The sequence below is a fragment of the Arthrobacter sp. TJ-240 genome (genome assembly GCF_058269195.1).
On the sequence record NZ_JBZCNG010000002.1, the window covers coordinates 1 to 55,543 of the forward strand.

The window sequence follows — 55,543 nt, forward strand, 5'->3', positions numbered from 1 at the left end:
AAACGGAGAGCCAGGAAGAGGGTGGGGAAAAAAAACTTTTGGGGGGGGGGAAGGGGGCTTTTCGGGTGGTTGGCCCCCCGGGTTTCCCGTTCCCCCCCCCCCCCCCCCCCCCCCCCGCAGCCAAACCGCCTCGACCAGAACGTTCCGGAGAGCAATCGGTGGGTAAGCGCCTGAAGCGACACCTAGCGCTGCGGAAGGACGGCCGGTTATCGCCGCGACTCACAGTGCTAAAACGAACCTTTCTGCTACATCCTTCTTTGCTGCCGGCCAACCAGCGCCAGGGGCTCGATTTATGTAGCGCTAGTCAGTGCCACAACCTATGTCTCACTTCTGTCCGCCAAGAACGGGCTCCGCTACAAGCGCCAGCTCACCCACATGTGGACGGTTTTGAGCTCCACCCTTCGGGCTCCACCCACCCACAGGTGGATGACCAACACCACGGCCACGGCTGACCCCAACTCTTATGGCTCTATCGCCACTATTAGTCCTATGAGCCCTAAGCCGGACCAGCTCCTGCTGTCCATGACCACGCTGGTACGAGGCTGTGCACGCCCACCGCTCGCTCGAGGTGAGCTCCCTGATGAGCTTTTTCCAGAAGCCACGGGAGTCGACCTTACTGAATTCGCTGCTATTGCCATGAGCCTTTATATACAGTCACATCTTCATAATTATGTCCGCTTTCCGGCAGCCTATTTTGATACCCTGGGACTCTCCGAGAAATCTGTCGAACACTTTTTATTGGCTACTTCTTGTTCCCGTGAAGAAATGCGAAGAAGTGTGATGAAGGATGGCACCGCCACCGGGTCAAAAAGGTTCAATTTCGATGTTCTTCGTAGATTTCCCCTACTTCGACTAAGCAATGGGGAGTATGTTCTGATCAGCCCAAAGTTCATGCTTCAACGTGCCCTAAGTGAGACAACGTTTTGGGATGTTCGTAAATATCTTAAGGACGTTAATCCACGCCGCGACGAAGCATTCCACCTTTGCACTACGCGATTTCTAGAAGACGAAGCAAGGGAGCGCTTGAATAGAATTTTCAGGAACAGAAAAACACGCGTACTGGAAGAAAACCATTTGCAACGTAAGTTTGGCTCGAAGTCTGATACGCCGAGCGTATGCGATTTTGCCATTCGAGCAGAAGGGGTATGGCTTCTCATCGAAGTGACAGACAGATCTATGGTTCGCCCGATAGTTTCTGCGAATGCTTCAGCTAAACAACTCGATGCTGAACTCGATACAGTATTAACCCTACGAAAAGCTGGTCAGCTTTATTCAACCATGCAACTTCTGAGCGATCAGTATGCACTGGATGAGCAGTCTACTAGAACGCAAAATAGATTCATTCCTCTGGTACTGACAGGCAAAAATGGCCTACCGTGGACGCTCCCCGTCTATGAGCGAACTAAAGAACGTCTAGCTGAGCTTGGTTTCCCTGATGAATTCTGTTCGTCTGTTGCGCTTGTAACTCCGCGTGATCTAAGTATGTTAGAGAATGCCGCAAACCGGGGATATAGTGTAATGGATATCTTACTTTCATGGAGGCGAGATAATCCAGCGCACCCCCTCGACACTCATTTTCACACCTTAGGGATCCAAATTAATTCTCCAAAGTGGGAAAAGGGTCGTGTTTATAAGGTTGTTAGAAGATTCATTACGAGTATGGGCAGTACTCAGTAGGCGCTTTTGTGCGGGCCCCGCATGATGGACACCCTCGTTCCCGGTAGATATATGGGGCACCGGAGTCCGCGGTGTCCTTATAGTCCCGTCGCATGATCCGAGCATCAGGAAAGTGGGGCCCGGCCCTAGCAGGGCGCTGCTCCCGCTAGGGATCCCGGTACGGACGTTGGTCCGCTATCAAACGCTGCGGAAACCATGCCACTCATTGCTGCGATTCACACTCGCTCTCTTGCTACCGAGTGTCCTATGGACGGTCGTTCGCTGACAGTAGTCACCATCACGGTTGTCACCACTTCGACTCTTCTGAGTGCGTGGTGGTTTCGATAAGGCCTGCACGCACTCAGGTGAGTATGGAAACTGTGTTGGGTCTATCCGTTGTCGCCGGTGATGCGTGGGTCGATGCCGTACTGGGCCGGGACTCCGAGGTGGTCCCTGAGGGTGGTGCCTTCGTAGTCGGTGGGGTAGATACCTCGCTCCTGGAGCAGGGGCACGACCTCGTCGACGAAGGCGTCAATGCCGTCTTCGTAGACGTCGGGGGAGAGCCAGAAGCCGTCGGCGGCGCCGGCTTCGAACCATTCCTGCAGGTGATCGGCATGGACCTCTGCCGGTCCGACGGTGGTGGGGTGGTAGTCGATGACGCCATGGGCGAGGACGTCGCGCAGTGACCATCCCTGGCGGGCGACCTTGAGGACGTTCCCGGATCGTGGGTCTCCGGGTGAGGGGCGGGCCGCTGAAAGCTGCTGCACGGTGAGCGGCTGATCGATCATCGCTGGGTCCAGGTCCAGGCCGAGCATGCTGCCCATGTACGGAATGCGGGACTCGATGATGTCCCCTCCGATCGCGATGCGACGGTCGAGTCCTTCGCGTACCGTGGGCGCGACCGTCGTCATGATGCCGGCGATGTACTTCACTTCGTCGGGGTCGCGGCCGGCTTCGGCCGCGGCGTTGCGCACCATCGCACGCTGTTCTCGTGCTTCCTCGAGCGTCCACACGGCGGCGATGAAAGCACTGGAGTAGCGTCCGACGAGTGAGAGCATCTGCGGGGTCGGATGACCGGAGGAAAAGATCACCGGCTGCCCCTGCTCGGAGGGTGGGATGGCCAGGGGTCCCCGGGAGGCGACGTAGGTGCCTTGCATGTTGATGGGCTGTAGTTTGCTGCCATCGATGAAGCGGTTACCGGTCTGGTCCTTGATCCATGCGTCCTGCTCCCAGCTCCCCCAGAGTCCCTGGACGATCTGGATGGATTCGTGGGCGCGCTGGTACCGTTCGTTACGCTCGGCCACAGGCTTGCCGTAGTTCGCGGCGACGCCCGGATCGCTCGTGGTCACGGCGTTCCATCCTGCGCGCCCGTGACTCATCACATCGAGGGCCTTGAACTGGCGGGCCTGGTTGAACGGTTCCTGGAACGTCGTCGAGCCGGTGGCGACAAGACCGATCCTCTCGGTTCCTCGCGCGATCGTCGCGAGGGTCATCATCGGGTCGATGACGTTGCTGATCGTGGAGTGCTCGAGATCGCCGCGTACGGCAGGGAAATCGGGAGTGAAGAGGAACGCGAACTTGCCGCGCTCTGCTGCCTGGGCGTAGCGGACGTTCGCGTCGAAATCGGCGTAGTTGTTCGGGTTCACGTTCGGGGCCCGCCACGCACCGTGCAGGTTCCCGTAGCCGTCGACGATGGTCATACCGAGGAACATCTTTCTCTGGGGTGTTTGCGTCACGTGATTCTCCATTCAAGAGGGGAAGGTTGGTTCCAAGGTCAGGGAGGTATATGGTGCAGGGTGGGTGTCAGGGGGCCAGGCTGCGGGTTCCGCCGCCGAAGAAGACCAGGGGAAGCTGCTCCTCGTCCCGGGTCATGTCAAGAACTCGCAGGAGGGTGAGCACATGGTCACCGGCCTCCACCTCGGTTTCGAGCTCGACGCTCATTGTCGCCAGTGCGCCGGTGACGAACACGGCGCCTTCCGGCGTGGTTTCCGTGTCGATGTCATCGAAACGCTCGGCGGCAGGGCGACGCAAAGAGGCAAGGACATCGTGCGCATCTTCGCCGAGGATGCTGATTCCCCATCGTGGTGCCCGGCGCAGCACCGGCCAGGACGTGGAGGTGTGCGCGAACGAGACCGACACCAGGGGAGGATCCAGCGAGACAGACGTGAAGGAGTTCGCGGGGATCCCGGTCATGACGCTGTCGACCTCGGCGGCGACCACGGCGATGCCGGTAGGAACACCAGCCAGAACGCGCCGGAACAACAGCGGATTCACGGTCTGTGCAGGGAGATGAGTTTCAGGCATGAGACAAGTCTCCAACCTTCACATTGGTGGAAGGTCAAATCGCCGCCCAACACCCGCACTCACGAGCTCTCCTTCCGCGGCCTCACGCCGCTTCCGGAGCCGGCCTCCCGACCGCCAGGACTCCACTACTGTGGCCTTCAGTTCCACCTGCGTGATCAGGGGAAATCAGCAATGATCGGGGACAACCGGGGGCGATCAGGGGTAATCGCGGGAGGGTGATTTGTCTGGTGGTGGGGTGGATGTGGCGCGACGTATTGTTCAGAGCACTCGCGTTATTCAGAGCACTTCCGTCGCGTCAGTTCGTGTGCGGTTCCTGGTTTTGGTTCGTGGCCTTGTCGATCGCTTCGATGTACCGGGTGAGTGACTCCCGGTTCTGGGTGAGGAACTCGATCTTCTCACTCATGCGGTCCCGCTCCGTCTTCAGGGTCTCGCGCAACCCGGGCTCGACATTCCGCACGATGATGGTCTGCGGCTGGTCCAGGCACGGCAGGATGTCCGAGATGATCCGGGTGGGGATTCCGGTGGCGACCAGACCCTGGATCTTCTGCACACGCTCCACCAGGTAGTCGTCATAGACCCGGTACCCGTTGTCGAGGCGGCGCGGCGATATCAGGCCCTGTTCCTCGTAGTACCGCAGCATCCGCGACGCGATCCCGGTTTTCTTGGACAACTCACCGATACGCATATGACCTCCATGACTAGACATTGAGCCCCACCCTACGACCTTCGCATTAGTGGCAAGGTCAAGTAGGGTGCCCGTTCATGTGACCCGGGTGATGAGTGAAGGAGCCAGCCTCGCGAGGCTGACGTGATGAACCGCATTACGCGCACCGCGGATTTCCTCGTGTCCCGTTTGACCTTCACATTGCTGGAAGGTTGGACACTGGGAGTACCTATTAGCTTCACGGAAGGATTCTCATGAGGATCGGCATTCTCGGCGCTGGCTCCATCGGTTCGACACTGGCGCACAAACTCGCGGCAGCAGGGCACCAGGTCAAGGTCGCCAACTCGCGCGGACCGGAAACGATCAATCCCCATGCACTGACGACAGGCGCGTCAGCTGCCGAGGCGTCCTCGGTGGTGCAGGATGTCGAGGTCCTCATCACATCGATTCCGTTCAATGCGATGCCGGCGATCAAGGACCTCGTCGCAGACCTCCCGGCGGACGCGACCATCATCGACACGTCGAACTATTACCCGCTCCGGGACGGGCGAGTGCAGGCCCTCGAGCAGGGACAGCCCGAGAGCGTATGGGTCAGCGAACAGATCGGCCGCCCCGTCACGAAAGCCTGGAACGCGATCCTCTCCGGGACCTTCGATGCCAAAGGGCTTGCAGCAGGACAGGCCGGTCGCCTCGCCATCCCCGTCGCGGCCGACCACGAGACAAGTCAGCAGATCACGCTGCGCCTCGTGGAAGACACCGGCTTCGATGCCGTCCACACCGGTAGCCTTGCCGATTCCTGGCGCCAACAGCCCGGCGCGCCTGCCTACTGCACCGAGTACGCCCGGAACGAGCTACTGGAGGCCCTGGCCCGGGCCGACAAAGACCTCATACCTGGCCGGCGTGACCAGGTCATGGCAACCATCGGCGAGAAATTCGGCTCCTACACCACCGATGACATCGTCACCCTCAACCGGACCACCTACGCCTGAGAATCGACCGCAACATCAACCCCACCCGGGGTGCTGCGGAGGCGCGAGAACATTGCGCCGAAGCAGAGGGCTAGGACGCCACTGCCCTGCGTGAGTTCGCCGACCGCCTCTAGAACGCGCAATCAGGCCCTGAGAATCAGGAAGTTGAAGCCCGAAGAATCGCCTCTGATCGGCGGTGCGGTGAGCTACCCACCCGGAGTCGGAAGCAGTGCCGGTGTTAGGCAATGCGCCTTCAAAGCTGCCCGCTGACTCGGCTCGTTCCAGCGGTAGAGCGGAGTTGTTCGCGGACCCGATCATAGGTTTCGCCGAGGGTCGCGTGGCGGCCGGCGTCGATGAGTTCGGCCCATTCGTCGAAGGCGGCGCGGACTGCTATCCCGGCGAATTCGGTCACGAGACGTGCTTCCTCGGGACTCACCTTGCCCTCGAAGGCGGCTGAGATGCGTTGCGCGACCGACCAGCACCCTGCGGCGTCGAGGGAGAAGGCGGCAGCACGCAGCTGCGGTTCATGGAACATGAGTCGGCGTACACGCAGCTGGTGCTGCGCAAGATCAGCCAGCGGCCCATCGAGGTTGCTCAGCACTGCGGCGTAGACCTCCTCGAGCTGAGGCAGGGGAGGTCTGCCGGTATCCACCTGGTCCAGCCACGCAGAAATCGGGCCCTCGAACTCGAGGTGGAGTGTGAGGACGGACTCCTCCTTGCTCGGGAAGTACCGGAAGCAGGTGCGATCGGACACGCCTGCTGCTACCGCGATGTCATGGATCGTCGTGGCAGCCACACCTTTCTGCTCGAACAGGATCAGGGCCGCTTGGCTGATCTCCGAGGTCGTTGCCCTCCGGCGTCGCTCCCGCAGATCGCCCCGCAGATTATCGTGCTGCTCCGCCTCCGCCACGGCGCCGTTCATGTGATGTTCTCCATGATTCCATCATCTCATTAGTCAGGGTCGGTCATCGTGGCATAGTCTGACACGAGGCCTACGGCAGTCCTCCTTTCCGGCGGTTCTGACCGCTGCCTTCCCTTTTTTCGTTCGGAGCATCATGACGACATCACCCACCAAGTCCGCGCGGACCACATCCAGGCGTACGAGCACACCGCCCACGGGATCCCCGACTGCTGACCGCGACCACAGCACCAGGCAACAGTCGCCGGACGAGAGGCTGCCGGAGGGCGCACCACTGGTCATCGGGCTTCTGGTCGTCGCGGCGTTCGTCGTCATCCTGAACGAGACGATCATGAGCGTGGCACTGCCGAGCCTGATGATCGACCTGAATATCTCCACGGCCACCGCGCAGTGGTTGACGACCGGCTTCCTGCTCACCATGGCCGTTGTCATCCCGGCGACGGGCTTCATCCTGCAGCGCTTCACCACCCGGCAGGTTTTTGGAGCTGCGATGACGCTGTTCTCGGTCGGTACGGCCATTGCCGCTGTCGCACCCGGCTTCGGGGTGCTGCTCCTGGGCCGGGTTGTCCAGGCCAGTGGTACGGCGATCATGATGCCGTTGCTGATGACTACCGTGCTGAACCTCGTGCCGGCTGCCCGGCGGGGTCGCATGATGGGGGTCATTTCGATCGTCATCGCTGTCGCTCCCGCTATCGGGCCGACGGTGTCCGGGCTCATCCTGAGCGTGCTGTCCTGGCGGTGGATGTTCATCATCGTGCTGCCCATCGCGATCATCGCCCTGGCCCTTGGGCTGTGGAAGATCTCGAACGTGACCACGCCCCAAAAGGCGCCGTTCGACGTCGCCTCGATCGTGCTGTCGACCTTCGCCTTCGGTGGCCTGATCTACGGGTTGAGCAGCCTCGGGGAGTCAGCAAACGGACACTCGACCGTATCCCCCTGGCTCATCGTCGTCGTGGGCGCCCTGGCCCTGGCGGCATTCATCGCCCGTCAGATCACGCTGCAGCGCTCGAATCGCGCCCTGATGGACCTGCGCACCTTTAAGAGCCGCAGCTTCGTCGTCTCCGCGATTATGATCTCGATCAGCATGATGGCCCTGTTCGGCAGCCTCATCGTCCTGCCGCTCTACCTTCAGAACGTTCTCGAGCTCGGCACCCTCCAGACCGGACTGCTGCTGCTCCCGGGAGGGGTCCTGATGGGCATCCTGTCCCCGATCGTGGGACGACTCTTCGACCGGGTCGGGCCGCGCCCTCTCGTCATCCCCGGAGCCCTCGTTCTCAGTGCCGCCTTGTGGGGCATGACGACGATGCTGCACGAAGGAACGTCCGTCGGCTGGGTCATCGTCGTCCACGTGACCCTCATGGGCGCATTGGCCTTCCTGTTCACGCCGCTCATGACCTCAGGGCTCGGGTCCCTCGACCGGTCGCTCTACTCCCATGGCAGCGCGACCGTCTCCACCCTTCAGCAGCTCGCCGGCGCAGCAGGAACGGCACTGTTCGTCACTGCCCTGTCGACCACTACCGCTGCCGGCCTCGCCAATGGGCTGTCCGACGTAGCGGCCACCGCGGACGGCGTGCAGACCGCATTCATGATCGGCGGGTTCATCTCATTGGCCGCTGTCATTGCCTCCTTCCTCGTCCGACGCCCCACGAACGCCCTACCCGAAGGCACCATCGCCCACTAAGACGTAGGACAACCCACGGGACTCCGGATGAGAAGGACGTGAGGTTCAAGGCCATGGAGGAACTCCGGGCTGAGCGGATGCGCACCACGACTCGATGAAACCTCAGCCCGAGGGGCAGACACTGTGGCGAATGACCCGCACCTTCACGTGCACCTGTCCCCACGGGAGGAGCGTGCCTGGTCTTTGCTGGTCGGGTTGATGATGTGGCTTCCGGTCGAGCTGGATACATTCCTCGAACGGGCAGCCGGGGTCGGTCATGCCGAGTATCGGGTGTTGCGTTGCATGTGGGTGAGTAAGGATCACACGCTGCACATGAGCGTGCTGGCATCGAACGCCAGCGTCACGCCCTCACATTTGTCGCGCATCGTGGCCAGGCTGGAAAAGCGACAATGGATGACCACCCGTCACAGTGACCCGGACGATGCCCGCCGGGTACTGGCGCGTCTCACCGAGGGCGGCGAACAGACCATGAGTCGCGTTGAACCGGAGTACGCCGGAGAAGTACGAAGATGCATTTTCGCTCGCCTCGACCCAGCCCAGGCCGAGCAGTTGGAAGAGCTCACCGAAGCCATCCTGACGTCCCTGCGCCCCGACCAGCGGGGCACTGAGCGCCGGTTCTGAGTTGAGGTGACGAGGGAGGCACACGCCTCCCTCGTCACCTCAAAGGCGCTCCGGTCAGGGGTCGGTCAGCCCGCCGTCGATGACATGCTGCTCGATGCCGCTGACATAGGACGAGTCCTCGGAGGCCAGAAAGAGGACGAGCTTCGAGACCTCGTCGTTGCTGGGCGGCGTGTTCGCTGGCAATGTGATCAGCGGCCTTTTACCGGCCATGATCGGGTGCGCTGAGGAACTCGGACTCGGTTAGGTTTGCCGATTAGATGTCAGCGGCAGGCGCTGCGGACCCAGCCGTCTCGCCCCCATCGGCGATGAATTCAGCCCCGGTGGAAAAGCTGGATTCGTCACTGGCGAGGAACAGGACGATGTTCGCAAGCTCGACCGCTTCACCCAAACGGGCGAGCGGGACATCGCTTTGGTCGATGTCGTGCCCGTCGGTCATCGGCGTCTTCACGTTGCCCGGGTGCACCGAATTCGCGCGGATGTTGTAGCGGCCGAGATCGATCGCAACTGACTTCGTGAGTCCGCGGAGACCGAACTTCGACGCCGTATAGCCGGGGAAGGATCCGAATCCCTTGAGCCCTGCCGTGGAGGAAATGTTGATAATGGAACCGCTGCCGGATTCCTTTAGTGCGGGAATCGCGGCCTTAATTCCGTTGAACGGCCCGGTGAGGTTGATGGCGAGGATCGTGTTCCATTGCTCGATCGTGAAATCGTCGATGGGCGCGTAGTTCGCTATGCCGGCGTTGTTGACCAGGATGTCGAGTCGTCCGAACTCGGATACCGCCAGCGCTACCGCTGCGTCCCACTCGTCCGGTTTGGTGACGTCCAGGTGCACGAAGCGGGCGTTCTCCCCGAGGGCGGCAGCTGTTGCTGCGCCTTCCTCGTCGAGGACGTCGCCGAGGACGACCTGCGCTCCCTCTTCCACGAGCCGTTTCGCCATCGCGGCGCCCATGCCTCGCGCTGCTCCACTGACAATTCCGACTTTTCCGCTGACGCGTCCCATGATTCCTGCTTCTCTGCGTTCCCACCCACTCACGGTGGGCTGCTTCACCTGTTGACCGGCGCAACGTTACTCCCAAAAAGGGACTTACGGTACATCTGTACCGGAGATGAGGAGTGCCTCGGAGTTGCTCATGTCCGGTTCAGGCAGGCTTGGTGGAGCGGCCAAGCCACCAGGTCGGTGCAGTGTAGAAGACCATGTCGGCGGCTAGGTCAAGATCCTCGAGGTCACCCTCGAGCAACCACGTTTCGATAGCCGCGACAGCACCGACGGAGACATAGCGGACGGACATCCTCACGGCGATGTCCGGCGCCGCAGCCCCGCGAAGTGGCGGTGCGATCTCCGGGTGCTCGGCGAGCCGTTCGACGAGGCTCCGCTCCACAAATGGCGTCATGGTGCTCCACATCAGGTCATCCCCGAGCGCATTCCGATAGATCGAGGCATGCTTTCGGACAAACCGGAAGAAGTCTCGGGCGAGGTCATCGAAGACGGTAGCCGAGGATCCACTCATGAGTGGGAGATGCGTGTTGGAACTGAGAATGGTGTCCAATTCTCCGGCGAGCAGCTCCACCAGCAAAGCTTTGGGGCTCTCAGTTCGGCGGTAGAACGTGTTCCGGGAAACACCGGCTCGTTGACACAGTTCGACAACCGAGACCTCAGAGATCGGTTTCTCTGCGGCGAGGTCAAACAAGGCCACACGAAGTGCGGCTTGCGATCGTTCAAGCCGAGGATCCATACCCAGATGCTATCCCCGGCAAGCACGGACCCTCGCTGTCACTAGGTCCGTCACTAGGTCCGTCACCGATATTTTGTTCGCAAGCGACGTCGCTGCGGCACCACATCGCTGGGCCCACCCGTAGCCAACGTCAGACGGCGACGAAGATGTGCGCCGCGACCTCGGTGGGGAGCTCGATTCCCGCCTCTGCGTCATCGATGCGTACGAGCACGTAACCGCTCAACGCCGAGAACTCGCCCTCGGCCCCCGGAACGACGTGTCAGTCATCGGTGTCCCCGTGGAGGACCGGCTTGCGGGCGGCAAGCGAGTACCAACGAACCAATGGTGCATTCCCGGTTGTTATAGTGCAAGTATAATAATAGGATGAGCTCATGTTGATCCGCCTGACGCCCGATGATGCGTCCCCTCTCCACGAGCAGATCGCGGGCGCGGTCCGTCAGGGGATCATCGAGGGCTCTCTGGCGAACGGGGAACGCCTACCGACGGCGAAGACGCTCGGTGAATCGCTGGGCGTGAGCTTGCATACCGTCCTGCACGCCTACCAGGACTTGCGCGATCAGGGGCTGATCGAGCTACGCCGAGGACGGGGAGCCGTCGTCATCGCACCGGATCCAGCCACCCGTGAGCACGCGGCCCGGATCCTCGACGAAACAGCCCGACAACTCGCGGGCCTGGGATTGTCGACCGAGACGACCCTCGCACTGTTCCGCCAACGACTCGACAGGGGAAGAGCATCATGACGACGGACACCACGCATCAACCGGCAACCGAACCCGACCCCCGGTTCTGGCTCGGGGTGTTCCTCCCGACAGCCGGAGTACTCCTCGGGGCCCTCGCCCTGTGCCTCGGGTGGAGCACCCGCCTGCCGTCCGCCGTGGCACAGAAGTGGGACTGGTCCACCCAGGACGTCATCACCGTCGCACCACTCTGGCTGGCAGTCATCTCTCTCACCATCCCCTCGGCTGCGGTGCTGATCCTGCTGGTGTTCCTGAAGTGGTCCGGCAAACTCGCCGGATGGGGGCGCCGCCTCTCGATCGCTGCCCTCGCAAGCATCGTCGCCTTCACAGCCGCGTCGCTGCCCGTGATGCTCAGTGGCCAGGTCGGACTCGAGGATCCGCTGCTTGCCCCGGATCCTCGCACCATGATGGGCATCACCGCGGTCCTGAGCTTTGTCTATGGGATCCTTGCGGCTCTTATCGCCGGCGGACGCCCACTCGCAACCCCGATCCCAGGGACCACACCGACTCCGGCTCTTGACCTGGGGCCGAATGAGATAGCCGTCTGGACCACCACGACAATCGCATGGGTGTGTCTGCTCGGCGGATGTGCACCCGGGCTGATCCTCATCGCCCTGGGCATCACCACACCAATCTGGGGACTGACCATCGCCGGCGGAATGCTCCTGGCGCTCGGCATCATCACCGGCCGATGGACCATCACCGTAGACCACAAGGGCCTGACCTGCACCACACTCCTTGGCCTTGGCCGGTTCACAGCTCCGGCCAGACCGGGAGCGACCGCCGAAGTAGTCACCGTCCGAGGACTGTCCGAATTCCTCGGGTGGGGCATCCGCATAGGAGGATCAAGCTCGATCGGCCTGATCTTCCGCAACGGCGAAGCCCTCCGCGTCCACCGGCCCGACGGCTACAGCCTCACCGTCACTACCCGCGACGCCACAACAGCAGCAGCCCTCTTCAACGCCCAAACAACACGGCACCACGCCACGCACTAGCGCCGCGAAGCTTTTGTCCCAGAAAGGATTGGCTTCCAGACGCACCGCTCAATCACGTGCGCAGTCAGAGCCCACCTCAACCACCCCCTCCGACGCACGCACACCTGTTGACATTCGATCTATTGAATATCGATACTGGCACATGGAGAATCTGGGGGAATCTGTCGGACCCACGATGGTGCTCATAACGCGGGGGGCACTCGCCCTGCTCCTCATGGTGATCATCGCAGGACAGATCATCGTCGTACTCACTGCCCAGTCACTGGCGGCGGAATATCCGGAGTTCTCCGATCTGCAAGCTCCGCTCGTCAGTGCCGCGATCCTGTTCGGGATATGTATCCAGGTCGTCCTCGTGATCACCGGAATTCTTGTCGGACACGTCCAGGACAGGCGTATCTTCGCTTCCTTCTCACTCAAGCTCGTTGACGTCATGGCAGTTACTCTCGCTCTTGCGACCGTCATCGTCGTGGGAACCCTCTTCCTCGTCCCCGGGCCGCCGGCGCTCGGACTCCTGCTGATAGGTGGTGCGCTCCTGGGAGTAGCGCTGACTCTGGTCCTCCTTACTCTCCGATCCCTGTTGCGCAAGACAGCTTCTATGCGGACGGAACTCGACGGAGTCGTCTGATGCCTATTCGCGTAACGATTGATGCTCTTCTAATCGAGCGCGGGCTGTCCGTGGGTGAGTTCGCAGACAGAGTAGGCATCACTCCTGCGAATGTGGCCGTTCTCAAGAACGGGCGAGCCAAAGCTGTCCGGTTCTCCACCCTCGAGGCAGTCTGCCGCGTGCTCGACTGCCAGCCTGGGGAGATGAATGACCCCAAAGCACGCAGCCCATTCCTCCAGGCCCGCGTCTGGCCAAGCCATCCGAGGCCCTTCAAGAATCCCTCACGGCTTGTCGCCGCGCTTAGTATGGCGGCATGGGGACCCTCTTAGATCAGCAGCAGCGACAGATTGTTCCGATCGTGTTAGGCGGGGTGCTGGCGACCGCAGCGTATGCGATGATCGGCGCGTTCCAGATCCTGGTGTGGAACCCGATGGCGGCCGTTCCAGGTATGAGCCTCCAAGAGATCAAGACCGCTATGTCCGCTGCGAATGAGCCGTTAGTGGAAGCTCCGGTTTACGTGTGGGCGCTGGCCGGTCCCATCATCGCTTTCGCCTTCGGAATCTTCTCCATCGTGAGATTGCCTGATTTGCCGTGGACGGTTACGCGAGTTTTCCTCATCCTCATCATCCTCGGGATGCCCACCTATTTCTTCGCTTCACTCAATCCTGGGATGAGAATCGCTGATGCCTTCGCCATCTCGGGCGGAGATCACGCCCCGTGGAGCAGAATTCTCTACGGCCTGAGCTTCCTGTCGTTGGTCCTCCTTTTGGCGATTCGGAAGAAGGATCAGATCCACCGGGAGGCCAGCTGATCCGATTTCGGGTGCTGATGAGGCGATAGCGCTAGGCAGAAGCCAACTGGTGTTTCGCTTAGGGATCTGCTTACGCTCAATTCCCTGTAGACCCTCGTGGGCTTGGATACGGTAGGGCATGAGCGAATACCGCCGCCCTAGCCTGTTGGTTGAGATGTACCGCGACGAGGCAGGGCTGCCTATCAATTACGGGCACAGGTGGGCAGGGTCGCCACCAGAGGAGGCCTACTCGCGAGTTAGCAATCCTCAGCGCTTCGCTCCCTTACACGCAGTCGCGGACTCACTCGTCGAGTGGCTTCACGCAAATTTCGACGTAAGGGTCGAGCAGTCCCTCACTGTCTCGGACGATTTGCTGCACGGTCAGAGCGACGTAATTCGCGCGGTACGTGTGTCTCCTCTGGATCGTGCCGCAGCGCCGTTGACGTTCGTCTTCACCGAATTTCCAGGGGTGTTCCTCCATGCCGGCGCTTTGCATGACTACTATTTCCCCTCCTGTGGGTGCGATGCCTGTGATGATGACGTGGAGGGATTGGCGGAAGAACTGGAGTGGACTGTCCGCGCAGTAGTGTCTGGTCGCTACCTTGAGCGCTTTGTAAGAGGGAATCTGTGGATGTTCAACCGACTCGAGGGATCCGATGGCGATACGCGTTCCGGGCAGATCAGAGTAAGCGAGCTCCCGCAGGAGAAGGTGAAGCAGGCACGTCTGGTACTGCCGGCTTCAGGTCGGTGGTCGGCTTGGGGGCCACGGCCCCTGGCGAATGGTGGCTAAGCGAACGACCAGGGCCAGCCCAACCTGTCACAGTCATAAACCCCGCCGATAGGTTGTAGCAACGTAGCAGAGGCCTTCGTGCATAGGTGCTTCGCCATGCAGTCAGCCCACCATGCACGATGAAGGATCCACATACGGGACCCTAGGTGGGTGCACGACTTCATGGCTTGTTGCTGAGTGAGCTGGGAATAGGGAACCCCTCGGGAAGCGGTTCGATGTGATAGTGCCGGTTTCCGACACCACGCAGTTTGAGGTTGCCCTCGGTAGTGCGTTCGTAGGCGTAGTACCTGCCCTTCGGCAGTTCACCTAAGTCCGCGTCTGCTGGGATTTGCTGAGTGAGCTGTTGGCCGTCGTGTTCGTAACGCCAATCCAAAGGCCCGCACAGGGTGAAAGTCTGATTCGGCATCACGATCCCGAGTTCCATCACAGTCTGGCTCTCGGCGTCCGTTGTGGTCAGTATCCGTTGCCCGCTCGGAAGCGCCGGGCGCTGCTCCAACAGGGTCGGATAATCACCTTCATGCCAGGCGGTGACGTGACCGCCGACGGCTTCACACGCTGACACCGGATCGATGGCAGCTCCTGCAGGAGGGCGTGCTGCGACGGTGCAAGCACCTAGGGGCGGTTCCACTTCGACATTCTCGTAGTGCTGATTGTCCGCGACGAAAAAAGTCAACTCCTCGCACTTCACGCTGGAAGGAACACTCTGAATGACCTCTGGTTCAGGCACCACTGGAACAGGCGCGGACGATGTCAGAGCCGTGTAGAGCACGATGTATCCGAAGGCCACTATCCCCGCGCCGGCCGCAATCGTTCCCCTCCGGTCAGTACCGCTAGGAGCCGGATGCTGTGGTCGGCCGACAGGTAGGAGGTCCCCTGAGTCGTTGAGCGAGCCGATGTCCTCAACCACTGGCCTGTCACTTCCCGCCCCCACGGCACGATCCCCTCTAGAGCTCTTCAAAGCTCTGACGCTATGCGGTCTCGGGTTGCCCGGTGACACGCCTCACCGAAGAACGGCTGAATCTGGCATTCGTCCGTTTCGCTGGGGATCGGCTTACGGGCGGACTGCAATGACCAGAAGTGCTCCAACTCCATTGCCGACTGACTCACCCTGATACCCGCCGAATACGTGCTCCACTTCCATGCCTGCTTGCTCGAGCATGAGGCGGAGTTGGCCTTGCGAACGAAAACGCAACGGTCCACACTCGACTCGCTCGGTCCCGTCCGGTGCTATCTCGTGCGCACAAAAATTCACCAGCCCCGACTCTTCATCGACGTGCGTGGTCTGGTACCAGTGCTCAACTTTTCCTTCGGGCAGGTCAACGATCCGATGACTGCGCTCCTTGGTCCATGCCTCCCACCCGCGGGCGTCCGGATCCCGCGCATCGAAAGCGAGACGACCGCCAGGCACGAGGTGAGCGGCGATGTCCCTGAAGGAACGGGCCAGTTCCGCGTCATCGAGTATCTCCTGGACGACGTTGGACGACATGATCGCCACGTCGAACCAGGTACCGGTAGGAATCGCACGGGAGGTGCCATCAACCCACTGAACCTGGTCGGCGCCCGGTTTTGAGCGAGCTGCCCGAAGAGAAGGCTGGTCAGGATCGACTCCCATAACGCTGCACCCGGCCGCTACCGCAGCCACAGTTATGCCCCCAGTCCCACAACCGAGGTCCAGCGCGCACGCACCGGGAATCTCGGTCAAGAAACCCAAGAAGAAGTCATCACTCGGTCCCCAGTCATTCACTGCGTCGTACAGGTCCGAGGCGTGATTTCCAGTCATCAGACCCAAGGTAGTCGGTGCCGGCAGGAATCCGCTGAGGACGCACAGTAACTGATCCCCAACGGAACGGTGCTGCAGCGCTAACCCCGCCATGCAGTCTTCAAAAAGCCCGCCATGTAGACGAAAAGTCACACAACCTGACTGATCAGAGAACGAAGAATCACGTGATGAAAAGCGCCTCCGTGAACATGTTGGGTGGAGCTCAGACGAGGATCGTTCTTAGCCCGTGCAGGCGACTTTGGGAAGTTGTGCAGGCGACATCGAGAATCGACAAAGTCACAGGCTTAGGGCGGGTCTGCAGTAGTGGCAGAACCCGTGTGCGGAAGTATCACCACGTCTTGCCGCGTTTCGACGGATTTGCCACCCTTCGAAACTGTTGCGTTGGGGTACACCCCAACGTAACAGTTCCAGACCGCCGGAATAGTGTTGCTTGACAGTCCTTTCGTGGCTTTCGCAACACTTCTGAACGAGGGTCTGGACATGACGCAACACAATGGGCAGCGGATTGGGTATGCCCGTGTGTCGAGCATGGACCAGAATCCTGCCCGTCAGTTGACCAGCCTCGGCAGCGTCGATCGGCTGTTCGAGGAGAAGCAATCCGGCGCGCAGCGATCCGGCCGGACTGCACTCGAGGAGATGATCGGATGACACCGCCACGGTGACACCGTAGTGGTGTCATCCGTGGACAGGCTGGCGCGATCGGTCATCGACCTCAACCAGATAGTGGGGGAGCTGACCGCTGAAGGCGTAACCGTGGAGTTCACCGCCGAACGGGTCACGTCCACCCCGGGCAGTGCCTCCCTGGCGAGGGTTAGCCGATCCTGCGGGTTACAGGGTGGAGAGCAGCTGCTGCATCTGATCGATCTCAGCCTGCTGGGTCTCGACGATGGTTTCGGCGAGTTCGACCGCATCGGGGTTCTGCCCGTTGTCGATCTCGTCCTGAGCCATGTCAATCGCGCCCTCATGGTGGGCGGTCATGGACTCCAGGAACAAGCGCGACGCCTCAATGCCTTCGGCGGACTCGAGCTCGGCCATCTGGTTCTCGCTCATCATCCCGCTCATGCCCCCCATGTCTCCCGAGCCGCCCATGTCGCGGCTTTCCATGCCGACTTCGGGTTCAGTGGGCTCGCCCCAGGCCTCGAGCCATCCGGTCATCGTCTCGATCTCAGGGCCCTGCGCGTCCTTGATCGTGGTCGCGAGCTCGGTGACTTGCGGATCGATGCCGTCCTTGGTGAGGATCGTCTCGCTCATCTCCACGGCCTGCCGGTGGTGCGGGACCATCATCTGCGCGAACATCACGTCCGCGTCGTTGTGCTCAGCGATAGCCTCATCAGAGGCACCCGGCGACGCACCGGCACTGGATTCAGTGCTCGCTGTGGGGGCAGCCGCGGCGGAGCTTTCTTGGCCCATGTCCATGCCCTCCATATCTCCGCCGGAGGACGAACCGCAGGCGGAAAGGGTGATCAGGGCGGCAACGGACAGGGATGCAACGGAAAGGGAACGCTTCATGGTGGTCAGATCCTTCAATACTCAGGTGGGGACATACGATCAATCCCTCGCAGCGCCTACGAGTCGGTGAGCTACTGGTCGCCGTGGAGGAAGTTGCCGGGCCGCGCACATGGACGCGTCCCGGCCAGGAAAGTGGCCCTGCCACCCCTGAAAAGGAGTGCGTGCGGGCCGCGGATCCTATGTCCGGCTGATACAGAGAAGAGTCAGTGAAGGGGCAGGTGCAGGTCGTGATGCCCTGCCCGGGAAAGGGGGGCCGCGACGGACGACGGTCGAGAGCAGGGCGCGACCGGCAGGAGTGAGCAGCCAGGCGGTGCCGGCGACGATCATCGCCAGCACGCACATTCCGAGCATCATCTCGTCAGCGCAGTCCCCGCCGTGTCCGGCGAGGATCCCACCGTCGGCGGTACCCGACGTCGTACCGGACACAGTAGTCAGAGAAGTATTTGTTGCGGCAGCGTGGACAGCAGCCGCCTCGGCCAAAGCCCCTGCTATTGTCCGGTCAACGCCACCATCATGGGCATGTCCGGGCGCTCCCACCGTGTGTACTGCGGCGCTGTCCGCTGCAGCGACCGTCATGGTGGTCGGCGATGCAGCTGGGGTGCTGATCGGGGTGACGGTGGCGGCGTGGTGGGACGTCGAACCGTGTCCGCCCATCCATGCGTGCATCGTGAGGATCCCAACGATGATGGCCGTCAACCCGGTGAACGTCAGAACGAACGGCACGAAGGAGCGTCGCGCAGTCCGAAGGAAAGCAATGGCCCGTGTCAGCCGAGTCCTGGCCACTGGACCACCCCTTCCCTTGCTTCCTCGATTTCATCGTTTCATTCCAGCCTGACCAGAGGGCGACGCCCATTGGGAAACTCGTTGACCCTGTCATCCGATCCTGTCGGTCAGCGTTCGCGTCACAGGATCATCGGTTCGCGGCCGGTCTGCGTTCATCAGCAAGCCCAACATCACCTCGTGCTCGTGCTCAGGCGGTCGTCCAGCCTGTCGGGGTCGAGGTCGATCCGGCGCAGCAGCTGCGCGTTGAGGGCGACCACGATCGTCGACACACTCATCAAGACCGCGCCGGCGGCGGGGGAGAGGAGGATCCCCGCGAACGCGAGCACGCCGGCGGCCAGGGGGACTGCGAGGACGTTGTACCCGGTGGCCCAGATCAGGTTCTGGATCATCTTGCGGTAGCTGGCCCGGGACAGGTCGATCATCGCCAGCACTGCCCTCGGGTCGTTCCCGGCCAGGACGACGCCGGCCGATTCCATGGCCACGTCCGTTCCGGCGCCGATGGCGATGCCCACCTCCGCCCGGGCGAGGGCGGGGGCGTCGTTCACGCCGTCGCCAACCATCGCGACTCTCAGGCCGCGCGACTGCAGTTCGGTGACCTTGGAGTCCTTGTCCTGCGGCAGGACATCGGCGAACACCTCATCGATGCCCAGCTCCTTGCCGACGACGTCGGCGACCTGGCGCGCATCGCCGGTGATCATCGCGACCTTCACCCCACGGTCCTGCAGGGCCTTCACGGCGGCCCGGGATTCCTCGCGCACCTTGTCCTCGAGCCGGACCGAGCCGATCACGGAGCCGTCGCGGATGACGTGCAGCACCGACGCGCCCCGGTCCACCCATTCCTGCACCTTCCCAGCGATATCGGCAGGGGTGCCCAGTCCGAGTTCCTTGAGCAGGTTAGGGCCTCCCACGGCGACGGCGTACCCGTTCACGGTGGCGCGGACACCGCGACCGGTCATGGACGCGAAACCCGTGCCCGTGTAGCCGAGGTTCGCGGCGTCCGCATTGGATCGTGCGGCGGTGACGATGGCCCGGGCAACCGGATGCTCACTGTCGGCTTCCGCGGCCCCCGCCAGGGCCAGGAGTTCGGCCTCGGTGACACCGTTGACCGTGGTGGTCGCGGTGACGGCGTGCTGGCCCTCGGTGAGGGTGCCGGTCTTGTCGAACAGGACCACGTCGACGGTGCGCATCCTCTCCAGGGCGATGCGGTTCTTGATCAGCACCCCGGCTTTCGCGGCCCGTTCGGTGGAGATCGCGATCACCAGCGGGATCGCCAAACCCAGGGCGTGCGGGCAGGCGATCACGAGGACGGTGACCGTGCGGATGACGGCGTCATCGGGGCTTCCGAGGACCATCCACGCGATGAAGGTCAGGATGCCGGCGCCGAGGGCGAAGTAGAACAGCAGGGCCGCGGCCCGGTCGGCGAGGGCCTGAGCCCTCGAGGAGGAGGCCTGCGCCTCGGCGACCAGGCGCTGGATCCCGGCGAGGGTGGTGTCCGCGCCGACCGCGGTCACCTGCACCCTCACTGCGTTGTCGGTTGCGACGGTTCCGGCGACGATGGTCTCACCGATGGCGCGGGACACGGTGCGGGACTCCCCGGTGATCATCGACTCGTCGAACTCCGCGGTTCCGTCGACGATCCGCCCGTCCGCCGGCACTCGGGCGCCGGAGCGGACGAGGACGACGTCCCCGGTGACCAGGGAGCTCACCGGGACGGTTTCAACCCCTGTGTCGGTGACCTTGTCGGCTTCGTCGGGCAGCAGGGCGGCCAGGGCGTCCAACGCCCCGGCGGCTGAGCCGAGAGCCCTCATCTCCATCCAGTGCCCGAGCAGCATGATGACCACCAGCAGAGCGAGCTCCCACCAGAAGTCCAGGTCGAACCCGCCGATACCCAGCGTGGTGACCCAGGACGCGATGAACGCGACGCTGATCGCCATCGCGATCAGCAGCATCATGCCCGGCTGCCGGGACTTCAGCTCCGTCACCCCGCCTTTGAGGAACGGGGCCCCGCCGTAGACGAAGATGACCGTGCCCAGGACCGGGGCGATCCACATCGAGCCCGGGAACTCCGGTGGCATGTATCCGAAGAGCATGGTGAACATCGGGCTGAACGCGACCACGGGGATCGCGACGACCAGACTGAGCCAGAACTTGTTCTTGAACATTGCCGTGGAATGCCCGGCATGCTCCCCGTGCGAATGGACCTGATGATCCTCATCGACAGCCCGGCCGGAATGTCCCGAATGATCGGTGTGGCCGGTGGGATGCTGTGTTTCGGCGAGAGCGGAGTGGGGGTCTGCCTGGGGCATGGCCTGGCCGTGGGTGGTGTGGGCGTCATCGCTGCCGTTGGCTGCAGCTTCTGTGACGGTGGGACCGGGGGATCCCTGGTGGTGATTGTGGTGGTGTGCGTTGTTCGTCATGATCAAGCCCTTCCGGGGCACCTGAGAGCAGGTATGTTCTGGTCTCTGCAGCGCTCCTACATCAAGCGCTGCAAGGCCTAGCTGGACGCCGGCTGGTATCCGGCGTCGCTGATCGCCGAGGCGACAACCCCGGCGTCGAGGGGTGTGGCGCTGGTGACATGCAGGATGGAAGTGCCTCCGGCGACGAGATCGACGCGCGCTTCACGGACCCCGGTGATCTTCCCGACAGCCCCGCTCACCCTGGACGCGCAGGAGCCGCACGTAAGACCAAGAACCGGGAACGCTGCGGACACGTCGTCGGACGTGATCGGAGCAGCCGGCGCCGCAGCCTCCTGAGGGGCGCAGCAGGAACACCCGGAGGAGTTCTTCTCCGTAACGGGGAGCAAAACGGTGGACGAAACAGTGGATGGAGTAGTTGACGGAGCAGATGTGCCGCACATGGGAATCTCCAAGGAATATGCGAAGGCGTGAGGGGAACCGAAGCGCTGCAGACGGTCACGATCAGTGAGCCCGCCCCAACATCACAACGGTTCCGGCTGTCAAGCCGGGCACCTCACAGGAGGGCCCGACAGCAACAAAGTTATACCCCCCGGGGGTACCTGTCAAGGAGATTCTTCATGGCTTTCACATCGATGAATTCATGGCCGGTGATAGTGAGCGGGGGCTAGCGTGACACTTGGGGCGCCGGTCCCGGATGTCCCTTGACCTTCAGTTGACCGACGGAAGAGGAGCGGAACAATGACTCACATCACCTCCATGCTCGAGACGTACCCGAAGGATCTTGGCGGCATCGACCGGGGGAAGTTGGCCGAATGCATTGCGGCTTGTTTTGAGTGTGCACAGACCTGCACGGCGTGTGGGGACGCGTGTCTGAGCGAAGATATGGTTGCCGAACTCACCAAGTGCATCCGCACGAACGCTGACTGCGCAGACATCTGCACCACGACCGGCCGGATTCTCTCCCGGCACACCGGTTACGACGCGAACATCACGCGAGCTGTCCTGTTGGCCTGCGAAGTCGCCTGCAAGGCGTGTGCCGATGAATGTGAGCAGCACGCGCAGATGCACGAGCACTGCAGGATCTGCGCCGAAGCCTGCCGCCGCTGCGAGAGGGCCTGCCGCGAGCTCGCCGCTACTCTCAGCTGAGCTCGGTCATCGGTGGCTTCCCCCACCCCCCAGCTTCGAGGGGCAGCCACCGAGGAACCTTCTTCGGAAACCCTCACCCGATCACGCCATACGCTCATTCTCAGTGCCCATTCTCGGCGCCCGTGGTCAGCTGTTGACCTCGACGACCTGGCTGAGGAGGCGCGGTAGTGACACTTGAGGTCCTCATCCCAGCTCATGAGAGCGGGCTCTTCCCCTTAGATGGGTAGCCATTCGGGGCCGGCTTCTATTGACAGTCCGATAGAGCGGGCGTAGGTTATCGCGATGTGCGCCCGGACTGGCGGACACGGCGATGCCGGTCCTGTCAGCGGACCAGTCGCCTTCAGGGCATCCGACGCTTATCAGGGCAGGATCCGCGGCAACCGTACTCCTGCCGAACTCAGGAGCCTGAAATGAATACCCAGAACAAGCTGTGCCTTTCCCTCCTCGCCACGCTGTCTCTTGTCGCTGGATCCGCGTCGGCCGCCACCGCTCACGAGGAGGACACCCCTGCACCGTGGCCGCCCCCGGAAACCGACGGGTACCAGCCGGCGCCCGCAACCTACTACGAGGACGTTGTGTTTTCCGCCTGCGGAACCACGATCACTTTGAGGGCTGGGGACGTCCGAGACTCGTACGAGAAAGTTCGGGTGAAGCGTGATGGGACGACGGTGATCAAGCTCCGGGGTCACATAACCACGGATGTGATCGCTGAACCCGGCGGAGATCTGCCGCACGGAGGCTTTCTTGACGAACTCGATAATTCCGGACCCGCGAACATCTACATCTCGGCGGACGGGTTGACCATCAAGGAGAAGATCGGGGGGCCTTCTGTCATCTACCCCGTAAGTGAGACCGACGCCGCGGCGCTGGCCGCAGCGGGTTTCCCTGAGTTCGGCTACTTCGAGGACGGCAAGGTGACCATCAGAACTGTTCTCACCGACGACGAGGCCGCTCTCGAACCCGAATCGACCGAGGTGCTGAAGAACACGACCAGGGATGTGGTCGACCTGTGCCAGGAGCTGAAGGAATCGGCAAAGCATTCCGACTGATACTGCCCATAACCTCCAACGGGCCGAATGAGGACACGCCGGAGCCGTCCAGGTGATTGCTATAGAGCTTTGGAGGGGGCGCTGGGGACAGGCTGGTTCCCTTCGGATGTTGCCGGCCCGAGTGGAAGATGGGCTTGGTTGCTGCTGTCTGCCAGCGGGCTGTTCGGCCCGGTGCTGACTGTGGGGTGACCTGGTCGGCGCTTTCCTTGCCTGCGCCTTCCGCCCCGGCCGTAGACGAGGTACATCGTCAATCCCATGAGGATCATGAGCAGGACGGTGTAGACGAAGGTGTTGGCGATCGCGTTGACGTCCGCTCCGCCATCTGTGTTGGCTTTGATCTGCAGTCCGAGGGGCTGGTAGAGCGGGTGCGCGAGGAAGACGGCGGTGTCGTAGTCGTCGAGCTGGCTGTTGAAGTTCAACGCGGCGATGGCGGCGGCGGTGGGCAGCACTGCCGGTAGGAGGATCCGTCGGAAGGTGTAGAGCGCGCCCGCGCCCATGATGGTTGCAGCTTCCTCCATGGAGTCATTGACCGAGGTGAATGCGGCCTTGAGCATGCGGAGGGTGAAGGGGATCTTCACGACGACGAAGGCGATCAGGAGAATCACGGTCGTGCCACTGAGTACTGCTCCGCCAAGCAGCGGGTTGGGCTCGTCGTAGGTCATGACGAGCCCAAGGGCGATCATGGCAGCCGGCAGGATCCAGGGGATGTGCAGCAGGTACTCGAAGGTCGAGGTGATCCTCGTGCGGTACTTCTGGATGATTCGTGCAACGAAGAGGAGTCCGCCGACGGTGATGATCGCGGCGAGACCGCTGTAGACGATGCTCACGATGAATGGGCGTAGCGCCGATTCCTGGGAGAGAACGCGGGCGTAGTTCTCTAGGGTGAATCGGTCCGGTGCCAGGACTCCGGTGCTGATGGCGGCGCTGTCCATGAAGGAGTAGAGCAGGATCAGGAGCAGTGGCGAGATGTAGAGGAAGAACAGGAGGTAGGCGAGGACGTGCATGACGATGTTCACCGGGCGGTTCCTGATGGTCTGCTTCTGCAGTGGCGCCGATACCTTCGCCACCGAGTAGTAGGTTCCCCCGCGTTCCAGGCGCGTCATGATTGCGAGCATCGCGATGGTCGCCACGCCCAGGATGAGTGCCAGAAGCGCTGCGATGTCACGTGAGGTGGACGTGTTCGCGAAGGTGAGGATCATTGGCGTGATGGTCTGGAAGTCCTCGCCCCCGAGCACCTGGGGTGCGCTGAGGGCACCGAGTCCGGTGAGGAACGACAGGATGGTGACTGCGAAGAGCGTCGGTTTCAGAACGGGCAGGACCACCCTGCGGAGCGTCGTCCAGTCCGAGGCGCCCATGTTCCTGGACGCTTCGATCGTCTGGAAGTCGACATCGCGGATCGCGTTGCCGAGAAAGAGAAGATGGTTCGTGGTGGTAGCGAAGGTCATGACGAACAGGACTGCGAAGAACCCGCCGAACCACTCCCGGTCCATGTCGGGGAAGTAGTTGGCCACCAGTTTCGTGACGATCCCGTCGGCGCCGTAGATGAACTTGTACCCGGCCGCGAGAACGATTCCCCCGAACAGGAAGGTCGTCGCGTACCCCAGCCAGAGAATCTTGGAGCCGCGGATCCGGAAGTACTGGGTGACCAGGACGACGAAGATACCCACGATGTTCACCGTGACGGCGAGGACGACAGCGAGGAGGAAGCTGTTCGCCAATGATTTCATCGCCCGATCGGAGGACAGCAGCCGCTCCACAGCTCTGCCCGTGAACTCGCCGCCGGGGAAGAACGTTTCGGCGAGCAGGTTCAGGTTCGGCCAGAGCAGGAACGCTGCGCTGAACCAGGTCAGAACCAGCATTGTCACGATGACCAGGGGCGACCTGAACATTCGCGAGCTCGTCCCGCGGCTCACGGTGCTCCCTGGTACTGCAGGATGTGCGCGGGATCGACGTGAAGTTGAACGGTGTGTCCTATGTCCAGAGCGGGAGCCCCGGTTTCCTTGACCAGCACCTTCACATCCGAATCGTGGCTTCGCACGGTGTACCGGCTGTGCTGGCCGTGATAGCTGCGTGCGATTACTTGGCCTTCCACCGAAATGGTGTGGCCGTCCGCCCCGGAAGCGCTTCCAAGGATCGCGCCCCTGCCAGCATCGATGAACGGTTTCTCCACCCGGAGGTAGGAGAGCTGATGCGGATCCAGTCGCTTCCCCGAGGTCGAACTGACGCGAGAGACGAGGTCGGGGCCGAGTTTCGAGCTGTCCCCGATGAAGTTGCAGACGAACTCCGTGGCGGAGCGTTCGTAGATCTCCTGCGGGGTGCCAACCTGCTCGACCTTGCCCTTGTTGAAGACTGCAATGCGGTCACTCATCGTCAGGGCTTCATCCTGGTCGTGCGTGACGTAGACCGTGGTGATGCCGGATTGAACCTGGAGCTCTTTCAGTTCAACCCTCAACTGCTGTCGCAGCTTGGCGTCCAGGTTGGACAGTGGTTCGTCCAGTAACAGGATTTTGGGTTTGAGGACCAGCGCCCGCGCAATCGCGACGCGCTGCTGCTGACCGCCGGACAGTTCGGAAACATTCTTGTCGAGCTGGTCCTCGGTGAGGTCCACGCGGCGCGCGATGTCGCGTACCAGTTCTGTGCGTTCACTGGCGCCGGTCTTGCGGACCTTCAGACCGAAAGCGATGTTCTCCCACACACTCATGGAGGGGAACAGTGCGTAGTTCTGGAAGACCATTCCCACTCCCCGCTTGTCGCTGGGAAGGGCGGTGACCTTTCTCCCGTCGATGTGGATGTCGCCCGAGGACGGGCTCACCAAACCGGCGAGGGTGCGCAGTGCGGTCGTCTTGCCACAGCCGGATGGTCCCAGCAGGGTGAAGAACTCGCCTTCTGACACTTCGAGGTTCAAGTCACTGATCGCCGTGAAGCTTTCGAAGGTGACGCTTATGTTGTCGAAGCGGATCATGAGGTTTTCCTTCACATGGGAGGTGGAGAGGCGCGCAGGGTGCGCCACCAGATCTGAAGGATCCAGATGGCGCACCCCATACCTGAGGTAGAGAGTGTGGCTGAGAGGGCCACCGCGGCACCCGTTAGGGCATGTACTCGAGCTCGATCTTTTCGATCCAAGAGCCGAGATTCTCCTGAACGAAGGCCCAGTCGATGTCCTGCCGGGTGAACTGCAAATCGAACTCGACAGTCTCTGGCTTAGCGCTCTTGAGCGCTGTCTCGTTGACCGGCAGCGAGTTGAACTGGGTTGCCCACTCACCCTGGACGTCACCACTGCCGAACCAGTCGATGAACTCCTTGGCCTTGTCCTGATTGTCCGAACCCTTGACGAGGGCTACCTGCTCGATCGCGTAGGGGACACCGTCTTCTGGGCTCACCACACCGGAGGTCACACCGTAGGCTTCCTCGCGCCCGGGGATGGAAGAGGAGGGCATCTGGCCGAAATCGACCTCACCCTCGGCGAAACGGGCGAAGAGATCCAGGTCCGTTACAGCAGGAACACCGTTCTGGAAGTACTGTTCGATCTGCTGCCAGCCCTCGTCGCTCACCCCGAGGTCGCCGGACTCATCCTTGTACCGGCTGAGGATGCCGGCCATGACGAGCTGGGTGGTTGCCGCTCCCATGCCGCTGACTCGCTCGTAACGGTCCTTGTACTCATCCTTGGACCACAGGTCCGTCCAGTCCTCAGGCGCGTCAGCTTCAGACACCGCGTCTGCGTTGTAGGCCAGAACGATCGCCTGCTCGACCAGAGGCCAGTACGCCTTCTCGTCTCCGGGATCGGCCAGGGCTTCATCCACTTCCGAGGACCACGCCGGCGTATACGGTTCGAGGACATCCTCGCTCTTGAGCTGCTCGTAGTACACGTTGTTCAAGCCGTAGACGACATCAGCCACCGGGTTGTTCTTCTCCGCGACCAGCTTGTTCGTTGCGTCCCCACCACCGGCCCCGACGATCTCGATGTCGAATCCGGCAGCCTCGGCCTTCTCCTGCAACCACTCACCGCGTCCTTCGGAGTTGGAGTTCGTGTAAATGACCAGGGGCTCACCCGCACCAGCCGTAGAGCCGGACTCACTTTCAGGTGACGATCCTCCACAGGCAGTCAGCAGCAGGGCTGCTGAAGCGGTGAGAGCGACGAAGCTTATTCTCTTGGACACGAAAAACTCGATTCCCTAGTAGCGACACTGCTTGTACCAACCTCGCACAAAAGTGGGCAGGATGCTTGCTTTTGAGCATCAATGTAACGCTCCACAGTGTCTCCACCTGATGAACAACTACGGGAACAGTCTTGAACGCGAGGTTAACGTGCCGAGCACCTTCAGTATTTGTGTGCAGCTCATTACTAAGACCACCCAGTGGTACTGCCTAGGCATAGTTGATGCGCGACGACTTTCTGTAATCGCTCGGGGACAGCTAGGCAGTGGTTATGTGCGCAGATAATCGGACCGATTCTTGGAGCCAGTGCTGACCTAGAAGCCCTCACATCACTCAGGCGATCGTCACGCCGTGGGCTTCCAAGCGACGCCGTGTCTTCTCCCGTGGGACGACCTCGCCCACCGAGGTGTGGCGGCCCGCGGGCACCACGGAGTGGACGATCGTCTCCTCGTAGACGTGCACCAGGTTGTAGGACTGCGCGCCGCCCCGTCCGCGGGTGCCGCCGCCGTCGAACAGCAGGTCCTGGGTGTAGCAGGTGGCGCTGGCCACCGAGACCGGGACGCCGGCGAACATCGCCGTCGTCGAGTAGTGCAGGTGGCCGGCGAGGATGGTGCGCACGTCCGAGCCGCGCACGACGTCGGCGAGGGAGCGCTGGTCGCGCAGCTCCACCAGCACGGCCAGGTCCTGCACGCTGGGCACGGGCGGGTGGTGCAGGGCCAGGATGGTGCCGTGCGGTGCCGGCACCTCCAGCTCGCCCGCGAGCCAGCGGAGCTGGTCCTGGGTGAACTCGCCGTGGTGGTGGCCGGGGACGGTGGAGTCCAGGGTGATGATCCGCAGGCCGTCGACGAAGTGCACCGCGTCCACGGGAGTGTCCGCGCGGACGGACGGGTGGTCATCGAGCAGTCCCGCCCGGAACGCGGCGCGGTCGTCGTGGTTGCCCATGGCCCAGATGACCCGGGCTCCGAGCCGGGCCGCCGCCGGGTCCACGATGGCCCGGAGTTTCGCGTACGCGCCGGGCTCTCCCTTGTCGGCGAGGTCACCGGTGAAGACGATGGCCTGCGGCCGGGCGCCCGAGGCCTCGAGGTCCTCGAACACCTCGCGGAGCCGTTCCTCGCTGTCCACCGCCCCGTACAGGGGCCGGTCACCGGCGATCAGGTGCGTGTCGCTCATGTGCAGGATGAAGTGCTGGGGCCGAGGATGCTCTGCCGTCCGGGGGACCATGGAACCTACTCCGATATCCGATGCGCCTTCGCTAGCTTGCTTTCTATCAAAGCAGAACACGGCCCGACTCCGAAATGCTCGGCACATTGTCCCCTGATGTGCGACTCGGGGATATCCGAGATGCGTCATGTCGTCATTCTGACGCACAAACCTCGAGCGCGAGCACTCCTGAGGCGAAACACGGCGAGGCAAGTGTTCGAGACAAGGGGTGCCCTGTAATTATGGGGGAGGGTAGGCCCGGCATTCGACCCGTCAGCCTGCCGTGAAAAGCGTCGACCGTGGGTGTTCATGCATCGCCATGCACAACCAGAAGGGATCTCCGCCTGTTGCGGTCGCTATGGAAAAGAACAAGTACTGGAAGCCCGGAAAAGTTATCTGGTCATACCTGACCGGGTTCTTCCCTACCGGGCAAGTATCCTGCATCTGCCGCTGAGGCGCTGCCTCCTGAAAGAAGGATTGGCCGGCGCAGCGGCTCCGGTCTGGTTCTATGTGTCGTGCGCGGCCGGCATGTCGTCGGCCAGCGGCACAGACGTAGTGGGCAGGGTTTGTGCGTTGAAGTCGATAATCTGCCAGCCGCGGTCGGGGTGTTCTTCCAAAACGGTCCAGGCACAGTTGGCCATGCCGGCGAACATCTCGCGCATGTGTGCTGGGGCGTCGAAGAAGGCCAGTAGTCCGCTGCGCAGGGCTGCCCCGTGTCCGACCAGCACACCGGTGCCGCCGCCGTGTAGGGCTCGAGCTGCCTCCACCATCACGGTCTTCATCCGCTGGTTCACCTCCGAGGGCAGTTCGGCGCCGGGAACCCGGTAGTTCTCTTCGGTGAAGAACTTTCTATGAACGTCCGGGTGCTGCTGCCGGAACTCGCCGAAGGTGGTGCCTTCCCGGATACCCACGTGGTATTCGCGGAGCCGCTTGTCCAACACCGGTTCCAGACCGGTCAGTCGGGCCAGTTCGGCGGCGGTATGCCGGGCGCGTTCCAGATCGCTGGACCAGATGAAGCGGGGCTTGAAGGTAGCCAATAGCTTCGCGGCCTGCTGTGCCTGGCGGCGACCGGTTGCATCGAGGGGGATGTCTGCGTGGCCCTGTGCTTTCTCCAGCACGTTCCATTCAGTCTGCCCATGCCTCCACAGCACCAGACGTGGAGGGGTTCCGCTGGCCCGTGTCTGGCGCATCAGTTCTCCTCAGTGCCGTTGGTTTCCCCCAGGCTTCCGGCCATGATCCGACTCTGATCCAGGCCTGCGCCGTCCCGATTGAGGCGGCCTCCGGTCACGGACCGCCGGGTTCTTGATCTATTCCCAAGGGCTTGGCGGAACCGTAGGCTTCGACCTGATCCTATCCATAGACGGGTTGGGGTCTACCGGGACGCTTGGCGAGAGGAAACCGGCATGCGGGCAGAGGTTCAGGATTGGTATTCGGTCCGGAGCTTCCGGGGGAGCGTGTTCGACCGGCAGGACCTGATGGCGCGCAAGCAAGGTCAGCGGGTCAGTGTGGTCCTCCCGGCGAAGAACGAGGCAGCAACTATCGGGTCGATCATCACCGCGTTGCGCGCCGAGTTGATGGAAGAGCTGCCCCTGTTGGACGAGATCATCGTGATCGATTCGAACTCCACGGACGATACCTCCGCGGTGGCGGCGGCGGCTGGAGCCACGATCGCTCACCAGGACCAGATCCTGCCGGACACCGGATGTATTCCTGGCAAGGGCGAAGCGCTGTGGAAGTCCCTGGCGATCGCTTCGGGCGACATCATCGTGTTCATCGATGCAGACCTGCGGGGATTCAACGCGCAGTTCGCGGTCGGTCTGCTCGGTCCGCTGCTGACGGATCCGCAGATTCACTTCGTCAAGAGCTACTACGACCGCCCCCTCGACGACGGGGTGAAGGTCATGCCGGCCGGGGGTGGCCGGGTGACCGAACTCGTGGCGCGTCCACTGCTGAATTTGTTCTGGCCTGAGTTGGCGGCGGTCGTCCAACCGCTGGCCGGGGAGTACGCCGGGCGCCGCAGCCTGCTCGAATGCATACCGTTTGTCTCCGGCTACGGAGTCGAGATCGGCATGCTGATCGATGTGCTGGAAACGGTGGGCCTGGACGGTATGGCCCAGGTGGATCTCGGAGAGCGCCGTCACCGCAACTCGACCGATGGGGAGCTGGCCAGGATGGCGATGCAGATCCATCTCACCGTGCAGGCGAGACTTCACCGGCGCGGGCTTGCCCCGGCTGCCCCCCGCACCGTGGAACTGACGCAGTTCCTGCGGAACGGGGAGAATTACATTGGTGACACCGCCGTCATCGGGGTGTCCGAACGCCCGCCCATGCTGGACATCGGACAGCACTGGTCCCTGACCGGCGACCGGGCCTGAGCGTGCGGGTTCTCGTGAATGCCGGCCCGTGGCTGCCCGTCCCACCCGCCGGTTACGGTGGCATCGAAACGGTCATCGCCACCCTGATTCCCGAACTGCGCCGGGCCGGTGTTCATGTCACGCTGGCCACCGTCGGTACCAGCACGATCGAAGCCGACGGCTACCTGTATCCGTTGGCCGGGCCGCAGTTCGCCGCGATTGCCCGGCCCTACAACCAGGTTTCGGGTATCGCGCACGCCCAGATGCAGGGGATCGTTCAGGCCATCTATGACGGTGGCAGCTGGGATCTCGTCCATGATCATCTCGAAGTCGTGGGACCTGCCGTCTTCGCTGCGATGGGTCCGGCCGCCCCCCCCGTGCTGCAGACCCTGCACTGGGATCTGGCGAAGCATGGCGCGTTCTATGAATCCTTCGACGGTCGTGGTCGTGTCCGGTTCGCCGCGGTATCGCAGTCCCAGCTGGACCGCGCACCGGAGGCACTGCGGCGCCAGGTCATCGGTGTCGTCCCGCTTGCGGCCCCGCCGGCACTGGAGATTCGGGCGGACAAATCAGATCATGCCTTGGTGCTGGCTCGCATCACCCGGGACAAGGGGCAGGATGCGGCCGTGCGGATCTGCCGGCAGGCGGGCTTGCCGCTGATACTCGCCGGGCCGGTTGGCGGTATCGATGATCCCGCTGAGCTGGATCGCCGTCTCGCGTCCGGTGACGCCCAGCTGGCATCCCACCCCGATGTCATCTACTTCCAGGACGAGCTTCGTCCGCTGCTCGACGGACACAGGTACCGGTGGATCGGGGGTGTCGGCGGCGAAGCGAAGGAACGCGTTCTGCGTTCCGCCCGGGTACTCCTGGCGCCCAACCGATGGGCCGAGCCCGGAGCGACAGGGGTGGTGGAAGCCCTGTCACGGGGCGTTCCCGTCGTTGGGACACCGTTAGGGGTGCTGCCCTCGTTGGTGCAGCACGGCCGTACCGGGTTTCTTGCCGCCGAGGAACCGGAGCTGGCGGGGTTCCTGCAGAAGCTGGACAGTATTCGTGCCGAGGACTGCATCGAGGCAGCGTCCGTCTGGACGCCGGAGGCGATGGCCGCAAGCTACCTGCATCTATACGACCAGATTCTTCAGGAGGCTCCGTGACGGTGAAAGTAGCTCTTATCGGGGCCGGTTCCGTAGGGCAGCGCCATGCGCGCACCCTGCAGCAGCTCGGCGTCCGGATCACCAGTGTCACCGACGCCCTTCCGGAGGCGGCGGAGAAATTGGCCCGAGAGCTGGACGCACGAGCCTTCACCGACCCCGATATTGCGCTCGACCTTACGGATGCCGATGCCGCCTATGTCTGTGTTCCTCCCTTCGCGCACGGTTCGGGTGAGCGCGCCGCGCTCTCCCGGGGCCTACCTCTGTTCGTGGAGAAGCCGGTCGGCCTGGGCCGGGAAAGCGCGGAGGAAATCGGAGTGCTCGTCGAGGCTGCCGGTGTAGTGACCGGCACCGGATACCACTGGCGCTGCGCGGACACCATGGAGCACGCGCGCGATCTGCTGGCGGAGGCGCCTGCCCTGTTGGCCAGCGGCTACTGGCTCGACAAGCGCCCGCCGGTCCCGTGGTGGGGTCGGGTGGACCGCTCCGGGGGGCAGGTGGTGGAACAGCTGACCCACGTTCTGGACGCTGCCCGTTTCCTCCTCGGCGACGTCGTCGAAGTTTATGCCGCCGGCATCCGCAGTGCGCCGGAAACCGACAGGCAGACAGCTGGCAGGGCCAGCCAGGAATCCGATGACGTCGACGACGCCACGGCCGCTACGATGCGCTTCGCCTCCGGAGCGGTGGCCACGCTGGCCGCGACGTCCGTGCTGGCCGCCAAACATCGGGCTGCTCTCCATACGGTGAGCCGTGGCCTGTACCTGGAGGTATCCGAAGCCGGCCTCAGCAGCTTCAACGGCATCTCACGAACGGATCGGGAAAGCGCGGAGGACCCACGGGTAACGGTGGACCGGGAATTCATCGAAGCTGTCCGAGGTGAGCGGGAAGCCACACGCACTCCCTATGCTGAGGCCCTGGGCAGTCATCGGCTTGGCTGCGCCATCGCTGATTCGGCCCGCACCGGACTGCCGGTGAGGTTGCCCCAAGAGCGGTCCGCGGGGCAATAGTGTGAAGCGCCGCCGCAATCTCGTCATCCCGGCACCTGGCTCTCTGGAAATCATCGAGGAGCAGTTGCCCGACGTTCCCGAGGGCAAACTGCTGCTCGAAACCCTCGTCACCGGCCTGTCCGCGGGCACGGAACTTGCCTTTGTGAAAGGGGACCACCCGGGGCTGCGGTCGCGACTCGATCCCGACCTGGGCCTTTTCTTGCCGCACTCCGCCGGCACCGCCTACCCGATCCGCAGGCTCGGCTATATGGAAGTTGCCAGGGTAGCGGAATCGCGAACTGCGGCATTCTCCGAGGGAGACGTCCTCGCCTGCGCGTTCGGGCATGCCACCGCGCATGTGGCGGATCCGCTCAATGAGCATCTGGTGCTACTGGGCGAGGAGCTTGATCCGCTGCTGGGCGTCTTCGTGGCGCACCTCGGGCCGATCTGCGCCAACGGTCTGCTGCATGCGGCAGCGGAGGCAACCGGCGGCATGGTCCGCGGTCTTGCTGATGGCGTGGACGGACGTCAGGTGCTGGTCACCGGAGCCGGTCCCATCGGGCTTCTCACCGCCCTGTTCGCCCAGTCCCTCGGCGCGCGCGAGGTTGCCGTCGCAGACTCGGACCGCCGCCGCCGCCGGTTGGCGGCAGACCTGGGTTTCCTGGACCTGGACCTGGATGACGATCCCGGCAAGCTATTGAAAACACGGTGGCGCCATGGCCCCGCAGACCGGGGAGCGGACGTCGTGTTCCAATGCCGTGGACGTCCCGAAGCACTCCATGCCGCCCTCCGTGCCGCCCGCCCTCAGGGAAGCATTATCGATCTGGCTTTCTATACCAGCGGAGCGGACGCCGTGCGCCTCGGCGAAGAGTTCCATCACAACGGACTGAGCCTACGTTGCGCGCAGATCGGCCGGGTACCCCGCGGCCTGGCGGGGCATTGGGACCGTGCCCGGCTCTCTGCTGAAACCATCAAGCTACTCCGCTCCCACGGCGATGTGATCCGCAAGCACCTGATCTCCGACGTCGTACCTTACGACGACGCATCGCGGCTGATGCATGAAGTCTCCCAGCGCCAACGGCATGTCCTTACTGCTGTTTTCGCTGTGGCCCCCGGATACCTGTGAGTAGGTATTGTCGCCGCTGTTTTCTGGCTGCACCGTCATGAATCGTCGCGAGGTGAATGACCTGTGACCATGACCGGTGCGTGTTCACCTGCATCACGACGTACATCCCGAGGGGATGCCAGCCTGTTGCGGGCATCCCCTCCGTTCTTGGTGCAGCAGTTACTTGGACATCGGGCCGAACGTCGCGTCGATGTCGGCCATCTCCCTGTCGGCCGTGGCCTGGATCAGCTGGAGTAGTTCGGGATCCAGCCCGGGAGCGAACTCCTCCAAGCGCTCCGGCGCGATCTCCGACGGCACACCCGCTGGGGCCTGCTCGCTGGCATCCAGATTCGTCCCGTCATTCGAGGGCGACAGCCCCTGGTGGATCTTCCCGGCCTCCGACTGTCCCTTGAGGTCGAAGGTGTACTGCTTGCTCTGCAGCGCGAGGTCGAGGAGCTTCTTGACCTCGGGGAACTGCTCGGCGTTGGTCTTCGGGATCGGCAGCAGCGACTTCCAGTTCACCCCGAGGGTCTCGAGGGCCTTCGCGTAACCGTTCCCGTGCGCCTGGTCGCGGACGATCAGGTAGGAGATCGTGGAGCGGGCGGTCTTGTTGTCCGTCATCTCGTACCTGCGGCACTTCTGCGGTCGGCCGGACACCTCGAGCATCAGGTTGTACAGGAGGTCCAGGGGGAGGTTGCCGGAGTTGTGGACGTAGCTGCCGCTCCAGGGGTCGCCGGCCGAGGCGACGGGGAAAGCCGCCTTTCCTTTACCTTCCACTGCCCGACCTGACACCACAAGTGGGCAGTGCCCGATTGCGAGGGGTCCCGATCGGACATCCGGAGCGTGTACCAGTGCGCAGGAGTACCAGGGGCCAAGCAACGCGTAGGAGCACCTACTTGAACGCTCACATAAGGGACAGGGTGAAGGACAGGACGAAGCCGGCGGCGGTGCTCATGGCTACTGCAGGTCCGCCGTGTTCGTAGGCTTCGGGCATGAGGGTGTCGGCCAGAGACGCGATGACGGCACCAGCGGCGAAAGCCAGGGGCACTGAGATCGCTTCCGGGTCCGCTCCGGAGAGGGGGCCCGCGCCGATGAGAACAGCGGCGACCAGCAGGACGGCGCATGCTCCCCACAGCCCGAGTATCTTCCCCGTCGATGAGCCTTGGGAGCGCATCGATGATGCTCCTACCAGGGCTTCGGGGAGATTGGAGACGAAGATCGCGGCCAATAGCGCCAGGCCGCCGGTTCCTCCGCCCAGCGCCACACCCAGGGCGACGTTCTCCGGGACCCCGTCGAGGGTCACGGCGGCGAGCAGGGCCAGGCCTGCCGCGCCGCGCACGGAGGATTGCGAGGCGGAGCGTTCCGAGGCGGCAGCGTCGGTGTCCAGTTTCGCGCTGCCCTGATGCTCGTCAGCCGGCGCAGGTTCCGGGCCTGCCTGAGCCCACCGATCAAGGAGGGCGCTCAGGACGGTGAAGACGAGGGCACCTGCGAGTAGCCCTAGTGCTGCCCGCCAGATGCCTCCCTGTTCGAAAGCGTCCTCGAACAACTCGAAGGCCAGCGCGGTGATCAGGGACCCTGCGGCGAAAGCCAGCAGGATCGCCAGCACCCGTTTGGGCAGGTCGAACCGCACACCGATCAGCGCGCCGATGATCAGCGCGCTGGAGGCCACCACACCGAACAGCAGCGACATCATCATGCGGCCAGTATAAGAACCAGACCAATGACCACGGCGAGAAACCCCTCTTTCGCGACCCTCGGCCAGCAGCCCATGCCCTGCTGACGGGGACGCGCTGCCGGCTTCTCGGAGGTTTTTTGTCCTTGCCGACAAATCTGATCTAGAGATGCCAGGACACCGTGGTTCTGCGCGTTGCCGGTGGTGTCCCGTACTTCATCGACGAGTTCTTCGAGGATGTCCTCGAGGAAGAGCATGCCGGTGGTGTTCCCCACCGTCGGCTCGAGGTGAGTGTCCCCACGCCTCCGAAGCCTCGGTGTCTCCCGCGTCGGTCTCGGTGCCGTGGCGCTTCCGAGGATGAGCAGCAGGGACATCATCGACGAACGTGTTCGAGGCTGGTGCCCGCGTGTGGCGGTGTGACTGTCATCGGTTAGAGCAGGGCGGCGATGACGGGGGTGGTGGTCATGAGCCCGAGCACGATGAAGACGACACCCGATACTCGATGGATCCACCGGGTGACCGTGGGTCGGTTGAGCCACGTTGCGGCGGTGTGCGCGCCGAGGGCGACAATGGCGAGGTAACCGCCGATTACTGCTGCGACGGTGCCACCGACAACGGCTACAACGTAGAGAGGTGCTGCGTCGGTGGGGGTGAACTGGGGTATGAGAGCGAGGAAGAACAGTCCCGTTCTCGGGTTCGTGAGGCAACACAGCACCCCGGCGCTGAACGCTGGCCATCTCGTCGGGGTAGTGCCTTGTGGTTGCAGGTCATCGGCAGGGGTATAGGTACGGGTAGTAGCCGAGTCATCCGTGGTGACAGTGCCCGTGCAAGGGTCCTGCGCTGCACCAACTGCAGCTACTGTCACTGGCGTCGTGGTGTGTGCTCCGCGGTCGCGGGCGCGGGTGGTGAGGGTGCGATAGCCGAGGTAGAAGAGGTACGCACCTCCCAGGACGCGAAGAGCGTGGAAGGCCGCGGGCGAGTCTTGGAGGAAGGCCGCGACGCCAGCGGCGACCACGGCTGCCCACACGAAGATCCCTGCTCCTGCGCCACGCACCGCTCAGCATCCCTGGGCGTCAGAGTGGGCGATCACCTGATTCACGCTCAGGCGTTGTCGGTACCCTCTGGTCTCCTCACCACTAAGGACACCCACCTCGAAGAGCTCGTCGAGCATCGTGTGCCTCGCCGGCTCAGGCGAGAGGTCTACGTAGATGATCCAGCAGAACCATCAGACCTCAGCGTGATCTTCTCAGCGATCGAGTGAACCGCCCGTTGCAGCTTCGTCCTGCTCGAGGATCGTCCTGCGGGACAACCGTGAGCAGTCCTCGGTCCGAGTTGCCGGCCGTTCGGCGGGTGCGACGAGTAGAAATTGCTACCTGATTGCCGCTCGAGTTGCTGGCAAGATGCGGGGTTAGGTATTTCAGGTGGGAGTAGCGGCGGAGCGGTTGTCTGTCCTGAGATCAGAGTCAACGGCAGCAGTAAGTCCAAGCATCACAGCCGATCCGACAATGGAGCCGAAGCCAACGAGAATTGCACCCACCAACCACAGACCGGTGACGTCAGTCGCGGCAGCTGTGGTGATCCAGGCGAAGGTGAAGCAGCTCGGCATCACCAGGAAGGCGACAACGAAACGCAGGAGGCGTTGCGCTAACCAGAACACCGGGATGCTGCAAAGGAGCGCCCCGACGCCCTGCCATACGGCGTATGGACCGCCCATGCGGCCCGTCGATCGGTCGTATTGATACTCGGTGTCCCAGGCAAACCAGCCGTACCACAGCCCTGCTGACAAGACCCCGATCAGGAGGACTAGGGCCACTTGCTGCTTAGCAGGTCGATCACGATCACGGGTCAGTCGCATGCCCCACGATAAGCTGGACAACACTCTTTGGTCGCTTCCCCATGCGTCTGAATTCTGAGCAGGGTGAGCGTGTCCGCTGGAGCCGTCCCAGATGCCGATCCTCCTACAGGGCGGCTGTCGCGTGCTCGGACGCGACAGCCGCTCACCTACGGGCCCGTGGCGGCCGGTGATGAGCCGCGGCCGGCGACCAGGGCAGGGCCGCCCTGCGTCGTATCATGGGGGGTCAGCTTTTATCTACCTTGAGGGGCAAATCGTGTCCACCGTTGAAGACCGATCGGCAACCACAGCTCAGACCGGCGGCAACCGGGTCAAGCGCGGCATGGCCGAGATGCTCAAGGGCGGCGTCATCATGGATGTCGTCACCGCCGAGCAGGCACGCATCGCCGAGGACGCCGGTGCGGTAGCCGTCATGGCGCTCGAAAGGGTCCCCGCCGATATCCGCGCGCAGGGCGGCGTGTCCCGCATGAGCGACCCCGACATGATCGACAAGATCATCGAGACCGTCTCCATCCCGGTCATGGCGAAGGCGCGTATCGGCCACTTCGTCGAGGCGCAGGTACTGCAGTCCCTCGGCGTCGACTACATCGACGAGTCCGAGGTCCTCACACCGGCCGACTTCACCAACCACATCGACAAGTGGAAGTTCACCGTCCCCTTCGTCTGCGGTGCCACCAACCTCGGCGAGGCGCTGAGGCGCATCAACGAGGGCGCGGCGATGATCCGCTCCAAGGGTGAGGCGGGCACCGGCGACGTCTCGAACGCCACGATGCACATGCGCAAGATCCGCTCGGAGATCAACCGCCTGTCCTCGATGGCGGAGGACGAGCTGTACGTCGCCGCCAAGGAGCTCCAGGCACCCTACGAGCTCGTGAAGGAGGTGGCCTCCGCCGGTCGCCTGCCCGTGGTCCTGTTCACCGCGGGCGGTATCGCCACCCCGGCGGACGCCGCCATGATGATGCAGCTCGGTGCGGACGGCGTCTTCGTCGGCTCGGGCATCTTCAAGTCCGGCAACCCCGCGGAGCGCGCGAACGCCATCGTCCAGGCGACCACCTTCCACGACGATCCGGACGTGATCGCCAAGGTGTCCCGCGGTCTCGGCGAGGCCATGGTCGGCATCAACGTCGACGAGATCCCGCAGCCCCACCGTCTCGCGGAGCGCGGCTGGTAGTACCGGAGCGTAGTACCGGAGCAACCGCTTCAACGGATCGGAGGACCGCAGCCCGCCTCGGGCTGCGGTCCTCTCCGCGTCAGGGGGGCGTCCCGGGCTACCTGCGGAAGGGGACCGCGACGTCGCAGACCTCGGCCTCCGGGTGTGCGTCGTCGAACGCGGCGAAGTAGATCTCACGCGGTGGCAGCGAGGGCGTGAAGCCTTCGCGGGACAGCCAGGCGTAGACCTCGTCGTACGCCGTGAGGATCTGCGGATACACCACCTCGGCCTGCGTGAGCCTGACGTAGGCGAGTTCCCCGGCCGGTTCGACCAGCACGTTCGTCGCACCGGTGACGTCCGCCGGCAGCACATCGCCGCGCACCGGCACGGCGTTCTCGACGACGCCGTCCGTGGTGTCGTTGACCGGGCTCCGATAGATGGTGGTCAGCGACCCCGCCCACCCGCCGAGCCCCTCGGCCACGGCGGCGAGCCGGTCGCACGACGAGCGGATGAAGTCCGGGATCTCCTCCGGGCGCAGACGCCTCCTCTCGGTCACATAGGTGGTGGCACTGCATTGCCTCGTCCTGACGTCCATCGACGTCTCCTTCCCGTCCATGAGGTGCGACATCACGTACGCCGCCAGGTGCCTCTGAGCGAGCCTGGTCGCTTCGACGCCCGCCCAGTACTCGGCGAGCAGGTCGGCGCGTCGGCCGGTGTCCTCCTGCAGGACGGCGGCGATCATGCCCAGCGGCATGTCGAGCCCTCGCAGCAGGATGATCAGGCGTGCGTCGGCCTCCTGGTGGTCGCCGTAGAACCGATAGCCGTTCCGCGGATCCACCCGCGCGGGCGGGAGCAGGCCGCTCTCCGCGTAGAGGCGCAGCGCCTTGCTGCTCAGCCGCGTGCGGCGACTGAACGCCCCACTGCTCATCAGCGGCACCGGTACCTCCCTGCGATGTCGTCGTGGCGGTCCTGCCACACCTCGAGCGTCCACCCGGCCCCGGGGGCAGGGTCAAGCGACGGCGGAACGGGTCATTGCCCTGTCGTGCCGTCGAGCAGCTCGCGGATGATGTCGAGGTGGCCGCAGTGACGCGCGGTCTCCTCGATCATGTGGACGAGCACCCAACGGACGTTGTGCTCCGTCGACGTCCCGAGGCACGGGTCATCGAGGCCATGCCCCGACAGCACCTGCCTCGACTCCGCACACGCGGCGGCGTAGTCGAGCAGGAGATCCTCCAGGCTGTCCTCCGCGGTGACGCCGAACTCCCAGGCCCGGTTTCGCCGGGACCGTGCCCACGGGCCATCGGTGCCGCCGTCGATGTCGTCGTGGAACCAGCTTCGTTCCACTTGAGCGAGGTGGCGGACGATCCCCGAGACCGTCGTGGGGGAGGGCACCATCTGGCGGGCGCCGTCGGCGTCGCTCAGTCCTCGGGCCTTGAGGACGACTGTCCCCCGGAGGTAGTCCAGGAACCCGGTCAGCGTGGCCGCTTCATCCGCGGCCGCGGGAGGGAAGGGGCGTGGATCGATCATCATGCCCCCACAGTAGCGACGCCGGAGCGACGCTCAGAGGCCCAGCGAGTAAGTCCGGCCGCGACCGAGCAGGGTGAACCCGCGCCGGGAGAGGAACTCGTATCCCTCCGGCGTGGCGTTCACGGCGAGGTGCACTGCGCCGGCCTGGCCGGCCGCCCGGGCGGTGGCGCTCAGGAGGGCCGTCGCGAGTCCGCGGCGCTGGTGGGCGGGAAGCACCTCGAGGTGGTGGATCCCGCCGAGCCCGTGCAGGCCCGGGTCGCCGGAGGGGTGGAAGGAGTACGCGGCGCCCGAGATGTTGCCGCTCACGGCGTCCCGGGTCACGGCGTGCCAGGCCTGCCGCGGCTCCGACCGGACCACCTGCAGTTCCTGCGCGAGCGGTCCCGAGTAGTCCGGCACCTCGGTGGTGAGCACGGCGTCGTCGTCCCCGGACCGGACGACGGCGGAGACCGGCGCCGCCATCCACCACGGCTGCCAGCTCGGGGCGAACCCGAGGGGCCGGAGGTCGGTGGCGTCCACCGCGCTGTTGAGCCACACCCGGGCCGACGCAGCGCCGAGCCTCATGCCCTCGGCGAGGGCAGGGCGCACGGCGGAGGCGCTGACGGCGTCGGGGAACATCATCAGGAGTTCCCGCCGGGCGGGCAGCCAGACCCAGGTGCAGCCGTGCGTGGAGAAGGTCTTGCCACCCGTGGCCGCGGCCAGCGCCGCGTACCACGCGGCCTGGAGCCGCTGGGACTGCGCGATCGTCACCATCCGGGGCAGCCCGGGCCCGTGCTCACGCCAGGCCGCGGCGGACGAGCAGCGGGTGGAGGTCCGCGTCGCGCCCGCGGAACCGGCGGAAGGCCTCCAGCGGGTCGATGCTGTTGCCGCGCGAGAGCAGTTCGCGGCGGAAGTGGTCGCCGTTCCCACGGGTGAGGCCCCCCGAGGACTTGAACCACTCCACGGTGTCGGCGTCGAGCATCTCGCTCCAGATGTAGGCGTAGTACGACGCCGCGTAACCGCCGGCGAAGATGTGCTTGAAGTAGGAGGTTCGGTAGCGGGGCGGCACGGGCGCGAAGTCGACGCCGGCGTCGGCGAGCGCGGTGGCCTCGAAGGCCAGGGGGTCCTCGATGACGGTGCCCGCGGGGATCGAGTGCCAGGCGAGGTCCAGCAGCGTGGCTCCGAGGTACGCGGTGGTCTCGAAGCCCTCGCCCCAGGCGCCGGCGGCGTGGATACGATCGATGACGTCCTGGGGGAGCGGCTCCCCGGTCTCGTGGTGGCGCGCGTAGTTCGCCACGATCTCCGGCCACAGGATCCACATCTCGTTGACCTGGGAGGGGTATTCGACGAAGTCGCGCGGCACGGACGTGCCCGCGAAGAGCGGGTAGGTCACGTCGGAGAACAGTCCGTGCAGGGCGTGGCCGAACTCGTGGAACGTGGTGACCACCTGGTCGTAGGACAGGAGGGTTGGCTCGCCCGCACCCGGCCTCGAGATGTTCAGGTTGTTGACGACGACGGCGCGGGTCCCCTCGAGCGACGACTGGTCCACGAAGGAGTTCATCCAGGCACCGCCGCTCTTGGTGTCGCGGGTGTAGAAGTCGCCGAGGAACAGGCCCAGGCCTGAGCCGTCCTCGTTGAAGACCTCCCACACGCGGACGTCGGGGTGGTAGCCCACGAGGTCGCGGCGTTCCGTGAACGTCAGGCCGTACAGCCGGTTCGCGGCGTAGAACACCCCGTCCTGCAGGACGCGCTCGAGTTCGAAGTAGGGGCGGAGGGCGTCCAGATCGACGTCGAACTTCGCCTTCCGGACCTTCGAGGCGTAGTAGGCCCAGTCCCAGGGCTCGATCGGGTGGCCGGCCTCGGCCTCCAGCTCCGCCGCTTCGGCGCGGGCGTTGCGGACGGCCGGTGCGGCGAGCTCTCGCATCCGGTCCATGATCGCCTCGAGGGAGGGCGCGGTCTGGCTGTCGGTGGCGGCAGCGGCGTGCGTGTCGAATCCCAGGAGGGCGGCGCGCTCGGCGCGCAGGGTCGCCATGCGGGTGGTGATCGCGAGCGTGTCCGCGTCATTGCCGCGTGCGCCGCGGTGAACCGATGCCTCGTGGAGGCGGCGGCGGACGTCGCGGTTCGTGAGTGATTCCAGGGCGGGCTGTGCCGTGGGGAGGATGAGCGTCAGGAGGTACTTGCCGTCGTGGCCGGCGTCCGCGGCCGCGGTCGCCGCAGCGGAGACGGCGTCGGCGGACAGCCCATCGAGCTCCTCGGCGGTGTCGAGCAGCAACGCGGAGTCGTTCGTGTCCTTCATGAGCTTCTGGGAGAACTCGGTGCTGAGAGCGGACAGCTCCGAGTTGAGCCGGCGGAGCGTGGCCTGTGCGTCGTCGTCGAGCTCGGCGCCGGCCCGGACGAAGCTGCGGAGGTGCTCCTCGACGAGGCGCGTCGACTCGTCGTCGAGCCCGTCCAGCGGCACCTGCCGGATGCGCTCGAACAGGGACCTGTTCAGCTTGATGTTGTCCTCGTGCTCTGCGAGGCGGGGAGCGACCTGCTGCTCGAGCTCCTGGATGGCAGGGGTCGCGTGGCTGACCGAGTTGCTGAAGAACACGCGGGCCACGCGGTCGAGCGTGCTTCCCGCGCGCTCGAGGGCGATGAGCGTGTTCTCGAACGTCGGTGCCTCCGCGGAGCCCGTGATGGCGTCGATCTCGCCAAGGTGTTCTGCGAACCCGGCGTCGAAGGCGGGCAGGTAGTGCTCGTCCTCGATCGCAGCGAACGGTGGCAGCTGGTAGTCGAGGGTGCTCGGTGCGAGGAAAGGGTTGCTCATGGGAACTAACTTTTGCACGTTGTCGCCCTTCACCGCACCACCCTTGACCCTGCGGGCGGCTGCTACCTATGGTCGGAATGCTTCGCTGCCTGATGATCGCGGTGAGTCCTGACCGGGGCGTCGGCATGACGGCAGGGGCGCACGGCACCGAAAGCTACTCCCAGACGGACGGTTGACTCGTCGACTACATCAACGGCGTGCACCCGCTCGTCGTCGAGTCCGACGGCGAACCCGTGTACGACGCATACCTCGTGGCCGTCGCTCGTTCCGGCGGGGGCCTCCGTCGTCCGCTACATTCGGAGGCATGAGCGGCAGCGTGATAGTCCTGACCGGGCCACCGAGGTCGGGCAAGTCGACGATCGGGCGGGCGCTGGCGAGCACCTACCCGCGAGCCGTCCACCTGCACACCGACGACTTCTGGCACGCGATCGTCTCCGGTGGTATCCCGCCCTACCTCCCCGAGTCCGACGCACAGAACCAGGTCGTCGTCGGCGTCATCGCCGAGGCCGCCTTCACCTACGCGCGCGGTGGGTACACCGTGGTGGTGGACGGCATCGTGGGGCCGTGGATGCTCGGGCACTACCGCCGTGCGCTGCAGCACCACCCCGGCATGGAACTGCAGTACGTCGTGCTGCGCCCCGACCGTCCGACGGCGCTCGCGCGGGCCCGGCAGCGTGTCGGCCCCGGCGCGCTCGTCGACGAGGGCCCGATCCTCGCCCTGTGGGATCAGTTCGGGGCCCTCGGCATGCTGGACGGCCACGCCGTCGATTCCACGGGGCACGAGGAGGGCGAGACCCTCCGGGCGGTGCAGGACGCGCTGGCCGATGGTCGCTGCCGGCTCGCGCACGACGGCGGATCGCTGCGGGAACCGGCCGCCGGCCCGGAGGACGACCGCGACGAAATGCCCGACGCGTCGCTCGGGGGAGACGACGAAGATCCGCTGCACGGCGGGACGCGGACCGCCCGTCTCCTCCTGCGCCGCCTCCTTCCCGGGGACGAGGAGGCGGTTCTGGCCTACCGGTCGGACGCCCACGCCTCGCGGTACCTCGGGCACGGCCCGATGGAGCCGGGCCGGTACGCGGGATGGCTGGCCGAACGGGCCGCCGGCTGGTCGCTCGAACGCCCGGGGGACCGCCGGTTCTACGCCGTCGTCGAGTCCGCGTCCGGGCGCGTGGTCGGCGACGCCGTCCTCGTGCGTGCGGCCGAGGGCCTGCAGGGCGAACTCGGCATGTTCCTGCATCCGAAGACTGCGGGCCTCGGGTATTCGCTCGAGGCCGGGCAGGCACTGCTCGACATCGCGTTCTCCGAGCTCGCCTGGCACCGTATCGTCGCCCGCGCGGATGCGGACAACCGGAGTTCGGTGAGGGCGATCGAGAAACTGGGACTGCGGCGCGAGGGTCTGTTCGTCGAGGGCACGCCGCGCGGCGCAACGTGGGCCGGCACCGTGCAGTACGCGCTGCTCGCCCGCGAATGGGCAGCATCCGGTGCCTGAGGGTCGGCGCGGACGCGGCCGCTGCAGGGGCAACCCCGTGAGCCGACCGGAGGCGACGACGGCCCCGGATCAGCCGCTGTGGCCGCCCACCGATGGCGCGTTCCGCCGGTCCGAGGTGACAGCCGTCCTCGGCCGCGGCGACACGACCTGGCAGCGGGCCGGATCCGAGGTGCTGCGCTGGGCGGTGAAGACCCGCAGCGGCTTCTCCGTGAGCAGTCCGTGGCCGGTCGTGCCGGGAGAACGACTCACCGTGACCGCGACACTCCTCGGCCTGACCGTCGCGGAACCGGTCGAGGTGGTCGCCGTCGTGAAGCAGCCGGAATGGATCGGTTTCTCCTACCGGACGCGGCCGGGGCATCCTGTGCGCGGGGAAGAGGCGTTCATCGTGCATCGCGACGGTGACACGGTGCTCATCACTGTCCGATCACTCACCCGCGCCGCGTCATCACAGCCGTGGCGGGCGCTCTTCCCGCTGATCCTCGTGGCCCAGCGCATTGTGCGCAGGCGTTATCTGCGCGCGCTGCGGCAGTAGCCGGATCGCCTGCAGCAGCACGCCGGGGTGGGGATCTCCGGTACCTAGCCGCGGATCGCCAGGCCGAGCGGTTCGGTGGCCATCGGTCCGCCGCACGCCGCCGACCCTCCGACCCGCTCCCAGGCCAGGTCCACCGTCGCCTCGGCGAGGACGGCGGTGTCCGCCGCGAAGGCCCTGATGGTGACGGTCTCGGGGGTGGACATGCCGACCTGCACGGTCCAGCGCCCATCCCCGCTGGGCTCCGCCCGGTAGTACGGCGCCTCGGGATCGTGCGACGACGCCGGGGCCGCCGTGGGGAGGGCGGATGGCGTCGGGAGGGCGGATGGCGTCGGGAGGGCAGATGACCCGGGGAGGGACGGCGGTGGGGGCGGCCTGTCGGCGGGAGGCGCCGGCGGGGCGGCCGGCGTGGAGCAGCCGCGGTCGTCGCAGAGTTCCACCCGTGCGACCCGCTGGACGTCGTCCGCGGAACCGTCGAGCCTGATCTCGACCGCGTTGACCCAGCCGATTGCCGGGCAGGCGTGCGCGGTGAACGGCTCGCAGCCGGTCAGCGTCACCGCGAGCACGGCACAGCCCAGCACGGCGAGTCGCGACCGTGTCCCTGCACCGGATGCGCCCATGAGCCGACCCTGCCATGCCTCCGGGCCGGGGGACAGGGGACGGAGGGTGCTGCGGCGTGACCGTTACGAGTCCGCAACGGTTCGCCGGCGCCGGCCGGTCACGGAGCGTGACCGGCCGGCGTGGTGGGGCCGGGTGCGCCGGGGCGGTGCCCGGCGCCGCGCTCAGCCTTCGGACGGGGGAGAGTAGAGCTGGAGGTCGTTGCCTTCGCTGTCCTTGAACGGCAGGATCCGCCCCCACGCGTACTCGCTGATCTCGCCCTCGATGGACGCGCCGCCACGGGTCGAGATGCGCTCCAGCTCCTCCTCGATGGAGCCCTCGGGCTGGAAGCTGATGACGGCGCCGCCGCCCCGACCGCCGTGCGTGTCCTCGCGGCCGTTGAGGCCGATCGTCAGCCCGCCGGCGTCCACCATGGACCAGTCCTCCTGCTCCGTGGTGACGTCCAGTCCCAGGGTGTCCCGGTAGAACGCGAGGGCCCTGTTCATGTCCTCGACCGGCACCCAGACTGTCGCTACTCCGTTGGCCATGACGCTCCTTCCGCGGACCCTGTGCGGGCCCGATGGTGTGGCGGGCCCCGGCCGGGGCCCGTCCCTTCGAACGCTACCGGCAGCACTCCGGGGTGGGTCGGGGCGACGTCGCCCCTTGACGCGCACGGCGGGGTGCTGTCCCTCGCGGAACGACGCCGAGGATGCCGGACGCGCCGGCACGCCTCCCTCCCGGCACCCGGTGGTCCTGCCGGTGGTACTGCCGGTGGGTCCTGCCGGTAGTCCTGCCGGCGGTACTGCCGGTGGTCCTGCCCGGGTCCTAGCGGGGCCGGGCGCCCGCGTGCTGCCGCGCCAGGTCGGCCAGGGAGTCGTCCAGGCCGGCGTCGTCGAAGGCTCCGAATCTGCGTTCCGCGGCGGTGCGCAGGAGGAAGTCGGCGATCGCCGGATTCTTCGGCAGCAGCGACCCGTGCAGGTAGCTCGCCACGATGTTCCGGTACCGCGCCCCCTCGTGCTTCTCGTGCGCGTTGTTGCCCGCGCCCTTCACCACCGTCGCCAGCGGCTTCAGCCCGTCGCCGAGGAAGGTCTGGCCGCTGTGGTTCTCGTAGCCGTGGACCTCACCGAACTCCTCGCTGGTCGCCACGACATTGCCGATCAGGCGCTCCGTCCCGCCGCGCGTCTCGAGGTCCAGCACGCCGATCCCCGGGATCACGGTGCCGTCATGAGTGCGGAAGACGTTGCCGAACAGCTGGTACAGGCCGCAGATGAGCAGCATGGGCGTGCCGTCCTCCGCCAGGTCGCGGAGCCTCGGGGCGATGGCCTGCAGGTCGTCCTGGATGACCACCTGACCGCTGTCCTGGCCACCGCCACCGATGATGATGTCGACGTCCTCCGGGAACGCGTCGCCGGCGTTGTGCTCGAGGATCTCCGCGCCGTAGCCGCGCCATGCGAGGCGGCGCTTGAGCACGAGCACGTTGCCGTAGTCGCCGTAGATGTTCATCTCCCGCGGGTACAGCTGCAGGATGCGCAGGGTCCCCTTCGCGGGGTCGGCGGGTGCCTCGCTCAGGGCGCCGGCGGAGGGGGCGTCGCTCATCAGGAGACAACCTCGACCTTCGTGATCTTGGAGAGCTCGCGGCGGACCGCGAGCATGGCCGTGTACGTGCAGAAGATCCGCTTGGGCCGGCCCTCGGACCCCCGGACGAACTGCTTCAGTGCCTCGGTGATGTCCGGCTCGACGGCGCCCACCCGGACGTCGTCGTACTTCAGCCGCAGCGCCATGTCGTAGGCGCGGACGCCGCTCACCATCTCCACGCCGCCGAGGCCGAGCGAGTCGAAGTCGACGTCCCACAGCCAGGACATGTCGCGGCCGTCGGCGTAGTTGTCGTTGATCGCGATCATCGTCGCGCAGCCCGCGGGGTCGAAGGACTTCAGGCCGAGCCGGAAGCCGCTGGGGTTCTTGACGAGCACCAGCTCGAGCGCCTGGCCGTCGACCACGAGGCTCTCGCCGCGCCCGAAGGCGGGCTCCACGGCGGCCAGGGAGGAGAAGAGCCGCGCGGTGTCCGCCGCGCCGCCGAGGACGGCGCGCGCCGCGGCGAGAGCGGCCGCGGCGTTGAAGATGTTGTAGACGCCGCGCAGGCGCAGCTCGGTGTGCGTCGTGGTGCCGTCCACCTCGAAGGAAGCCGCGTTGCCGTCCACCGAGCGGAGGACGACGTCCGCCGCCAGCGCGGAGGCTGGCGCCGTGCCTGCGGCGCCGCGCAGTTCGTCGTCGTTCGGGAAGGTGCTCCGCAGCGAGGCGTCGAGCCCGAAGTAGGTCACCTGCGTGGTCGGGAGGGAGGCGGCGAGGCCCGCCACGCGGGGGTCCTCCCGGTTCAGCACGACCGTCTCCGTGGTCGCCAGCGCGATGCGCTCGAGCAGGCGCGTGGTCGCGTCGATCTCGCCGAAGCGGTCCAGCTGGTCGCGGAGCACGTTCAGGAGGAGCGAGTACCGCGGCGGGACGAGCTTCACGAAGTGCACGGCATGCGCCTCGTCCAGCTCGAGGACGGCGACGTCGGCGTCGAGGCGGCCACGCCAGTCGACGTCGCCGAGGAGGGCCGCCGCCACGCCGCGCGTGAAGTTGCTGCCCGTGCGGTTGGTGAACACCTTCAGGCCCTGACCCTCGAGCAGTTCCACGACCATCTTGGTGGTGGTGGTCTTGCCGTTCGTCCCGCTGACCACCACCACGCCGTGCGGGAGGGTGGACAGGGCGCGGCCCATGAAGCGGGGGTCGAGGCGCTCGACCACGAGGCCGGGAAGTGCGGAGCCGCCGCCGCGCAGGCGGGAGGCGATGCGCACGGCCTTGCCCACGAGGACTGGAAGGGGATTCATGCCTACAAATTATCGCAGGCGTGCGCGTCCTGCCGGGACGCGGCGGCGAGGCGCTGCTCACGCCGGTCCGCCCGGGCGCCGCCGCACGGGCGGGAACGGCCTAGAATCGGGGGATGACCTCCCCGTTCTCGTCGGTGTCCCCGCGCACGCCCGGTGTCCCGGAGGCAGCCGGTCCTGCCGCCCAGGCACCGGTACCCGCGCCGGCGCATCGCGGCGTCGTCGTCGGTGTGCTCGCGGTGCAGGGCGACGTGCGCGAGCACATCGCGACCATCGAGTCCCTCGGCGGCCGCGCCGTGCCCGTGCGGCGGGCGTCGGAGCTCGCCGCGATCGACGGCCTGATCCTCCCCGGCGGCGAATCCACCACGATGGACAAGCTGACGCGCACCTTCGGCCTTGCCGGACCCCTGCGGGAGAGGATCGCCGGCGGCCTGCCAGTCTACGGATCGTGCGCCGGCATGATCCTGCTCTCCGACGTGATCGCCGATCCGTCGACCGACCGGGACGGCAACCCCCAGCAGACCCTCGGCGGGCTCGACATGGTGGTGCGGCGCAACGCCTTCGGCCGCCAGCGCGAATCCTTCGAGACCGACCTCGCCTTCGCCGGCCTCGCGACGACCGGGCCGGTCGCCGCGGAGGAACCCGTGCGCGCCGTGTTCATCCGCGCACCGTGGGTGGAGAAGGTGGGGGCCGACGTCGAGGTGCTGGCCCAGGTGCCGGCCGCCGAGACGCCGCAGGCGGGCCCGTCCGGCGGCGCCCGCAGCCGCGATCCGCAGGGTACCGGTGCATCCGGAGCCGACTTGGAGCCGGTCGCTAGAATTGTCGCAGTGCGTTCAGGGAACCTGCTGGCCACGAGTTTCCACCCGGAAGTCACCGGGGAGCGGCGGGTCCACGAACTCTTTATCCGGATGATCAGAGGAGAAGCGTAAGCATGTCGGGGCACTCCAAATGGGCAACAACCAAGCACAAGAAAGCTGCGATCGACGCCAAGCGCGCGAAGTCCTTCGCCAAGCTGATCAAGAACATCGAGGTCGCTGCGCGGGCCGGCGGTGCCGACGTCGCGGGTAACCCCGGCCTCGAACTGGCCGTCTCCAAGGCCAAGAAGACCTCCGTGCCCATCGACAACATCAACCGCGCGGTGAAGCGCGGAGCGGGCCTGCTCGGCGAGGCCGTCGACTACCAGACGATCATGTACGAGGCGCGCGGCCCCCAGGGCTCGGCCCTGCTGATCGAGTGCCTGACGGACAACAAGAACCGTGCCGCCTCCGAGGTGCGCCTCGGCATCTCCCGCAACGGCGGCACGATCGCCGACCCGGGTTCCGTGGCGTACCTGTTCGCGCGGAAGGGCGTCGTGACGCTTCCGAAGAACGGCCTTACCGAGGACGAACTGCTGATGTCCGTCCTCGACGCCGGCGCGGACGAGGTGAAGGAATCGACAGAGTCGTTCGAGATCGTCTCCGAGCCCCAGGACCTGCGGGCCGTGGTCGCCGCGCTCGACGAGAGCAGCATCGAGTACGAGACCGACGACGTCGAGTTCGTCCCGTCCATGCAGGTGGACCTCGACGCGGACGGTGCGCGGAAGTTCCTGAAGCTCGTGGACGCGCTCGAGGAGCTCGACGACGTCCAGAACGTCTACTCCAACGCGCACCTCCCGGACGACGTCCTGGCGGAGCTCGAGAGCGACGACTGACATCGCACCGCTGCACATCCCGGGGCGCCCGGCACGGCTAGCGCCATGACCTACCGCGTCATGGGCGTCGATCCCGGCCTCACGCGGTGCGGGCTCGCCGTCGTCGACATCGAACCGAACCGCCGCTCCACGCTCGTCGCCGTCGGCGTCGTGGGGACCGAGGCCGGCAGGAGCCTCGACGAGCGGCTGCTGGTCATCTCCGAGGCCGTGGACTCGTGGCTGGACCTGCACCAGCCCCAGGTCCTCGCCGTCGAACGCGTCTTCAGCCAGCTCAACGTCAGCACCGTCATGGGCACGGCGCAGGCGTCCGGCGTCGTGATCGTGTCCGCGGCGCGGCGCGGCATCCCGGTGGCCCTGCATACGCCCACCGAGGTGAAGGCCGCCGTCACCGGCAACGGCCAGGCGGACAAGGTCGCGGTCACCAAGATGGTGACGAAGATCCTCCGGCTCGAGACCGCCCCCCGTCCGGCCGACGCCGCCGACGCCCTGGCCCTCGCCATCACGCACGCCTGGCGCAGGGGAGTGGGCGTCCAGGGTGCGGCGGCGTCGGCTGCGGGGGGATCCATCACACCCGCGCAGCGCATCTGGGCCGAGGCGGAGGCACGGGCCCGACGGCGGTAGTGCCGACGTCGGGACCTGTCCGAGGCCGTCGGCGCACATTCCCAGTGTGGCGACTCGATCGAACGGCGCCACGCCGGTACCGTTAGACATTAGAACGTATGTTCGACGTCGGGCGACCGCCCGGCCGACCCCTCAGCATCTGCCCTGGAGCACCTCATGATCAGTTCCCTGCGCGGGACAGTGACCCACGTGGGCCTGCACTCCGCCGTCCTCGACGTCAACGGCTTCGGCATGCAGGTCCAGGCGACGCCGCAGACGCTCGCCGGGCTGCGCGTGGGGGAGCAGGCGTCCATCGCCACCGCGATGATCGTGCGTGAGGACTCCATGACGCTCTTCGGGTTCGAGGACGCCGACCAGCGCGAGGTCTTCGAGACGCTCCTGGCCGTCAGCGGCGTCGGCCCCCGCCTCGCCCTCGCCGTCCTCGCCGTGCACGCACCGGACGCCATCCGGATCGCGGCGTCGTCGGGCGACGACAAGGCCTTCAGCAAGGTCCCGGGCATCGGCCCGAAGGGCGCACGGCGCATCGTGCTCGAACTCGCCGGGAAGCTCGTGCCCCTGGAGGCGAAGCCCGGCGTGCCGGCCCGGACCTGGCAGGGGCAGGTCCTCACCGCCATGATGGGCCTCGGCTGGTCCGAGAAGGACGCCGGCGCGGCGATCGACGCCGCCGTCGCCGAGGCGCCCGAGGTGGCAGCGACCGGTGACGTGGGCCAGATCCTGAAGCTCACGCTGCGCAGGCTCGGCCAGGACGGCGCACGGAGCTCGGCCCGGACGAGGGTGGGATCATGACGGACAAGCAGCCCGAGGACGCGCCGCTCGTCGCCCCGGCCGCGGATCCCGAGGACCGCGCCGTCGAGGCGGCGCTCCGCCCCAAGAACCTCGACGACTTCGTGGGGCAGAAGCGGGTGCGCCGCCAGCTCTCGCTCGTCCTCGAGGCCTCCCGCCTGCGCGGCCGCAGCGCCGACCACGTGCTGCTCTCCGGGCCGCCCGGGCTGGGCAAGACGACGCTCGCCATGATCATCGCGGCGGAGATGAATGCCCCGCTCCGCATCACCTCGGGGCCGGCGATCCAGCACGCGGGTGACCTCGCGGCGATCCTCTCCTCCCTGACCGAGGGCGAGGTGCTCTTCCTCGACGAGATCCACCGCATGTCCCGGCCCGCCGAGGAGATGCTCTACATGGCCATGGAGGACTTCCGGGTCGACATCATCGTGGGCAAGGGCCCGGGCGCGACGGCGATCCCCCTCGAGCTGCCGCCCTTCACCCTCGTCGGAGCCACGACCCGCGCGGGGCTCCTGCCCGGCCCGCTCCGCGACCGCTTCGGCTTCACCGGGCATCTCGAGTTCTACTCCACCGAGGAACTCGAACTCGTGCTCCGGCGCTCGGCCATGCTCATGGACATGAAGGTGAACTCGGCGGCCTTCGCCGAGATCGCCGGCCGATCCCGGGGCACGCCGCGTATCGCCAACCGGCTGCTGCGCCGCGTCCGGGACTGGGCGCTCGTGCACGGCATCGACCTCATCGACGCCCGCACCGCGAGTGCCGCACTCGACATGTACGAGGTGGACGCGCGCGGCCTCGACCGACTGGACCGCTCCGTCCTGACCGCGCTCATCACCAAGTTCAACGGCGGGCCTGTAGGGCTGTCGACGCTCGCGATCGCAGTGGGGGAGGAGCCCGAGACGGTCGAGACCGTCGCCGAGCCCTACCTGGTGCGCGAGGGGATGCTCGGGCGGACACCGCGCGGACGGATCGCGACAGCGGCCGCCTGGAAGCACCTCGGCCTCGAGATGCCACCGAACGTCGCGGCGGCGATGCCCGAGGACCTCTTCTCCGTGGCCCCCGAATCGCTGCTCGACACCGAATCCGTGCTTGACAGTTGGGCGCAACCGGAGTCCTGACGCGCCGGACGCCCAGAAATCCCCTTTACACTGGTGTCTTCCAATGTGTGCCGGGGCACAATGCTGCCGCCGCCTCACCCAGTCCCAGGAACGGAATTCCCAGTGCTTGCACACGTAGTCGCGCAGTCCGCCTCAGGAGATGCCCCCGCTTTCGACATCTTCTCCCTCCTGCTGCCGCTGGCGCTGGCGTTCCTGATCTTCACCATGTTCCGCCGCCAGCGGAAGACGCAGCAGCAGGTGAAGGAGATGCGCACGCAGATGGAGCCGGGCACCGAGGTCATGACCCAGTTCGGGCTCTACGGGACGATCGTCTCGATCGACCAGGAGAACAACAAGGCCGTGCTCGAGCTCTCGCCCGGCAACCTGGCCACCGTGCACACGCAGGCCCTCTCCAAGGTGGTGCAGCAGGACACCAGGACCGCCGAAGACCCAGCCGGCGACGTCCACCCCGTCGAGATCGTAGACACCCTCGGCACCGTCGACGGCACCACGGTCCCCGACGACGCGTCCTCGATCAGCGGCGATATCACCGACCGCTCGGACCGCGCGCCGTCCGCCGGGTCCACCGCGTCGGGAGCCACGGCTGCCGGGAGCACCGGCAGCCCGGGCGCCGAGACCCCGGAGGAGACCCTGGCGCGCCTGAACCGCGAAGCCACAGGGGAGAAGCGCGACGCGCGCGATCCCCGCGACCCCAGAGCGAACCCCGAGAACTAGCATTCCGTAGGGCGCCGGTACTCAGCCGCGGCCTCCAGCATCAACCCGGCGCCCGAGACGCGCCACTGAATAAGGACATCCACCATGCCTCGTACCGGTCCCGGGACGGCAGCCAAGCGGACACTTGTCTGGCTGGGCGCATTGACAGCACTGCTCGCGATCCTGCTGGGAGCGGGTTCCTACTGGAGCACCGCGAGCTGGAGCCCCCGCCTGGCCCTCGACCTCGAGGGCGGGACGCAGATGATCCTCGCCCCGCGCGTCCAGGACGGCAGTGACATCACGCCCGAACAGCTCGACCAGGCCGTGGAGATCATCCGCCAGCGCGTCGACGGCTCCGGTGTCGCCGAAGCCGAGATCAACACGCAGTCCGGCCAGAACGTCATCGTGTCGCTGCCCGGGACCCCGGACCCCGAGACGCGCGACCTCATCCAGGCGTCCGCGCAGATGGAATTCCGTCCCGTCCTCACGGGCGGCCCGGGCCAGGCGGCAGCCGCCGAGACGCCCACCCCCGACGACCAGCTGCCCCAGCCAGCCGCCGAGCCCCAGAACGCGAGCGACCCGAACTGGATCACGCCCGAGCTCTACAAGGAGTTCGAGGCGCTGAACTGCCTCGATCCGGCCGCCCTCGAGCCCGCCGAGGAGCCCGCTCCCGCCGATCAGCCCATGGTCGCCTGCGAACCCGACACGCAGGGCAAGTACATCCTCGGCCCCGTCGAGGTCCCGGGCACCGACATCTCGACGGCCAGCTACGGCCTGCAGCGCAGCCAGCAGGGCCAGACCCTCAACACCTGGGCCGTGACGATCGACTTCAACGACGAGGGCACGGAGGTCTTCCGCGAGGTCACCGAACGCCTGTACGCGATCGGTCCGGGCGATCCCCGGAACCAGTTCGCCATCGTGCTCGACGGGCGCATCGTCTCCGCGCCCACCACCAACGCCGTCATCCCCGACGGCAACCCCCAGATCACGGGCAACTTCACCGAGGAGTCGGCAGCGGCCCTGGCGGAGCAGCTGAAGTACGGCGCCCTGCCGATCAGCTTCGAGATCCAGAGCGAACAGCAGATCTCCGCGACGCTCGGCGCCGACCAGCTGCGACTCGGCCTCATCGCGGGCCTCATCGGGCTGCTGCTCGTGGCCGCTTACTCGATGTTCCAGTACCGGCTGCTCGGTCTGGTCACGATCGCCTCGCTGGTGGTCGCGGGTGTGCTGACCTATCTCGCCATCTGCATCCTCGGTTGGACCGAGAACTACCGCCTCTCCCTGGCGGGCGTCGCCGGCCTGATCGTCGCCATCGGCCAGACTGCCGACTCGTTCATCGTCTACTTCGAGCGCATCCGTGACGAACTGCGCGACGGGCGCGGCCTCGTCTCCGCTGTGGAGAACGGCTGGCGCCGTGCCAAGCGGACGGTGCTCGCCTCCAAGGCGGTCAACCTGCTCGCCGCCCTCGTGCTCTACTTCGTCGCGGTCGGCAACGTGCGCGGTTTCGCGTTCACCCTCGGCCTCACGGCAATCGCCGACCTCGTGGTCGTGTTCATGTTCACCCATCCGGTGCTCCGCCTCCTCGCGAAGACGAAGTTCTTCGGCGAGGGACACCCGTGGTCCGGGCTCGACCCGAGCCGGCTGGGCGGCATCCCGCTCTACCGGGGAGCCGGCCGCCTGCGCGAGCCGGGCGAGAAGCCCGTGACCATCGCCCGCACCAAGAACAAGGGTGCCTCGGCGGAAGCCGAGCGGCGCCTGACCATCGCCGAGCGCCGCCGCGCGGAGCAGCAGAAGGCCCTCGCCGGGCGCACAGGGTCCTCGGCCGCCGGTTCTACCGTCGCGGATTCCAGCGTCGCGGACCCCGTCGCGGATCCCACTGGTGCCGGACGCCCCGAAGCCTCCGTCTCCGCGCGGACCGGTTCCACCGTTGCCGGGCGCACCGGATCCTCCCAGAAAGAGACCAAAGAATGAGCCGCACAAGCTTCGCCACGTTCGGCAACGAGCTGTACTCGGGAAAGCGCTCCTACCCCTTCGTCGCCAAGCGGAACCTCTGGTTCCTCATCGCCGGCATCGCCGTCCTGA

57 protein-coding genes and 2 pseudogenes (1 of these 59 cut by a window edge) are annotated in these 55,543 nt (G+C 65.3%); 29 read left to right on the plus strand and 30 right to left on the minus strand.

The window, feature by feature from the left end:
- Positions 1–426: 426 nt before the first annotated feature.
- Positions 427–1,677, plus strand: coding sequence for a hypothetical protein (locus AC4D2C_RS04680; RefSeq protein WP_490913057.1), 1,251 nt, complete (start codon positions 427–429; stop codon positions 1,675–1,677).
- A gap of 368 nt (positions 1,678–2,045) precedes the next feature.
- Here the strand turns inward: AC4D2C_RS04680 and AC4D2C_RS04685 are convergent, their stop codons facing one another.
- The 3 genes from AC4D2C_RS04685 to AC4D2C_RS04695 all read right to left on the minus strand — a co-directional run bounded on the left by AC4D2C_RS04685 (position 2,046) and on the right by AC4D2C_RS04695 (position 4,645).
- Positions 2,046–3,392: an NtaA/DmoA family FMN-dependent monooxygenase gene (locus AC4D2C_RS04685; protein WP_490913058.1), complete on the minus strand. Its 1,347-nt coding sequence runs from the start codon at positions 3,390–3,392 to the stop codon at positions 2,046–2,048.
- A 67-nt stretch (positions 3,393–3,459) separates the two neighbouring features.
- Positions 3,460–3,930: a flavin reductase family protein gene (locus tag AC4D2C_RS04690; protein ID WP_490913060.1), complete on the minus strand. Its 471-nt coding sequence runs from the start codon at positions 3,928–3,930 to the stop codon at positions 3,460–3,462.
- Positions 3,931–4,255: 325 nt separating this feature from the next.
- Positions 4,256–4,645 (minus strand): MerR family transcriptional regulator, encoded by a 390-nt coding sequence (locus AC4D2C_RS04695; RefSeq protein WP_490913062.1) that lies wholly within the window; start codon positions 4,643–4,645, stop codon positions 4,256–4,258.
- A gap of 233 nt (positions 4,646–4,878) precedes the next feature.
- On the opposite strand from AC4D2C_RS04695, the gene AC4D2C_RS04700 reads away from it, so the two are divergent.
- Entirely contained in the window at positions 4,879–5,613 is a 735-nt protein-coding gene (locus AC4D2C_RS04700; RefSeq protein ID WP_490913064.1) for an NADPH-dependent F420 reductase, read from the plus strand.
- A gap of 232 nt (positions 5,614–5,845) precedes the next feature.
- Here AC4D2C_RS04700 and AC4D2C_RS04705 read toward each other — a convergent pair whose 3' ends face one another.
- On the minus strand, positions 5,846–6,514 hold the full coding sequence (locus tag AC4D2C_RS04705) for a TetR/AcrR family transcriptional regulator (RefSeq protein WP_490913066.1): 669 nt from the start codon (positions 6,512–6,514) through the stop codon (positions 5,846–5,848).
- 133 nt (positions 6,515–6,647) lie between these two features.
- On the opposite strand from AC4D2C_RS04705, the gene AC4D2C_RS04710 reads away from it, so the two are divergent.
- Both AC4D2C_RS04710 and AC4D2C_RS04715 read left to right on the plus strand, forming a co-directional pair.
- Positions 6,648–8,192, plus strand: a complete 1,545-nt coding sequence (locus tag AC4D2C_RS04710) for an MDR family MFS transporter (RefSeq protein WP_490913068.1) — start codon at positions 6,648–6,650, stop codon at positions 8,190–8,192.
- A gap of 123 nt (positions 8,193–8,315) precedes the next feature.
- Positions 8,316–8,813 (plus strand): MarR family winged helix-turn-helix transcriptional regulator, encoded by a 498-nt coding sequence (locus AC4D2C_RS04715; RefSeq protein ID WP_490913070.1) that lies wholly within the window; start codon positions 8,316–8,318, stop codon positions 8,811–8,813.
- 54 nt (positions 8,814–8,867) lie between these two features.
- Here the strand turns inward: AC4D2C_RS04715 and AC4D2C_RS04720 are convergent, their stop codons facing one another.
- The 3 genes from AC4D2C_RS04720 to AC4D2C_RS04730 form a co-directional block, all read right to left on the minus strand.
- Positions 8,868–8,996 (minus strand): hypothetical protein, encoded by a 129-nt coding sequence (locus tag AC4D2C_RS04720; RefSeq protein WP_490913072.1) that lies wholly within the window; start codon positions 8,994–8,996, stop codon positions 8,868–8,870.
- Positions 8,997–9,066: 70 nt separating this feature from the next.
- Positions 9,067–9,813: a glucose 1-dehydrogenase gene (locus AC4D2C_RS04725; RefSeq protein WP_490913073.1), complete on the minus strand. Its 747-nt coding sequence runs from the start codon at positions 9,811–9,813 to the stop codon at positions 9,067–9,069.
- A 139-nt stretch (positions 9,814–9,952) separates the two neighbouring features.
- The gene (locus AC4D2C_RS04730; RefSeq protein WP_490913075.1) at positions 9,953–10,546 is read right to left on the minus strand and encodes a TetR/AcrR family transcriptional regulator; all 594 of its coding nucleotides are present in this window, start codon (positions 10,544–10,546) and stop codon (positions 9,953–9,955) included.
- 371 nt (positions 10,547–10,917) lie between these two features.
- Here AC4D2C_RS04730 and AC4D2C_RS04735 point away from each other — a divergent pair, with 371 nt between their 5' ends.
- The 6 genes from AC4D2C_RS04735 to AC4D2C_RS04760 all read left to right on the plus strand — a co-directional run bounded on the left by AC4D2C_RS04735 (position 10,918) and on the right by AC4D2C_RS04760 (position 14,462).
- The gene (locus tag AC4D2C_RS04735; protein ID WP_490913079.1) at positions 10,918–11,286 is read left to right on the plus strand and encodes a GntR family transcriptional regulator; all 369 of its coding nucleotides are present in this window, start codon (positions 10,918–10,920) and stop codon (positions 11,284–11,286) included.
- A complete protein-coding gene (locus tag AC4D2C_RS04740; protein ID WP_490913080.1) occupies positions 11,283–12,278 on the plus strand; it encodes a hypothetical protein in 996 nt (331 codons plus the stop codon). The genes AC4D2C_RS04735 and AC4D2C_RS04740 overlap by 4 nt, the downstream gene beginning before the upstream one ends.
- A gap of 142 nt (positions 12,279–12,420) precedes the next feature.
- Positions 12,421–12,903 (plus strand): DUF2975 domain-containing protein, encoded by a 483-nt coding sequence (locus AC4D2C_RS04745; RefSeq protein WP_490913081.1) that lies wholly within the window; start codon positions 12,421–12,423, stop codon positions 12,901–12,903.
- Complete coding sequence (locus AC4D2C_RS04750; RefSeq protein ID WP_490913082.1) at positions 12,903–13,211, plus strand: helix-turn-helix domain-containing protein; 309 nt, start codon at positions 12,903–12,905, stop codon at positions 13,209–13,211. Before AC4D2C_RS04745 ends, AC4D2C_RS04750 begins: the two co-directional genes overlap by 1 nt.
- A complete protein-coding gene (locus tag AC4D2C_RS04755) occupies positions 13,196–13,693 on the plus strand; it encodes a hypothetical protein (protein ID WP_490913083.1) in 498 nt (165 codons plus the stop codon). Before AC4D2C_RS04750 ends, AC4D2C_RS04755 begins: the two co-directional genes overlap by 16 nt.
- Before the next feature lie 154 nt (positions 13,694–13,847).
- Positions 13,848–14,462: a DUF6226 family protein gene (locus tag AC4D2C_RS04760; RefSeq protein WP_490914001.1), complete on the plus strand. Its 615-nt coding sequence runs from the start codon at positions 13,848–13,850 to the stop codon at positions 14,460–14,462.
- Between the two features lie 160 nt (positions 14,463–14,622).
- Here AC4D2C_RS04760 and AC4D2C_RS04765 read toward each other — a convergent pair whose 3' ends face one another.
- Together AC4D2C_RS04765 and AC4D2C_RS04770 are read right to left on the minus strand one after the other, a co-directional pair.
- On the minus strand, positions 14,623–15,369 hold the full coding sequence (locus AC4D2C_RS04765) for a hypothetical protein (RefSeq protein WP_490913084.1): 747 nt from the start codon (positions 15,367–15,369) through the stop codon (positions 14,623–14,625).
- Positions 15,370–15,513: 144 nt separating this feature from the next.
- On the minus strand, positions 15,514–16,374 hold the full coding sequence (locus tag AC4D2C_RS04770) for a class I SAM-dependent methyltransferase (RefSeq protein WP_490913085.1): 861 nt from the start codon (positions 16,372–16,374) through the stop codon (positions 15,514–15,516).
- Between the two features lie 348 nt (positions 16,375–16,722).
- On the opposite strand from AC4D2C_RS04770, the pseudogene AC4D2C_RS04775 reads away from it, so the two are divergent.
- Positions 16,723–17,031: pseudogene (locus AC4D2C_RS04775) on the plus strand (recombinase family protein); the annotation flags it as partial.
- 39 nt (positions 17,032–17,070) lie between these two features.
- Here the strand turns inward: AC4D2C_RS04775 and AC4D2C_RS04780 are convergent.
- Complete coding sequence (locus AC4D2C_RS04780) at positions 17,071–17,751, minus strand: DUF305 domain-containing protein (protein ID WP_490913086.1); 681 nt, start codon at positions 17,749–17,751, stop codon at positions 17,071–17,073.
- A 953-nt stretch (positions 17,752–18,704) separates the two neighbouring features.
- Complete coding sequence (locus AC4D2C_RS04785) at positions 18,705–20,696, minus strand: copper-translocating P-type ATPase (protein WP_490913087.1); 1,992 nt, start codon at positions 20,694–20,696, stop codon at positions 18,705–18,707.
- Positions 20,697–20,738: 42 nt separating this feature from the next.
- Between AC4D2C_RS04785 and AC4D2C_RS04790 the strand changes: the two genes are divergently transcribed.
- Positions 20,739–21,032, plus strand: coding sequence for a hypothetical protein (locus AC4D2C_RS04790; RefSeq protein ID WP_490913088.1), 294 nt, complete (start codon positions 20,739–20,741; stop codon positions 21,030–21,032).
- On the opposite strand, the gene AC4D2C_RS04795 is transcribed toward AC4D2C_RS04790, so the two are convergent.
- Positions 21,029–21,391: a heavy-metal-associated domain-containing protein gene (locus AC4D2C_RS04795; protein WP_490914003.1), complete on the minus strand. Its 363-nt coding sequence runs from the start codon at positions 21,389–21,391 to the stop codon at positions 21,029–21,031. The two genes, AC4D2C_RS04790 and AC4D2C_RS04795, sit on opposite strands and share 4 nt — an antisense overlap.
- Positions 21,392–21,689: 298 nt before the next feature.
- Between AC4D2C_RS04795 and AC4D2C_RS04800 the strand changes: the two genes are divergently transcribed.
- Positions 21,690–22,097, plus strand: coding sequence for a four-helix bundle copper-binding protein (locus AC4D2C_RS04800; RefSeq protein ID WP_490913089.1), 408 nt, complete (start codon positions 21,690–21,692; stop codon positions 22,095–22,097).
- 410 nt (positions 22,098–22,507) lie between these two features.
- A complete protein-coding gene (locus tag AC4D2C_RS04805) occupies positions 22,508–23,146 on the plus strand; it encodes a hypothetical protein (RefSeq protein ID WP_490913091.1) in 639 nt (212 codons plus the stop codon).
- A gap of 59 nt (positions 23,147–23,205) precedes the next feature.
- On the opposite strand, the gene AC4D2C_RS04810 is transcribed toward AC4D2C_RS04805, so the two are convergent.
- From AC4D2C_RS04810 to AC4D2C_RS04830, 5 genes are all read right to left on the minus strand, one after another.
- Positions 23,206–25,035 (minus strand): ABC transporter permease, encoded by a 1,830-nt coding sequence (locus AC4D2C_RS04810; RefSeq protein WP_490913093.1) that lies wholly within the window; start codon positions 25,033–25,035, stop codon positions 23,206–23,208.
- 20 nt (positions 25,036–25,055) lie between these two features.
- Positions 25,056–26,108 (minus strand): ABC transporter ATP-binding protein, encoded by a 1,053-nt coding sequence (locus AC4D2C_RS04815; RefSeq protein WP_490913095.1) that lies wholly within the window; start codon positions 26,106–26,108, stop codon positions 25,056–25,058.
- Positions 26,109–26,232: 124 nt separating this feature from the next.
- Positions 26,233–27,303, minus strand: coding sequence for an extracellular solute-binding protein (locus AC4D2C_RS04820; RefSeq protein WP_490913097.1), 1,071 nt, complete (start codon positions 27,301–27,303; stop codon positions 26,233–26,235).
- Between the two features lie 331 nt (positions 27,304–27,634).
- A complete protein-coding gene (locus tag AC4D2C_RS04825) occupies positions 27,635–28,471 on the minus strand; it encodes a phosphodiesterase (protein WP_490913098.1) in 837 nt (278 codons plus the stop codon).
- Positions 28,472–29,007: 536 nt separating this feature from the next.
- A complete protein-coding gene (locus AC4D2C_RS04830; RefSeq protein WP_490913099.1) occupies positions 29,008–29,691 on the minus strand; it encodes a histidine phosphatase family protein in 684 nt (227 codons plus the stop codon).
- 213 nt (positions 29,692–29,904) lie between these two features.
- On the opposite strand from AC4D2C_RS04830, the gene AC4D2C_RS04835 reads away from it, so the two are divergent.
- Genes AC4D2C_RS04835 through AC4D2C_RS04850 form a run of 4 tightly spaced genes read left to right on the plus strand, consistent with a single transcriptional unit; the run spans position 29,905 to position 34,115 of the window.
- Entirely contained in the window at positions 29,905–30,876 is a 972-nt protein-coding gene (locus tag AC4D2C_RS04835) for a glucosyl-3-phosphoglycerate synthase (protein ID WP_490913100.1), read from the plus strand.
- Between the two features lie 2 nt (positions 30,877–30,878).
- Positions 30,879–32,006 carry a glycosyltransferase gene (locus tag AC4D2C_RS04840; protein ID WP_490913102.1) on the plus strand — a complete coding sequence of 376 codons (1,128 nt, stop codon included), beginning with the start codon at positions 30,879–30,881 and terminating at the stop codon, positions 32,004–32,006.
- On the plus strand, positions 32,003–33,010 hold the full coding sequence (locus AC4D2C_RS04845; RefSeq protein WP_490913103.1) for a Gfo/Idh/MocA family protein: 1,008 nt from the start codon (positions 32,003–32,005) through the stop codon (positions 33,008–33,010). Before AC4D2C_RS04840 ends, AC4D2C_RS04845 begins: the two co-directional genes overlap by 4 nt.
- A gap of 1 nt (position 33,011) precedes the next feature.
- Positions 33,012–34,115, plus strand: a complete 1,104-nt coding sequence (locus tag AC4D2C_RS04850) for a zinc-binding dehydrogenase (protein WP_490913105.1) — start codon at positions 33,012–33,014, stop codon at positions 34,113–34,115.
- 159 nt (positions 34,116–34,274) lie between these two features.
- On the opposite strand, the pseudogene AC4D2C_RS04855 reads toward AC4D2C_RS04850, so the two are convergent.
- The 5 genes and pseudogenes from AC4D2C_RS04855 to AC4D2C_RS04875 all read right to left on the minus strand — a co-directional run.
- Positions 34,275–34,856, minus strand: a pseudogene (locus AC4D2C_RS04855) (manganese catalase family protein); the annotation flags it as partial.
- 142 nt (positions 34,857–34,998) lie between these two features.
- Positions 34,999–35,790, minus strand: coding sequence for a ZIP family metal transporter (locus tag AC4D2C_RS04860; protein WP_490913106.1), 792 nt, complete (start codon positions 35,788–35,790; stop codon positions 34,999–35,001).
- Positions 35,787–36,023, minus strand: coding sequence for a hypothetical protein (locus AC4D2C_RS04865; protein WP_490913108.1), 237 nt, complete (start codon positions 36,021–36,023; stop codon positions 35,787–35,789). Before AC4D2C_RS04865 ends, AC4D2C_RS04860 begins: the two co-directional genes overlap by 4 nt.
- A gap of 173 nt (positions 36,024–36,196) precedes the next feature.
- Entirely contained in the window at positions 36,197–36,820 is a 624-nt protein-coding gene (locus tag AC4D2C_RS04870) for a LysE family translocator (RefSeq protein ID WP_490913109.1), read from the minus strand.
- Positions 36,821–37,183: 363 nt separating this feature from the next.
- The gene (locus AC4D2C_RS04875) at positions 37,184–37,621 is read right to left on the minus strand and encodes a hypothetical protein (protein WP_490913110.1); all 438 of its coding nucleotides are present in this window, start codon (positions 37,619–37,621) and stop codon (positions 37,184–37,186) included.
- 253 nt (positions 37,622–37,874) lie between these two features.
- Here AC4D2C_RS04875 and pdxS point away from each other — a divergent pair, with 253 nt between their 5' ends.
- Entirely contained in the window at positions 37,875–38,789 is a 915-nt protein-coding gene (gene pdxS, locus AC4D2C_RS04880) for a pyridoxal 5'-phosphate synthase lyase subunit PdxS (RefSeq protein WP_334209659.1), read from the plus strand.
- Between the two features lie 97 nt (positions 38,790–38,886).
- Here pdxS and AC4D2C_RS04885 read toward each other — a convergent pair whose 3' ends face one another.
- The 4 genes from AC4D2C_RS04885 to AC4D2C_RS04900 all read right to left on the minus strand — a co-directional run bounded on the left by AC4D2C_RS04885 (position 38,887) and on the right by AC4D2C_RS04900 (position 43,077).
- Positions 38,887–39,696, minus strand: coding sequence for a MerR family transcriptional regulator (locus tag AC4D2C_RS04885; protein ID WP_490913111.1), 810 nt, complete (start codon positions 39,694–39,696; stop codon positions 38,887–38,889).
- Positions 39,697–39,797: 101 nt separating this feature from the next.
- On the minus strand, positions 39,798–40,298 hold the full coding sequence (locus AC4D2C_RS04890) for a DinB family protein (protein ID WP_490913113.1): 501 nt from the start codon (positions 40,296–40,298) through the stop codon (positions 39,798–39,800).
- Positions 40,299–40,328: 30 nt separating this feature from the next.
- Positions 40,329–41,045 carry a GNAT family N-acetyltransferase gene (locus AC4D2C_RS04895; RefSeq protein WP_490913114.1) on the minus strand — a complete coding sequence of 239 codons (717 nt, stop codon included), beginning with the start codon at positions 41,043–41,045 and terminating at the stop codon, positions 40,329–40,331.
- Between the two features lie 22 nt (positions 41,046–41,067).
- The gene (locus AC4D2C_RS04900) at positions 41,068–43,077 is read right to left on the minus strand and encodes a M3 family metallopeptidase (protein WP_490913115.1); all 2,010 of its coding nucleotides are present in this window, start codon (positions 43,075–43,077) and stop codon (positions 41,068–41,070) included.
- Positions 43,078–43,381: 304 nt separating this feature from the next.
- Here AC4D2C_RS04900 and AC4D2C_RS04905 point away from each other — a divergent pair, with 304 nt between their 5' ends.
- Together AC4D2C_RS04905 and AC4D2C_RS04910 are read left to right on the plus strand one after the other, a co-directional pair.
- The gene (locus AC4D2C_RS04905) at positions 43,382–44,569 is read left to right on the plus strand and encodes a GNAT family N-acetyltransferase (protein ID WP_490913117.1); all 1,188 of its coding nucleotides are present in this window, start codon (positions 43,382–43,384) and stop codon (positions 44,567–44,569) included.
- Between the two features lie 37 nt (positions 44,570–44,606).
- Entirely contained in the window at positions 44,607–45,101 is a 495-nt protein-coding gene (locus AC4D2C_RS04910) for a DUF1990 family protein (RefSeq protein WP_490913119.1), read from the plus strand.
- A gap of 44 nt (positions 45,102–45,145) precedes the next feature.
- Here AC4D2C_RS04910 and AC4D2C_RS04915 read toward each other — a convergent pair whose 3' ends face one another.
- The 4 genes from AC4D2C_RS04915 to AC4D2C_RS04930 form a co-directional block, all read right to left on the minus strand.
- Entirely contained in the window at positions 45,146–45,718 is a 573-nt protein-coding gene (locus tag AC4D2C_RS04915) for a hypothetical protein (protein WP_490913121.1), read from the minus strand.
- Positions 45,719–45,880: 162 nt separating this feature from the next.
- Complete coding sequence (locus tag AC4D2C_RS04920; RefSeq protein WP_490913122.1) at positions 45,881–46,243, minus strand: VOC family protein; 363 nt, start codon at positions 46,241–46,243, stop codon at positions 45,881–45,883.
- A gap of 277 nt (positions 46,244–46,520) precedes the next feature.
- A complete protein-coding gene (locus AC4D2C_RS04925) occupies positions 46,521–47,291 on the minus strand; it encodes a type 1 glutamine amidotransferase (RefSeq protein ID WP_490913124.1) in 771 nt (256 codons plus the stop codon).
- The gene (locus AC4D2C_RS04930; protein WP_490913125.1) at positions 47,291–48,562 is read right to left on the minus strand and encodes a MurT ligase domain-containing protein; all 1,272 of its coding nucleotides are present in this window, start codon (positions 48,560–48,562) and stop codon (positions 47,291–47,293) included. Before AC4D2C_RS04930 ends, AC4D2C_RS04925 begins: the two co-directional genes overlap by 1 nt.
- 113 nt (positions 48,563–48,675) lie before the next feature.
- On the opposite strand from AC4D2C_RS04930, the gene pdxT reads away from it, so the two are divergent.
- From pdxT to secF, 8 genes are all read left to right on the plus strand, one after another.
- A complete protein-coding gene (pdxT, locus tag AC4D2C_RS04935; protein ID WP_490913126.1) occupies positions 48,676–49,488 on the plus strand; it encodes a pyridoxal 5'-phosphate synthase glutaminase subunit PdxT in 813 nt (270 codons plus the stop codon).
- A gap of 2 nt (positions 49,489–49,490) precedes the next feature.
- The gene (locus tag AC4D2C_RS04940; protein ID WP_490913128.1) at positions 49,491–50,249 is read left to right on the plus strand and encodes a YebC/PmpR family DNA-binding transcriptional regulator; all 759 of its coding nucleotides are present in this window, start codon (positions 49,491–49,493) and stop codon (positions 50,247–50,249) included.
- Positions 50,250–50,294: 45 nt separating this feature from the next.
- On the plus strand, positions 50,295–50,870 hold the full coding sequence (gene ruvC / locus AC4D2C_RS04945) for a crossover junction endodeoxyribonuclease RuvC (RefSeq protein WP_334209672.1): 576 nt from the start codon (positions 50,295–50,297) through the stop codon (positions 50,868–50,870).
- 156 nt (positions 50,871–51,026) lie between these two features.
- Positions 51,027–51,656: a Holliday junction branch migration protein RuvA gene (gene ruvA, locus AC4D2C_RS04950; RefSeq protein ID WP_490906145.1), complete on the plus strand. Its 630-nt coding sequence runs from the start codon at positions 51,027–51,029 to the stop codon at positions 51,654–51,656.
- A complete protein-coding gene (ruvB, locus tag AC4D2C_RS04955) occupies positions 51,653–52,768 on the plus strand; it encodes a Holliday junction branch migration DNA helicase RuvB (RefSeq protein WP_490913130.1) in 1,116 nt (371 codons plus the stop codon). The genes ruvA and ruvB overlap by 4 nt, the downstream gene beginning before the upstream one ends.
- 102 nt (positions 52,769–52,870) lie before the next feature.
- On the plus strand, positions 52,871–53,482 hold the full coding sequence (gene yajC / locus AC4D2C_RS04960) for a preprotein translocase subunit YajC (protein ID WP_490913132.1): 612 nt from the start codon (positions 52,871–52,873) through the stop codon (positions 53,480–53,482).
- 84 nt (positions 53,483–53,566) lie between these two features.
- Positions 53,567–55,432, plus strand: a complete 1,866-nt coding sequence (secD, locus tag AC4D2C_RS04965; protein ID WP_490913134.1) for a protein translocase subunit SecD — start codon at positions 53,567–53,569, stop codon at positions 55,430–55,432.
- On the plus strand, positions 55,429–55,543 hold the 5' end (the start) of the coding sequence (gene secF, locus AC4D2C_RS04970; RefSeq protein WP_490913136.1) for a protein translocase subunit SecF. It continues 884 nt past the right edge of the window; only the first 115 of its 999 coding nucleotides appear in the window; it begins with the start codon at positions 55,429–55,431; its stop codon lies beyond the right edge, outside the window. Before secD ends, secF begins: the two co-directional genes overlap by 4 nt.

Coding starts and splice junctions, on each gene's coding strand:
- AC4D2C_RS04680 (WP_490913057.1), top strand. CDS start 427: ATGACCAACACCACGGCCACGGCTGACCCCAACTCTTATGGCTCTATC.
- AC4D2C_RS04695 (WP_490913062.1), bottom strand. CDS start 4,645: ATGCGTATCGGTGAGTTGTCCAAGAAAACCGGGATCGCGTCGCGGATG.
- AC4D2C_RS04700 (WP_490913064.1), top strand. CDS start 4,879: ATGAGGATCGGCATTCTCGGCGCTGGCTCCATCGGTTCGACACTGGCG.
- AC4D2C_RS04705 (WP_490913066.1), bottom strand. CDS start 6,514: ATGAACGGCGCCGTGGCGGAGGCGGAGCAGCACGATAATCTGCGGGGC.
- AC4D2C_RS04710 (WP_490913068.1), top strand. CDS start 6,648: ATGACGACATCACCCACCAAGTCCGCGCGGACCACATCCAGGCGTACG.
- AC4D2C_RS04725 (WP_490913073.1), bottom strand. CDS start 9,813: ATGGGACGCGTCAGCGGAAAAGTCGGAATTGTCAGTGGAGCAGCGCGA.
- AC4D2C_RS04730 (WP_490913075.1), bottom strand. CDS start 10,546: ATGGATCCTCGGCTTGAACGATCGCAAGCCGCACTTCGTGTGGCCTTG.
- AC4D2C_RS04735 (WP_490913079.1), top strand. CDS start 10,918: ATGTTGATCCGCCTGACGCCCGATGATGCGTCCCCTCTCCACGAGCAG.
- AC4D2C_RS04740 (WP_490913080.1), top strand. CDS start 11,283: ATGACGACGGACACCACGCATCAACCGGCAACCGAACCCGACCCCCGG.
- AC4D2C_RS04745 (WP_490913081.1), top strand. CDS start 12,421: ATGGAGAATCTGGGGGAATCTGTCGGACCCACGATGGTGCTCATAACG.
- AC4D2C_RS04750 (WP_490913082.1), top strand. CDS start 12,903: ATGCCTATTCGCGTAACGATTGATGCTCTTCTAATCGAGCGCGGGCTG.
- AC4D2C_RS04755 (WP_490913083.1), top strand. CDS start 13,196: ATGGGGACCCTCTTAGATCAGCAGCAGCGACAGATTGTTCCGATCGTG.
- AC4D2C_RS04760 (WP_490914001.1), top strand. CDS start 13,848: ATGTACCGCGACGAGGCAGGGCTGCCTATCAATTACGGGCACAGGTGG.
- AC4D2C_RS04780 (WP_490913086.1), bottom strand. CDS start 17,751: ATGAAGCGTTCCCTTTCCGTTGCATCCCTGTCCGTTGCCGCCCTGATC.
- AC4D2C_RS04785 (WP_490913087.1), bottom strand. CDS start 20,696: ATGTTCAAGAACAAGTTCTGGCTCAGTCTGGTCGTCGCGATCCCCGTG.
- AC4D2C_RS04790 (WP_490913088.1), top strand. CDS start 20,739: ATGATCCTCATCGACAGCCCGGCCGGAATGTCCCGAATGATCGGTGTG.
- AC4D2C_RS04795 (WP_490914003.1), bottom strand. CDS start 21,391: ATGTGCGGCACATCTGCTCCGTCAACTACTCCATCCACTGTTTCGTCC.
- AC4D2C_RS04800 (WP_490913089.1), top strand. CDS start 21,690: ATGACTCACATCACCTCCATGCTCGAGACGTACCCGAAGGATCTTGGC.
- AC4D2C_RS04805 (WP_490913091.1), top strand. CDS start 22,508: ATGAATACCCAGAACAAGCTGTGCCTTTCCCTCCTCGCCACGCTGTCT.
- AC4D2C_RS04810 (WP_490913093.1), bottom strand. CDS start 25,035: ATGTTCAGGTCGCCCCTGGTCATCGTGACAATGCTGGTTCTGACCTGG.
- AC4D2C_RS04815 (WP_490913095.1), bottom strand. CDS start 26,108: ATGATCCGCTTCGACAACATAAGCGTCACCTTCGAAAGCTTCACGGCG.
- AC4D2C_RS04825 (WP_490913098.1), bottom strand. CDS start 28,471: ATGAGCGACACGCACCTGATCGCCGGTGACCGGCCCCTGTACGGGGCG.
- AC4D2C_RS04830 (WP_490913099.1), bottom strand. CDS start 29,691: ATGCGCCAGACACGGGCCAGCGGAACCCCTCCACGTCTGGTGCTGTGG.
- AC4D2C_RS04835 (WP_490913100.1), top strand. CDS start 29,905: ATGCGGGCAGAGGTTCAGGATTGGTATTCGGTCCGGAGCTTCCGGGGG.
- AC4D2C_RS04860 (WP_490913106.1), bottom strand. CDS start 35,790: ATGATGATGTCGCTGCTGTTCGGTGTGGTGGCCTCCAGCGCGCTGATC.
- AC4D2C_RS04865 (WP_490913108.1), bottom strand. CDS start 36,023: ATGCTCTTCCTCGAGGACATCCTCGAAGAACTCGTCGATGAAGTACGG.
- AC4D2C_RS04875 (WP_490913110.1), bottom strand. CDS start 37,621: ATGCGACTGACCCGTGATCGTGATCGACCTGCTAAGCAGCAAGTGGCC.
- AC4D2C_RS04885 (WP_490913111.1), bottom strand. CDS start 39,696: ATGAGCAGTGGGGCGTTCAGTCGCCGCACGCGGCTGAGCAGCAAGGCG.
- AC4D2C_RS04890 (WP_490913113.1), bottom strand. CDS start 40,298: ATGATGATCGATCCACGCCCCTTCCCTCCCGCGGCCGCGGATGAAGCG.
- AC4D2C_RS04895 (WP_490913114.1), bottom strand. CDS start 41,045: ATGGTGACGATCGCGCAGTCCCAGCGGCTCCAGGCCGCGTGGTACGCG.
- AC4D2C_RS04900 (WP_490913115.1), bottom strand. CDS start 43,077: ATGAGCAACCCTTTCCTCGCACCGAGCACCCTCGACTACCAGCTGCCA.
- AC4D2C_RS04905 (WP_490913117.1), top strand. CDS start 43,382: ATGAGCGGCAGCGTGATAGTCCTGACCGGGCCACCGAGGTCGGGCAAG.
- AC4D2C_RS04915 (WP_490913121.1), bottom strand. CDS start 45,718: ATGGGCGCATCCGGTGCAGGGACACGGTCGCGACTCGCCGTGCTGGGC.
- AC4D2C_RS04920 (WP_490913122.1), bottom strand. CDS start 46,243: ATGGCCAACGGAGTAGCGACAGTCTGGGTGCCGGTCGAGGACATGAAC.
- AC4D2C_RS04925 (WP_490913124.1), bottom strand. CDS start 47,291: ATGAGCGACGCCCCCTCCGCCGGCGCCCTGAGCGAGGCACCCGCCGAC.
- AC4D2C_RS04930 (WP_490913125.1), bottom strand. CDS start 48,562: ATGAATCCCCTTCCAGTCCTCGTGGGCAAGGCCGTGCGCATCGCCTCC.
- pdxT (WP_490913126.1), top strand. CDS start 48,676: ATGACCTCCCCGTTCTCGTCGGTGTCCCCGCGCACGCCCGGTGTCCCG.
- AC4D2C_RS04940 (WP_490913128.1), top strand. CDS start 49,491: ATGTCGGGGCACTCCAAATGGGCAACAACCAAGCACAAGAAAGCTGCG.
- ruvC (WP_334209672.1), top strand. CDS start 50,295: ATGACCTACCGCGTCATGGGCGTCGATCCCGGCCTCACGCGGTGCGGG.
- ruvA (WP_490906145.1), top strand. CDS start 51,027: ATGATCAGTTCCCTGCGCGGGACAGTGACCCACGTGGGCCTGCACTCC.
- ruvB (WP_490913130.1), top strand. CDS start 51,653: ATGACGGACAAGCAGCCCGAGGACGCGCCGCTCGTCGCCCCGGCCGCG.
- secD (WP_490913134.1), top strand. CDS start 53,567: ATGCCTCGTACCGGTCCCGGGACGGCAGCCAAGCGGACACTTGTCTGG.